Here is a 42,377-nt window from a genome sequence, read left to right on the forward strand (position 1 = left end):
TCCTTCGCCGAACCGTTGATCTGCACCGTGTCCTCGAAGGAGAACGTCAGCTCCTCCGCCGCGTGCGCCAGCTCCACGTTCGTCTTCAACGCCGCCAGCTCCGCACGCGAATTACGGTCGACGGCCTCCTCGATCCACTCCAGACTCGCCGGATCGTCATCGATCGCCCGGTAGTCGTGCAGCAGCCGCACCCGCGACCGCCCCTCCCCCAGCTCCTCGATGATCCACGCCCCGCCCATCGCGGCCACCGGCGGCGCCGCGATCTCCTGCCGGAACGTGATCCGCAAACCCTCCGGATCCAGCGTCCGACGCGAGGTCCAGTTCTTCGCCTGGCCGTTCGCGGTCGCCCAGATACGGATGCGCTCCTCGCCCTCACCCCGCGCGACCCGGTCCACATAAATGGTCGGCGGGAAGATCCGGGGCCAGTTCCCCACCTCGGCGATCAGACGGTACACAGCGGCGGCCGGAGCCGAGACCGTGATCTCGTGCTCCACCTCCCGCAGACCGGACTGCGACATGCTCATGACTCCTTCAGACTCGGGACGAACCGTTCGGCGACGAACGGAACCCCAGGACGAACCCTGTGTGCCGGCCGTGGGCACCGTGCCGACGGGGCGGCCGCCGTACCAGGGGGCGGCCGCCCGGCGCCGCGGAAGGCCTAGGCGTCGACGAGGGCCCGCAGGCTCAGGTTGATGGCCTCGACCAGGGACCGCGGCGTGGTGTTGTCGACGAACACGTCGTCGTCGAGGGTGATGCCGAACTCGCGCTCGATGCGGCCGCCGGTCTCGAGCAGCGCCAGCGACTCGTAGCCCAGCGTCTCGAACTCGATGTCGAGGATGTCGCCGTCGAGGTCGACCCCCTCGTCGGCGCCGGCACCCTCGAGGAGGATGCGCTTGAGGTCGTCAAAGGTGAATTCCTGCTTGGACACGATGGATCCCTTCATTGGTCTTCCGCAGCCGGGGGATTTCGGCTGCGGGGTACGAAGGACGCCGCCTCCGTCGGGGCGGGACGGTGGCGGACGCCGGTTGGGGGGCGCCGTCAGTCGACGGCGCGCACCACGGCCGCGGCGTTGAAGCCGCCGCGGCCGCGGGCGAGGACGAGGGCGGTACGGACCGAGGCCGTCCGGGGCCGCGCGGCCACCAGGTCGAGGTCGTACGCCGGGGACAGCTCTACGTTGACGGTCGGCGGGATCAGGCCCTCCCGCATGGAGAGGACCGCCGAGACCACGTCGATCGGTGCCGCGCCCGCGTTGATCCTTCCGGTCATGGTCTTGGGTGCGGTGACCGGTACCCCGCGGGGGCCGAAGACCGCGGAGATCGCCTCGGCCTCCTCACGGTCGAGCCTCGGGACGCCGGCGGCGTCGGCGAAGACCACGTCGACCTCGGCCGGGTGGCAGGACGCGTCGGTGAGCGCCGCGTCGATGGCCCGGCGCAGGCCGGGTGCCCGGTCGCTGCCCGGCCTGGGGTCGAGCGTGGCTCCGTATCCCGCGAACTCGGCGTAGACGTTGCGCGCGCCTCGGGCGCGGGCGCTGTCCTCGTCCTCCAGGAGGATCAGGGCGCCGCCCTCTCCCGGCACGTAGCCGGCCGCCGCCTCGTCGAAGGGCAGGTAGGCGCGTTCGGGTTCGTCGCTGGTGGACAGGTGGCCGCCCGCGAGGTGCGCCGCCCAGCCCAGGGAGCAGATCGAGGCGTCGAAACCGCCGGTGGCGATCAGCCTGCTGCTGCCCTTGCGGAGCTGGCGCCGGGCGTGGGCCAGCGCGTCGAGTCCGCCCGCCTGGTCGCCGACGAGGACGCCGGTGGGCCCGCGCAGATCGTTGCGGACCGAGATCTGCCCGCTGTTGACGGCGTAGAACCAGGCGAAGGACTGGTACGCGCTGACGTGCCTGGGGCCCTGGTTCCACAGGTTCCGCAGCTCGTTCTCGCCGAACTCGAGCCCCCCGGAGCCGGCCGCGGTGACCACGCCCATGTCGCACGGGTGGATGTCGCCCGGCGCGAGACCGGCATCGGCGAAGGCGCAGTCGGCGGCGACGAGGGCGAGCTGGGTCACCCGGTCGGTCTGCGGTACGAGCCTGCCGGGCAGGTGGTCCTTGGCATCGAAGCCGTGGATCTCCCCGGCCAGGCGCGCGGGGTAGGAAGAGGTGTCGAACCGGGTCACGGGCCCGATGGCGCTCTTGCCGATACGGGTCGCCGCCCAGAAGTCCTCCACCCCGAGCCCGCTGGGGGCGGCCACACCGATGCCGGTGACCAGGGTCCTGGCGCTCATGCGGTCCTCCTGTCGGGACGGGCCAGCACCATCGCGCTCTGGAAGCCGCCGAATCCGCTGCCGACGGTCAGGACGGCATCGGTGCGGTGGTCCCGCGCCACGAGCGGAACGTAGTCGAGGTCGCATTCCGGATCCCGGGTCCGCAGGTTGGCGGTGGGCGGCACCACGTGGTGCTCCATCGCCAGGAGGGACGCGGCGATCTCCATGGAGCCGACGGAGCCCAGCGAGTGCCCGATCATCGACTTGATCGAGCTCACCGGCGTGCCGTAGGCGTGCGGGCCGAGGGCCAGCTTGTACGCGGCCGTTTCGTGGCGGTCGTTCTGTTTGGTGCCGGAGCCGTGCGCGTTGACGTAGTCGATGTCGCCCGGGTTCATCCGTGCCTCGTCCAGTGCCACGGTGATGGCCTCGGCCATCTCCCGGCCGTCGGGGCGCAGTCCCGTCATGTGGAAGGCGCTGGAGCGGGAGGCGTAGCCGGCGACCTCCGCGTAGACGTGCGCGCCGCGGTTGCGGGCGCTCTCCAGCTCCTCCAGGACGAAGACCGCGGCGCCCTCGCCGAGGACGAAACCCTTGCGGGAGGCGTCGAAGGGCCTCGAGGCCTTCTCGGGCTCGTCGTTGAGGGTGGTCGTCGCCTTGATCGCGTCGAAGGACGCCAGGATGAAGGGCGTGATCGGGGCGTCGGCGGCGCCGGTGACCATGATGTCGGCGCTGCCCTCGCGGATCAGGTCGACGGCGTGCGCGACCGAGTCGATCCCGGAGGTGCAGCCGGTGGAGACCACCGTGGACGGTCCCTCCGCGCCGACGGCCCAGGCCACCTCGGCGGCGAAGGAACTGGGCACGAGGTGGTCGTACAGATGAGGGGGCGCGTCCTTGTGGTCGACCGCGTCCAGCCGGCCGCGGTCGCTGGCCGCGCGGTACGCGCTGTCGAGGCTGCCGACGGCTCCCATGCCGGTGCCGAGGCTGACACCGATGCGGTACGGGTCCAGCCCCGCGAAGTCGAGGCCGCTGTCGGTCACCGCCTCCCGGGCCGCCACCACGGCGAACTGGGCGGCGCGGTCCATGCGCTGGACCTCCTGCGCGGTCAGCCCGTGCAGTCCGGGGTCGAAGTCGGCCTCGGCCGCCACCTTGGACCGGAAGGGGGACGGATCGAAGAGGGTGATCCCCCGTGTCGCCGTACGCCCCGAACTCAGCAGGTTCCAGAAGTCCCGGGTGCCGATGCCTCCCGGCGACAGCACTCCGAGTCCTGTGATCACTACCCGGCGAACCACCGGTGCGGCCCTCCTCTCGTATCGGCCCGGACGGATGTCACTCGGACGCCGTCCAGTCGTAGAAGCGGGTGGCCATGGCGTCGGCCGGGCTGCGCCAGGTGGCGGGGTCGTACGGCTGGATGAAGGGCAGCAGGTCGTGGCTGATCTTCATGAAGCGCGGGTCGGTACGGGATTCCTGGATGCGCTCGCCGCCGTCGTCCTCGGCGAAGTCCTGGAGGTGGAAGTAGAGCCCCTTGTACATGAACAGGCGGCGGCGGAGGGTGCCCATCCGCGCAGGCATGTCGGTCTTGTCGAACTCGGAGAACAGCTTCGCGACTTGGTCGCTCGACATGCTGTCCATCCGGGCCACGATGAGGTTGCTGTGCTGCATTCGGTGTCTCTCTTCCGTGAGCCGGGGGCTGGGTCTGGGGGGCTGGTTCAGGGGTGGTAGAGGCGGATGAAGTCCGCCACTCCGTCGGCGATGAGGGCGTCCGCCTCGTCCTCGGGCACGGGCAGCGCCCCGAGGAAGGAGCGCTGGACGACGCCGGAGGGGACCAGCAGGATGAAACGTTCCGCCGCCTGGTCGGCGTCGGAGATGTCGAGGAGGCCCCGGTCGGCGAGGTGCCGGAGCCGGCGGGCCAGTGCGCCGCGGGCCCGCCGGGGTCCGGTGGCCTGCCACTTCTGGACGGCCTCGGCCGGGAGACGGGTGACCTCGGCGCTGATGTGACGGACGATCGCGAAGTGCTCGCGGAAGGCCTCCAGCGGCGCCAGCCAGGCCCGGCCGAGCGCGATGAGGTCCTGTTCCAGGTCGGTGATCTGCGCGAGGTGGCTCTCGGCGACGGCCTCGAGGGTCGCGGCGACGGAGGCGGAGCTGTCCAGCAGCACGCTCAGCAGCAGCTTCTTCTGGTCCGGGAAGTGCCGCTCCACGGACTCCAGCGGCACGCCGGCCTCCTGCGCCGTCGCTTCGGAGGTGCAGCGCGTCCAGCCCTCGCGGGCCAGCACCGTACGGGCGGCGCGGACGATGCCGCGGCGCTCCTCGGAAGCTCCGGGCGCGCGTTCGATCGCCGCGGTGGGCGTTGCCATGGGGGTGGTTCCTCCTCGTGACGTACTCGTCCGGCCGCCGGGTGCGGCGGCCGCCCGGGAATGCCGGTCGTCGGGGCGCGCCGGTGGTCAGGGCGTGCCGAACCAGCGCTCCAGCGCCATCGGCAGGTCGTGGTGGCTGCCGGGCGCGGCCCAGGCCACGTACCCGTCGGGCCGGATCAGCAGGGCGGTGGTGCCGTACGGGCCGTCGCCGCCGGCCGGTGTCTCGCGCGGCCGGGCGGTGACCGTGTCGACCCGCTCCGCCCAGGCGGCGGCGCGCTGGCGCAGCCGGGGGTTGTCCGCCAGATCGAGGAGCACCCCGCGGGCGGGGCGCAGCAGTTCGGTGCTGGAGGTCGGGCGGCCGTCGGCACCGGTGAGCTCCAGGCGGGGCATGCGGCGGCCGAGCAGCGGGTGGCTGCCCCTGCCGACGTCGTAGGTGATCTCCAGTCCGGTGACCATGGCGGCGAGGTGGCGGGCCACGTCCTCGTACGCCATGAGTTCTCGGAGGGAGTCGCGCAGCGGCTGTACCTCCGCGCCGCTCAGGAACAGCAGTCCCTGGGCCCGGGTGTTCATCAGCAGGCGCCGCCCGACGGGGTGGCGTTCGGCGTGGTAGGTGTCGAGCAGGCTGAGCGGGGCCCGGCCGAGCACGACCGAGGCGAGCTTCCAGCCGAGGTTGACGGCGTCCTGGATGCCGGTGTTCATGCCCTGGCCGCCGGCGGGCAGGTGGATGTGCGCGGCGTCGCCGGCGAGCAGCACCCGGCCGCGCCGGTACTCGGTGACCTGGCGTGCCGCGTCGCCGAAGGCGCTCACCCACACCGGTTCGGCGGCCGAGATGTCCTCGCCGGTCAGCCGCTGCCAGGCGGCCGCGACCTCCTCGAAGGACGGCGGGCTCTCGCGCCGGCGCGGCGGGGTGCCGCGTTCGCAGACGACGATGCGGGTGGTTCCGCCGGGCAGGGGGCCCACCATCACCATGCCGCCGGGCAGGGTCTCGCCGATCATGCGGGGCTTGAGCTCGATGCCCTTGATGTCGGCGAGGAACATCTCCATGGTGGCCGCGGTGCCGGGGAAGTCGAAGCCGACCGCCTTGCGCACGGTGCTGCGGCCGCCGTCACAGCCCACGAGCCAGCCGGCGCGCAGGGTGTCCGTGCCGTCCGGACCGCGGACCTCGACGTCGACGCCCTCGCCGTCGTCGCGTACGGAGAGCACCTCGTGGCCGCGCCGGATGTCGGCGCCCAGCGAGGTGGCCCATTCCTCCAGGTGCGTCTCGGTGACGGACTGCGGCACGGTCTTGGCGGCCTGGCAGGCGTCGTCGAGCACGCCGAAGTCCAGCGGGATCCCGCCGAAGTGGCCCTGCGTGCTCCGTTCGATCTCGCCGAAGCGGGCGAGCAGGCCGCGCTGGTCGAAGGTCTCCAGCGTGCGGGTGGTGAAGCCGAGGCCGCGGGATTCGCCTGTACGCCGTTCAAGGCGTTCCAGGACGACGACGGCGACTCCCGCCAGCCGCAGCTCGCCGGCGAGCATCATGCCCGCGGGGCCCGCGCCGACGACGATCACTGGGGCGTCCATCACGTCTCCTTGAATTCAACCTCCGGAGACAGTGCACCGGATCTTGACTACAAGGTTCTTCGGACGCGAGCGGCCGTTCAATGGTGCTGGATTCAGGAGTAGGTCAGGTTCCACAAGGGCCGGTCCACTGTGTCGCAGGGCGGCCAAGGGAACGTCAAGCAGCGGTCAGACGGCTGGATCCGGGTCCTACCGGATGCCGTGCTGACCGCTGCGGAGGATCAGGCGGGGCGGGTGGCTCAGGTGCGCGCCGCCCGCCGCGTGAAGCAGGCGCGGACGTCGCCCTCGTTGTAGTACGTACGGCCGGCGCGGTTGCGCCTGCGCCAGCGCTCCTCGCTCGCCAGCCGGTAGACGGTGCCCGTCGGGGTGTGCCACAGCCGCGCGATGTCGGCGGCGGTCAGCCAGCGTTCGGTGGCCGCCGCCGGGGCTGCGCCGGGCTCACGGGCGGAGTCCATGGAGCGGCTGAGCTCGCTCCACTGGTCGCTGGTCCAACGGTGGGCAGGGTCGGCGTCGCACACGATCGCCTCTCCGGGCGCGGGCGCACCGGCGCGCACGGCCAGCGCCAGGGCGCCGGAGCAGCCGGACTCGGGGCAGTCCCCGAGGCGGATGCTGCGGGCGGGGTCCGGGAAGGCCGCGCGGCGTCCGGCCCGGACCAGCCGGGCGATCTCCTTCGTGACCTCGGCGGCCGCGGAATGGGCGGCGAGCCAGTCGGCGTTGCGCAGCAGGAAGGCGGTGAGCGCGGCGACGGTCCGGGGCGGTGCGGTGAACCCGCGCTGCTGCGCGACCAGCCCGCTCCACGAGCCCAGGACGGAGACCATGCTGGCCCGCACGTCGGCCGCGGCACCGTTGAAGGGCAGCCCGGGCAGGTATCCGCCGGTGGTCCGCTCGCGCAGGCTGCCGGGGGCCGCGCCGCCGAGCATCCGCCCGCACTCCTCGTAGAGGTGGGTCAGTTCGGCGAGGCCGGCGGTGAGGTGCTCGCGGCACGAACGGCACAGCAGGCTGCCGTCGGCCGTCCTCCTGCGGGGCCGTCCGCCGGCGTGCCCGCTGCGGCAGCCCTCCCCCTGGCACAGCGACGTCGCGGTCATGGTCGTCCCCCTCAGCTGGTATCGGTGGTCGGCGGTCCTCCCGCGGGATCCCGCGGGGCCGGCTCAGGCTGCCTGGCCGAACCGGAAACCGACGCCCCGGATCGTGATGATCCAGCCGGCGCCGATCTTGTTCCGGAGCGTGCTCACGTGCGTGTCCACGGTCCGGCGGGACCAGGAGTCGCCCCAGACCTGCTGCATCAGCATCTTGCGCGGGATGACGGTGTCGGGATGGGACGCGAGGAGGTAGAGCATGTCGAACTCCTTGCGCGTGGTCTCGACGGGCTCCCCGTGCAGCGTCACCTCGCGCGTTCCCGCGTCGATCCGCAGCGGGCCGCAGGTGATGGTCGCCGCGACGGGCCGGCTCGGGCGCGCCCGTCGCATCACCGCCTCCATGCGCGCCATCAGCTCGCGGAAGCCGTACGGCTTGACCAGGTAGTCGTCCGAGCCCGCCTGGAGGCCCAGGACCCGGTCCAGTTCGCTGCCCCGGGCGGTGACCGCGATCACCGGGATCTCGTGGGCCGCGCGGATGCTCCGGCAGACCTCCAGGCCGTCGAGGTCGGGGAGTTCGAGGTCGAGGAGGACCAGGTCGGCGTCGGCGTAGCCGCGCAGTCCCTCGCTTCCGGTGCCGACGATGTCGACTTCGTGCCCGTGGCGGCGCAGGCCGCGTGCGAGCGTCTCCGCCTCGGCCGTGTTGCTGTCCACGATGAGGATCCGCCACAGGGCCGACTGGGTCGGCGCGTGCTGTGGTGTCCTGAGTCCCTCGGCCGGAAGGAACCCCCCGTTCACTCCGGCGGCGGCTGCATGAGGTTCCAGTACAGCGATGGTCCGCTGGTTCATCTGCCCCCCTCCCCTCAAGCTCGGTTGAGCCAACGTCAGCGAAGATACAAACCGCGTCGCCGGTTTGTCAAAGGCTTCACACGCCTATGAGATACGGGGATGAATAGCCTGAAACCGGCCACCACGGGGGAAGAATCACCATCAAACCAGCCACCCGCGACCCTCGGCCTCCTTCTTTTATACCAACGGCGCGGTTTAATAATGGAAGGAAACTGATACAGGAGCTATGCGTGATGAAACAAGAACGCGCCGTCCGGACCCGTCAAGCACTGATTGAGTCAGCCGCGACCGTGTTCGGACGACGCGGCTACGCCGAGGCGACGCTGAGCATGATCAGCGTCGGGGCGGGCGTGAGCCCGGGCGCGCTGCACTTCCACTTCGAGAACAAGGCGGCGGTCGCCGAGGCGGTCGAGGCCGCCGGGGCACGGGCCCTGCGCGCGGTCGCCTGCGAGGTCTACGCGCAGCGGACGTCGGCCCTCCAGGCTCTGGCCGACAGCTCGCAGGCCCTCGCCCGGCTGCTCTTGTCCGACGTCGTGGCTCGGGCAGGATTCCGGCTCAACCGGGAGCCGGCGTACTCCCCCGCCTACGCCCTGCCCCGGGAGTGGCACGAGTACGTGCACCGGCTGCTCACGGAGGCCGCGCAGGAGGGCACCCTGCTGCCCGGCCTCAACCTCCGCAACGTGGCGGCGACGGTGGTGGCCGCCACCCTCGGCTTCGAGGCCCTGGCACGTGACGACCCGCAGTGGCTCGCCCCCCGCACGCTGGCCGGCTTCTGGCGGGTGGTCATGCCCTGCCTGGCCCTCCCCGCCACACTGCGCCGGCTCGACACCGCGGGTCGCCGAACCTGAGAAGCCCGTCACCCACCGCCTCGGCGAAGACGGTGGTGGGTGACGGGCGGGCGCGACGGGTCCCCCGTGGCGCGCTCGGGCCGCGAAGGCCCCTCACACGGACCGCAGGGCCCTGACGGTGTCCCCGGCGGACTGCGGCACCGGACCCAGCGTGGCCCTGGCCTCGCGGCCGAGCACCTCGCGCACGGAGCGCCGCGCCCGCGCGAGGTCCGCGCCGGGGCCCAGGACCCGCTCCACGGCCCGCTCGTCCAGCAGCACGTCGTGCCGGCACACCACGGTCACCCCCGCCGCGTCCGGTTCCAGCGACCACTCTCCGGCGTGCGCGGCGAGGAGGGGGTGCGGCCGGGTCCGCTTGAAGACGATGCGCCCGGCCGCCGGGAAGCACACCCGTACCCCCTCCGTGGTGTAGGAGGAGCCGTCCTCGGCCAGGTTCACCAGCCGGGTGCGCTGCACGCCGGGCCGGTCCTCGGTGACCTCGGCCTCGACGACGTGCGCGACGCGGCCCGGCCAGGAGTCCACGCCGTACAGGAACTCGTACACCGGCTCGACCGGGCCCTCGATCCGTACGGAGTCCTCGAAGGACAGCAGCAGTTCGTCGAGCCGCCGCCAGCTTTCCGCGGCGGTCCGCAGACCGTGCAGCACCGCCCGGCCCCGCTCCTCGGCGGAGGCCAGGACCCGTTCGGCCTCCGCGCCGCGGCCCCCGGAGACGGTGAGGTCCTGCTCAAGGGTCAGCCGCGACCAGCCCGGGGCCAGTTCCGTCACGCTCCAGCTGCCGCCCGCCGCGGCGACGGGGTCATCGGGGCGCTCCTCGCGGAAGCCGATGCGCCGCTGGTCGGGGTCCAGGGTCCGCCGCCAGAGCGAACGCCGCAGCTCCCCGTCCACGATGGCCCACTGCATGTACCGGTCGGTGGTGCCGTCGAAGTCCAGCCGCTCGACGTGGACGGCGTCCCGCAGGAACAACGGCCAGGGGGCGGTGTCGGCCACCAGGGTGTACAGGGCTCCGGCGGGCGCGGCCGCGTCAACCGCGCATGACAACCGGTGCACTCGCTCGACAGACATCAGACACCTCTCTCAACGCTTGACACAGAGCCTGTCTGAGTCGGCCGGAGCCCGCATGGACTGCCGCTCGAGTCTCAGGCGGCGGCCCGGCTGCCCAGCACTCCGTTGACCAGTTCGAGGAAGAGCCTCGGGGTGTCGGCCATTTCGAGGAGGTCCCCGTCGATGAGGATGTCGAACTTCCGCTCGATCGAGCCGGTGGTCTGCAGGACGGAGAGGAAGTCGTAGCCGAGCTCCATCCAGTACAGGTCCTGGACGTCCTCGCTCAGCTCGACACAGTCCTCCTCGCCGCCCCAGACCCGCAGGATGCGGGCCAGGTCGACGAGTTCCAGCTGATCCGTGGCTTGCATGGTCGCCTCTCTCCTCGTCCGCCGGCGCACCGACGCACACCGGGTCGCCAGGAGCCTGACCGCCCGCGCTGGAGAGCCGCTCACGCCACGGCCGAGCACCGCTCGAAGAACCAGGTCGCGGCCCTGCCACGAACCCCCCGGTGCACCAGGATCGCCCGGGGCGGCCGGTCGCGAAGCGGGCGGCACGGTCCCCCGGCGCACCGGCGCCGCGCGGGGGCGGCAGGCGGTCGCCCGCCCCGCGCCGCCCCTACGCCGCGTACAGGTCGAAGGTGGAGCTGCGGCGCGGTCCCGCGACCACGTCGAGCGCCGGGTCCACCCGCAGCATCGCCTGGTGCAGGCGCTGGAGCTGCTGCGAGGGCTCGACGCCGAGCTCACCGATCAGGCGGGCCCGGAGCCTGCGGTAGACGTCGAGGGCGGTGGCCTGCCGGCCCGAGCGGTAGAGGGCGACCATGGCCTGCGAGTGCAGACCCTCGTGCTGCGGGTTGCGGGCCATCAGCTCGGTGAGTTCGGCGAGCAGTTCGGTGTGGCGCCCCAGGCGCAGGTCGACGTCGATGCGCCGCTCGGTGGTCACCAGCCGGCTCTCCGCCAGGCGCAGCACCTCGATCTCCAGGATCGGCCCGACGCGTACGTCGACCAGCGCGGGTCCCTGCCACAGGTCGAGGGCCTTGCGCAGCAGGTCCGCGGCGCGCTCGTCGTCACCGTCGTCGAAGGCGGTCTGGCCGGCGGCCACGAGGGCCTCGTACTCGTGGACGTCCACCGACTCCTGCGGGATCTGGAGCAGGTAGCCGCCGTGCCGGGTGGCGAGCACGTCCTTGGCGGTGCCGGGGGCTCCGGGGCCCATGGCCGTGCCGAGTCTGCGGCGCAGCTGGAGGATGTACGTCTGCAGGGTGGTGAGCGCGCTTTCGGGCAGCTTCGTCCCCCAGATCTCCTCCATGAGGGTCGGTACGGGCATCACCCGGCCCGGGTAGAGCGCGAGAAGCGCCAGGATCTGACGCGGCTTGCCCGCCGTAGGAACGATCGATGCCCCGTTGACCTCGGCACTCAACGGACCCAGAACCTGAATCTTCACGGTCTCCCGTCTCCCCTCCATATTTCGTCGAGATACTCTCGGTTTTCAGTATTCGACCCGATGACGGTAAGGCAGCCCAGGGCAACATCACCGGGCGCTCGAGCCGACGTCGAGCGGACCTCCGAAACAGGCGAACAGACGGCGGATTCGAAAGACAGGATTCCGATTGGAGACGGAACCCCATGCTCAGCCCAGCGATTGAGCCGCTCATCTTTGTTCCGATTCCCGTTAACGCAAATTAACTCTCAGGTTCTCCCGCACTCTTTCTTAAATCCCGGTACACGATTTCACAGGTCGATCATCCCGATACCGGGTTCACCCCACCCGGGCGAGACGCTTGCGGGCGGTCTCCGGGGATTCGGCGGGGGTCTCGGGGCCGCTCATGAGGATCGACCGCTGGAGACTGCGCAGGGCGGCGGAGGGCTCGATGCCGAGCTCGCGCACCAGCGTGGAGCGCAGCCGCTGGTAGACGCTGAGCGCCTCGCCGCGCCGCCCGGAGCGGTGCAGGGCGAGCATGAACTGGCCGTGCAGGTTCTCGTGGATGCGGTAGCGGCTGGCCAGTACGGTCAGTTCCGCGAGCAGCTCCCGGTGCCGGCCGAGCCGCAGGTCGGCCTCTATGCGCTGGTCGAGCGCGCACAGCCGGGTCTCCTCCAGGCGCCGCGTCTCCATGTCCAGCTGCACGCCGCCGTCGACGTCCGCGAAGGCCGGGCCGGACCAGAGCGCGAGCGCCTCGCGCAACAGCCGTGCGGCGTTGGGGAAGTCCCCGGCGTCCATGGCCCGGTAGCCCATCCCGGCCAGCCGGTCGAACTCGCGGACGTCGCTGGTCCCGCCGGCGCTGTTGAGCATGTACCCGCCGGGCAGCGTGACGAGCACGTCCTTGGGGGTCCGCGTCCCGTCCGTCCCCTCCAGCGCGGTGGCGATGAGCCCGCGCAGCTGGAGCACGTACGTCTGGAGCGTCGTACGGGCGCTGCGCGGCGGCTCGGCGCCCCACAGCTCCTCGATCAGCGCGGCCACGGGCACCACCTGGTCGGCGTGGAGCGCGAGCAGCGCCAGCACCTGCCGGGGCTTGGCCGCGGTCGGCGTGATGGAGACCCCGTTCTCCCGCACGGTCAGTGCGCCCAGTACATCGATGTCCACGCCGTACTCCCCTGCTTCGTCCATGGATGAGCCCTCGACTTTCGCTGGAATGAGCAAAAAACAGACGAGCCGGTTTGTCAATACCAAACCGGCTGTACCGTTTTCTGACCCTCCAGCTCCCTCCGGAACGCTCAAGAGCCGCTATGAGCTGCATCTTTACCGCCAAGAGGAACGAGAGAGACCGCCTGCAGAGGCCTCACGAGAGGGCCAGAGAGAGCCGCCGGTGGCTGTCTATGAGACAACGAACGGCCGAAAATCAACCAGTCGACTGCTTCAACGGCGTCCTCGGGGACTCTCCGACGAGCGAGTCAGACCGCCGGGAACGTCCGCAAGAGGTGCTCTGGTCGGTGTTACAAACCGCTTTAGCGGTTTGCGCAACTGTATTTACACTGGTCGGCCGCCGGAGTCCTGCCGGAGCTGGGCTCAAACGCCGCTCAAGACGAAGGGGAATGACTTCCGCCGCCCCCGGCCGCCCGGCGCCGCTGGAGGCCGGAACCCAGCAGTGGGCAGGCCTGTCCGCCCTCCCGCCCACCCCACTGAAGCCTGTCCGCCAGGCACCGGACCACTCACCCGTCCGTGCGGGGACTCGGGCCTCGAAGGCCCGGAGGAGAGCATCGGAATCGCTCGAGACGTTTCGCCACGGCAAACCGCGAACGTGCAAAGGGACGGCTGGAGCCCCATGGGCACCCAGCGGGAGCGGCGTCCCGCCGACCGCCCGGTCCGAGGCGGAACCCGTCGCCCACAGGAACCGGGCGAGGCCGCGGCGAACGGTCCGCCCGTCCGCAGACTGCAAAGCGCTCTTCCGATGCGAATCGGCCGGCCTCCCGAGCCGGACACGGCCCTCCTGCCGGCCACCGGCTCAAGAACCACTCTCGGCCCGGTTGAGCTGGTTCCAGCCGGATGGCGGAGATTCAACGTCGGCCCACCGGCAGGGAACTGGGAAAACAGCCGGACAGCGGTTTGGCCGGAATGGATACCTCCGCATATTTCCCGGGCAAGGCCGACTCTCCCTCTGGATAAAAAACCGGTTGGTATATATTTTTCTCGCGGGTCACACCTGTAACTCGCCAGCGCTGTCTAGGGGGAACAATGAGCGCGAGCACGTTTCATATCGAGCGCACTCCGACCTACGACCCGACGTTGCGGGCCGCGTTCTCGCCACACGAGCAGAGCGGATACGACTACCCGTCGTTCACGGCCACCGTCCCGAAGGAACTGGTGCACCGGACGTCCGCCGCCGAAGTCTTCCTGACCGACTGGCAGCGCCTCGACGACACCCGCTTCTCCGTCACCGCGCAGTGGCCCCGCAGCCACAGCTTCTACGCCCACGTCGCGGGAGATCACCACGATCCGCTCATATGCGTCGAGACGATCCGCCAGGTCGGCATCCTGCTGGGCCACGCCGAGTTCGGACTGCCTCTCGGCCACCAGTACCTGCTGTGGGACCTCGGCATCACCGTCCACCAGCCGGAGCACCTCAAGGTCCAGCAGGCACCGACGTCCCTCGACATCGACGTCACCTTCACCGAGATCAAGCGCCGGGCCGGGAAGCTGAGCAAGATCACCTACGAGGCCGTGGTCCGCCGCGACGGACACGTCGTCGCCACGGGGCGCGTCTCCTCCACCTGCACCAGCCCGGCGGTCTACGAGCGCCTGCGCCCCCCGCACACCCGGCAGGCCGACCACCGTCCGCTGCCCCTGACGGCTCCCGTCGCGCCGCAGAGCGTGGGGCGGCTGTCCCCGACCGACGTGGTCCTGTCCCCGTCGGCCGAGCCGAACCGCTGGCAGCTGAGGGTGGACACCCTCCACCCGATCCTGTTCGACCACCCCCTCGACCACGTACCGGGCATGCTCCTCGTGGAAGCCGCACGACAGGCCGCGGCGGCCACCCTCGGACGTTCGTCCTTCCTGCCACTCGGCATCCACAGCGACTTCAAGCGGTACGTCGAGTTCGACATGCCCTGCATGATCGAAGCCCACCGCGTGTACGACGACGCCACCGGAGCCAAGGACGCCGTCCTGGTGACGGGTCACCAGGACGGGGAGCTGGTCTTCAGCTCCATCGTGACCGCGGACTCGTACAGCGGCTGACCGCAGAGATCGCCTCAGGCCGGCACGAAGGCCGTGAGATGGTCCCGGGCCCACTCCCAGTATGAACGCGCCGGCCTGCCACAGACCTCCTGAACCGTTTTCTCCACCCGGGTCTTGGCGCCCTCGCGCTGCCGCTCGGCGCTCCGCATCAGCGCCTCGACCAGAGGCTCCGGATGGCGCGCGCCCAGCAAGGTACGCGCCTGGGCCGGCTCCAGATCTTCGAAGTACAGCGGACGGCCCAGGAGATCCGACAAATGGGCCGTCTGCTCGGCGGCACTGAGCGCTTCAGGACCGGTCAGCGGGTACACGCGGCCGGTGTGCCCCTGTTCGGTCAGCGCACGCACGCCCACTTCTGCGATGTCCCGCGGATCGATGCAGGAATTCGCCGACCCTCCGTACAGGGCCCGTACGACGCCGTCCGCACGGATGGAGGCTGCCCAGGAGAGGGTGTTGGACATGAAGGAGCGCGGCCGCAGCAGCGTCCACTCCATTCCGGACGCACGCAGAAGGTCCTCGTTCACCCGCTGCCAGCGGGTGATCAGGTCGTCGGCCCGGCTGTCCGCGACCGCTGCGGCCGAGACCTTCACCACATGCCGGACCCCGGCCGCCCGCGCCGCCCGGAGGAACCGGCCGTCATCGTCCCGCCCCACCCGGCTGGTCACGAGGAAGACGCTCTCCACCCCGGTCAGCGCCTTGGCCACTGACCGCGGATCGTCGTAATCCCCCCGCACGGCCTCGGCCGTCCCAAGCACGGCTGCCAGACGGTCCGGTTCCCTCGACATGGCCCGGACCCGCACGTCGGAGGGAATCTGACGGAGCACCTCCCGACCGACCGTGCCGGTGGCGCCAGTCACGAGAATCATCGTCCCTCCCACTGGTCGTCGTCCGCCGCTCAGGGGCGTAAGGGTTGGAGTATCAGTTACCCGCTGTAAGATACGTACGGGACGGACGGTTTGCACAAGCCTTCCGAAGGAATCGGGAAACCGTGGAGGAAGGGGGCATCATGGCTGAGCAGGTGCGAGCCATTCGGACGCGCCGGGCGATCCTGTCAGCAGCGGCCAAGATCTTTGAGGAGCGGGGCTACCAGGCAGCCACCATCTCCGAGATCCTCACTGCGGCAGGTGTGACCAAGGGCGCGCTCTACTTCCACTTCCAGTCGAAGGAAGACCTCGCCCAGGGGGTGCTTGCCGAACAGGATCATCAGCAGATCTTCGTTCCCGATCGCCCCAGCAAGGTCCAGGAACTCGTCGACGTGGCGGTGCTGCACTCCTACCGCCTGCAGACGGATCCCATGGTCCGCGCCGGCGTGCGGCTGACCATGGACCAGCTGGCCCATGACCTGGACCGCAGCGGCCCCTTCGTGCGCTGGGCGGAGGTCCTCACAGGGCTTCTGCAGACCGCCAAGGCGCAGGGCGAACTGCTGCCCCATGTCGAACCGGCCGAAACGGCCGACGTCATCGTGGGCTCGTTCGCCGGTATCCAGTCCATGTCCCAAGCCATGTGCGACTACCGCGACCTTCCGGCCAGAGTGGCCGCTCTGATGCGCCACCTGCTGCCCAGCGTCGTCCTCCCCTCGGTCCTCACCTCCCTCCACCTCGGTGAAAGCCGGGGGTCCGAGGTCTACGCCGAGGCCACGAAGACGGCCCGGCTGAGGCAGGCCGCGGAAGCCGCCGGCTGAGCCGGATCGCTCCTGCCGGAGGAGTCCGCCCCGCGCGCCCCTTCACCGAAGTACTGAGACAAGGCGTCTGCCAGCACACCTCTGCCCGACGACCAGGCGACGTATCCGTCGGGCCGTACCAGCAGCGCCTCGTCCGGCAGGCCGGGCACCTCCCGGGCGCGCACCACCCGCAGGACCTCCGCCCAGGGCCGCGCCCCCTCCACGTGGCGACCCGCCCGCTCACCGGAGAGCAGCAGCAGCGGACGGCCCTCCCGCAGCAGCGTGATCACATCGGTCTCGCCTGCCTGCGCCGTCAGCCGTACGTTCGGCAGGAAGCGGCCCTCCCAGGGCGACGGATCGTCCGTGTAGGCGGGGAGCACCGTCCCCTGCGCGCTGATCATGTCGCTCAGCCGGCCGGTCTCCCGGTCCGCCGCCAGCAGTCCCGTGAACACCTCGCGCAGCGCGTCGACGTCCTCGCCTGGCCGCATCAGCGCCAGCTGCGCCCGGGTGTTGTCGATGACCTCCCGGGCCGCGTGGCGCCGCTCCAGGCCGTAGCTGTCGAGCAGCCGCTCCCCGGCCGCGCCGCGTACGGCGAGCGCCAGTTTCCAGCCCAGGTTCAGGGCGTCGAGCACCCCGGTGCTCAGGCCCTGGCCGCCGATGGGGAAGTGCAGGTGCGCCGCGTCCCCCACGAGGAAGGCCCGCCCCGAGCGGTAGGTCCGGGCCAGGCGCGTGAAGTCGCTGAACCTGCTGATCCAGCGCGCCCCCGCCATCGGGATGTCCCGTCCGGCTATCCGGGAGACCTCGTCGCACAGCTCCTGCGGCGTCGGCTGCCGTTCCCGGCCCTCGTGCTCGCGCGTGCAGTCGAGGGTACGGATGTGGGTCTCGCCGCCGGGCGTCCGCTTAGAGACGATCCACCCGCGCGGAGTGCGCAGCCAGCCGGGCTCGAGGGCTCCGGGGTCCTCCAGCGTGGCCAGCCCCACCAGGGCGGACACCGAGGCCGGAGTCGTGTCGGAGCCGATGCCCAGCTGCTCGCGCACGGTGCTGCGCGCGCCGTCCGCGCCCACGAGGTACTCCACCCGGCAGGCCGCCGGGCCCTGCGGCCCCTCGATGTCGAGCCGCACTCCGTCGGGTTCCTGGACGATCCCCGTCACGCGGTGCTCACGCAGCACCCGCGCGCCCGCCGCCCGTGCCCGTGCCTCGAAGAGCCGCTCGAGCTCCGCCTGCGGACACTTCAGGATCGCTTCCGGTTCTCCTTCGGGCACGGTGATGACCAGCCCGTGGATGCCGGCGAAGTGGAAGGCGCCGGAGGCGCCGCCGGAGCTGCCCGCGGGCAGGTGCCCGCGCCGGACCAGGCTCTGCACCGCCCGCGCGTGCAGCGTGGTCGCCTTGGGCCGCTCGGAGATCGCCGCACGCTCCTCGAGGACCAGCGTGTCGATCCCGTACGCGGCCAGTTCGGCCGCGACCAGCATGCCGACCGGCCCCCCGCCGACAACGGCCACTTGTGCGAGCAAGGCCTTCCCCTCCCCCGTGGACTACAGAAAATATACCGCACGTCCCGTTCTTTTCAATGGGCATGTGCGGCGGAACTAAGCTGCGCAAATGATCAGCTCATCACTCCGCCTGGTGCCGGTGACCCCGGACAACTTCGAAGCCGTCACCGCCGTCCGCGTCCGCCCCGACCAGGAGCACCTCGTCGAGTCCGTCGCCACGTCCCTCGCCGAGGCCTACGTCCACGGCGAGACCGCCTGGCCCCGCGCCATCGTCGACGGTGACGAGGTCGTCGGCTTCGTCATGGCCTTCCTGGACATCGTCTGGAACCCGGCCGAGGACCCCGAGCACCGCCGCTCCGGCATCTGGCGCCTGAACATCGCCGCCGGCCACCAGGGCAAGGGCTACGGCCGCTTCGCCGTGGAGGCCGTCACCGAGGAGATCCGCCGTCGCGGCGGGACGCGGGCGTACGTCACCTGGCACGACGGCGACGACAGCCCGGCGCCCTTCTACCTGGGCCTCGGCTTCCGGCCCACCGGCGAGCTCAGCGGCCCCCAGCCCGTCGGGGTCCTGGAGCTCTCCTGAGCCGGGGCCGGGCGGGCACCGCGCTGCCCGCCCGGCCTGCCCCCGTGCCCGCGGCCGTCGCCGTCCGGAACCCCCGCGGGCCCGCTCCCCGCACCGGCTCGCGGACCGCCGCCGGCCGGGCTCACCCCCGGACGTCCCAGACCCCGCTCGCCGCCGCTTGGCGCGCATAGTCGGCGAAGTCCCTGGCGGGGCGCCCCAGTACCTCCTCCACCCCGTGGTCCAGGTGCGCGTTGCGCCCGTCCGAGATCAGGGCGAACAGCTCCGCGAACTCCTCCGGCAGGCCGCGTTCCCGCAGCACCGCCAGGTACGCCGCCTCCGTGACGGGGACGTACGCGATCTCGCGCCCGGTCGCCCTCGAGAGCTCGGCGGCCACCTCCGCGAAGCCGAGCAGCCTCGGCCCGGTCAGCTCGTACGTCCTGCCGATGTGGCGGTCGTCGGTGAGCGCGGCCACCGCCACGTCGGCGATGTCACCGGCGTCCACGAAGGGTTCCACCGCGTCCCCCACGGGCAGCGCGATCTCCCCAACCCGTACGGAGTCCAGGAAGAAGTCCTCGTCGAAGTTCTGGTGGAACCAGCTGGCGCGTACGACGGTCCAGTCGGCCCCCGAGTCCCGCAGCCTGTCCTCGGCCCGCCGCGCCGCCTCCTCCCCGCGCCCGGACAGCAGCACCAGTCGCCGCGCCCCGGCGGCCACGGCGGCTTCCGCGAAGGCACCGACGCGGTCGGCGGCCCCCGGGAAGGCCAGGTCCGGGTGGTAGGTCACGTACGCCCGGTCCACGCCTTCCAGCGCGGGTCCCCAGGTCTCGGGCCGGTCCCAGTCGAAGGCCGGCTCACCGGTGCGGGAGCCGACGCGCACCGCGCGCCCCTGGGCCAGGAGCCGTTCGGCGACCCGTCGTCCCGTCTTGCCGTTGCCCCCGACGACGAGGGTGGTGCCGCCCCGCGTGCCGTCGTCCATGCCGTTGTCCGTGCTGTTCGTCATGACACCCAGTCAAGCGGCGTCCGGCGGGACAGCACATGGCCCGGACGCTCTGCCGCATGCGTGAGCGTCTACTTCTCCGCGAGGGTGTGCGCGACCAGCGCGTTGGCGTGGCCGTGGCCGATGCCGTACTCGGTCTTCAGCCAGGAGACGAGCTCCATGTGCTTCGTCAGCGGCGAGGCCCGGACGAGGGCCTGCCATTCGGCCACCGGGCGGCCGTACTTCTTCTCGATCGAGGGGAAGTAGCTCGCGGGGCCCTTCACCGGCTGCTCGGTCATGACGTGGTGCTCCTTCTGCTCAGTGTGCGACATCGTTGGGGACACTCGGAAACGGGGACGGATCGGGCGTCCCGCCGCTCACCCGGCGGCGGGCGCCGGCGCGTACGCGTGCACCTGCGCCCCGCTGCCGCCGAGCGCGGTGGTCCCCACCGGCCGCAGGGTCTTCACCGGCGAGTCCTCGCCGAACAGCTTGCGCCCCGCGCCCCGCACCACCGGCAGGGTCCACAGCCGCAGTTCGTCGAGCAGGTCGTGCGCGAGCAGGGCGTTGACGAGCTGCCCGCTGCCATAGACGAGCAGGTCGCCGCCGTCCTGCTGCTTGAGCGCGGCGACCTCGGCGGCGAGGTCACCCGTCAGGAAGGTGGCGTTCCACTCCGGGGCGGCGCTGGTGGAGGTCGCGACGTACTTCGGCATCGCGTTCATCCGCAGGGTCCCGGCGTCGGCGCCCTCGGCCCGCGCCATCCAGGCCGGCGCCATCGCCTCGTACGTCACCCGGCCCAGCAGCAGCGCGTCGGCGGCGGCGAGCTGCTCACCGGCGAACTTCTCCGCCTCGGCGTTCCAGAACGGCATGGACCAGCTCGGGTCCTCGAAGACGCCGTCGACCGAGATGAAGACGGACGCGATGACCTTGCGCATGAGGGTTCCCCTTAGAGATGTATACGGCGTCCACATCCAGACGCTCCGCAGCCTATCCAGAAAAGTGGACGGTGTCCACATCCTGTTTCGCGACCCAACTTCCGCTGCTCACAGGGGTAGACCGGCCCCCTCCCCCCGACTCATCGGCGCACCGGCCACCGATTGCGGAAAATCCGCCGCCCCCAGCCCCCCAGCCACCCCCACCCCGCCCTCCACCTGCGTAAATGACGTGCGGACCGCCCCACGCGCCCCGTAGGGTCGACTCCCGTGGAACCGCTCACCGAAAAACAAATCCGCTCATCCTTCGTGAACTGCACCAAGGGTGAGGCGGCGCGCCTGCGTCTGCCCCTGGACTTCGCCCAACTGCCCTGGCAGGACCTGGACTTCCTGGGCTGGGTGGACCCGGGCGCCCCGCTGCGGGCCCATCTCGTCGTCCCCCGCCCCGAGGGTCCGGTCGGCATCACCCTGCGCGTGCCCGCCGCGACGCGGACGAGCGCGGTGAAGTCGAGCCTGTGCCAGATCTGCCTGACGGGACACGCCTCGTCCGGGGTCACCCTGCTCGCCGCCCCGCTGGCGGGCGCCCGCGGCCGTGAGGGGAACACGGTCGGCACGTACATCTGCGCCGACCTCGCCTGCCCCCTCTACGTACGCGGCAAGCGGCAGCCGAAGCTGCGCGCCGGGCGCCAGGAGGAGTCGCTGACCGTGGAGGACCGCCTCGCGCGGATGTGGGCCAACCTGGACGCCTTCACCGCCAGGATCGCCACCGGGGCGGCCGTCTGAACCGGGCCGGGATCCCCTCCCGGCCCGCGTCCACCGCCACCGCGATGTCAGCGGCCCGGCCCTCGAGGAGAGTTGAGGGCCAGGAATGTGATCACATAACCGCATGACGAGGACTCTCTACCTGTTCTGTTCCGCCGCCCCGCCCGTCTTCGACGTGGCCCATGTGATCGAGGACGCCCAGTCGCGCGGCTGGGACGTGTGCCTGGGCCTGACCCCGGCGGCGGCGCAGTGGGTGGCGGAGAGCCTCGACGGTCTCGCCGCCCTGACCGGCAACCCGGTGCGCTGGCAGTACAAGCTCCCCGGGGAGCCCGACGTGTGGCCGGCCGCCGACGCCGTCCTCTTCGCCCCCGCCACCTTCAATTCGGTCAACGCCTGGGCCCTCGGCCTCACCGACCGCTTCACCGTCGGCGTCGCCGCCGAGGCCCTCGGCAAGGGCACCCCGGTGGTCGCCATGCCGTGTACGAACGCCGCCCTCGCCGCGCACCCCCAGTTCGAGCAGTCGCTGGCCGTCCTGCGCGGCGCCGGCGCCGAACTGCTCTTCGGGGAGGGCGGCTTCCTGCCCGGTCCGGCCGGGGCCGACGTCCCGCCGCACTTCCCCTGGCAGGCCGCCCTCGACGCCGTGGACCGGGCCGGAGCGGTCTCCGCGTAACGCCGGCGGCCAAGGCCCGCCCCGTGACCCCGCCGGGCGCGCCTACTCCCCGGTGACCCCGTCAATCGCCTCGCGCAGCAGGTCGGCGTGCCCGTTGTGCCGGGCGTACTCCTCGATCATGTGCGCGAGGATGTAGTGCAGCGAGTACGCCCGGCCGCCGGAGTGCCCTCGTACGTCGAGGGACTCGGCGGCCGCCACGACGGCCCGCGACCGCTCGCAGGCCTCCTCCCAGATCCGGAAGGACTCGGCGGGGTCCGCGTCCTCGACGTGGAACTCCGTCCGCTCCCCGGCGGCGTTCTCCGGGAAGTGGCCCGGTGCGTCCTCCCCGTTCAGCACGTTGCGGAACCAGCCCCGCTCCACCTCGGCCAGGTGCCGGACCAGCCCCAGCAGGCTCAGCCCGGACGGCGGTACGGCCCGGCGCCGCAGCTGCTCGTCCGTGAGGCCGGCGCACTTCATCCGCAGGGTGTCCCGCTGCCACTGCAGGACGCTGGTCAGGGTGGAGCGTCCGTCACCTGTCAGTACGGGCGGGGTCCGCTGTTCGAGGTCCATCGGACGATGATCACAGCGTCACGCGGTCCCCGCCGCCGGATTCCACATGCCGGACGGCCTCGTCCCGGAAGAACGCCCGTACGTCCTCCACCAGCAGCTCCGGCACCTCCATCGCGGGGAAGTGCCCGCCCCTGTCGTACGAGGTCCAGCGCACGATCCGGTCGGTGCGCGCGGCGACGTGGCGCAGCGGGACGAAGTTGTCGCGGGGGAAGTCGGCGAGCGCGGTCGGGGTGTCCGACACCTCCGGCGGCCGCCCGTGGTAGTCCGCGTGGGCCCGCTCGTAGTAGATGCGGGCGGCCGACCCGGCCGTCCCGGTCAGCCAGTACAGCATCACGTTGGTCAGCATCTGGTCCCGGTCGACGGGGGTGCGGGGGTCGCTCCACTCGGCGAACTTCTCCCCGATCCAGGCGAGCAGCCCGACCGGCGAGTCGTTCAGCCCGTACGCGAGGGTCTGCGGCCGGGTCGCCTGGATGTCGGCGTACCCCTGCCGTTCCCGCGCCCACACCCGGTAGCGCTCCCAGGAGGCCAGCGTCCGCTCCCGCTCGCCGGGGTCCAGCGCCGCGAGCTCGGCCGGCGCGGGTTCGGCGGTGGCTCCCGCCCCGGGCAGCAGGTTCAGGTGCACTCCGACGACGTCGCCGGGGCGGATCCTGCCGAGTTCCCGCGAGACCGCGGCGCCCCAGTCACCGCCCTGGACCCCGTACGCGTCGTACCCGAGCCGCTCCATCAGCACCCCGAAGGCCCGCGCGACCCGCTTGAACTCCCAGCCGGTGCCGGTGGTCGGCCCGGAGGGCCCGAAGCCGGGAATGCTCGGCAGCACCAGGTGGAAGGCGTCGGCGGGGTCCCCTCCGTACGCGCGCGGGTCGGTCAGCGGCCCGGCCACCTTCTGGAACTCCACGAAGGACCCCGGCCAGCCGTGCGTCATCAGCAGCGGCAGGGCGTCCGGCTCCGGCGAGCGGACGTGCGCGAAGTGCACACGGGCCCCGTCGATGACGGTGGTGTACTGCGGCCACTCGTTCAGCCGCGCCTCGGCGGCCCGCCAGTCGTACTCCTCGCGCCAGTACCGCACGAGCTCCCGCATCTCCCCGAGCGGCATCCCGTACGCCCGCCCGACCCCGTCGAGCTCGTCGGGCCACCGGGCCCGCCTCAGCCGCCCGTCGAGGTCGTCCAGCTCCTCCTGCGGCACGTCGAACCGGAACGGCCTGAAACCCATGTCTTCCATGCGCCCACGATGTCACTCCTGCCCGGGGCGGTGGACCTGGGTGTTCTGGCCGGCCGACGGATCCGGTCCGCCCGCACCCGCCCCGGCGCCGGTCGCGGTCAAGCCGCATAGAGGTCGAAGGTCGATCCCCGCTTGGGGCCGGCCGCGACGTCCAGAGCCGGATCCACCGTCAGCATCGCCTGGTGCAGCCGCTGGAGCTGCGGCGCCGGCTCGACGCCCAGCTCCCCGATCAGCCTGCCGCGCAGCCGCCGGTACACGTCCAGGGCCGCACCCTGCCTCCCCGACCGGTACAGCGCGACCATCAGCTGGGAGTGCAGGCCCTCGTGCTGCGCGTGCCGTGCCGTCAGCTCGGTGAGCTCGGCGAGGAGTTCGGTGTGCCGCCCCAGCCGGAGGTCGACGTCGATCCGCCGCTCCAGCGTGACCAGCCGGCTCTCCTCCAGCCGCATGACCTCGATCGCGAGGACCGGGCCCACCCGTACGTCGACCAGCGCCGGCCCCTCCCACTGCGCGAGCCCCGCCCGCAGCAGGGTGGCCGCGCCCTCGTCATCGCCGCCCTCGAAGGCGGCGAGGCCGCGCGCGACGAGGTCCTCGTACGCGTGGACGTCGACGGACTCCGGCGGCACCTGCAACAGGTACCCGCCGTGCCGCGTCGTGAGGACCTCCTTCGCGGCCCCCGGCCGGCCCGGCCCCATGGCCGTGCCCAGCCTGCGGCGGAGCTGGAGGATGTACGTCTGCAGGGTGGTCAGCGCGCTGTTGGGCAGGTCCTGGCCCCAGATCTCCTCCATGAGCGTGTGCACCGGGACCACCCGGCCGGGATGCAGGGCGAGCAGGGCCAGGATCTGCCGCGGCTTGGCCGCGGTCGGCACGATGGACTCCCCGTCGACCTCGGCCCTCAGCGGTCCCAGAATCTGAATCCTCACGGTTCCCCCTCCGCAGTTCGTCGATTCACCTCGATGACGCGGGTCGCTGTGGCCCTCGTCCCGTACGCCCGGACCGGCCGGGTCCGTACCTCTCCGCGTGCGTCGCGCCGCCCGGTCGGCGGCAGGTGCCCGAGCGTGCCGCGACCCGCGGGGCCGCGTCCGGGCAGGACCCGTGCCGTGCGTCGAGCCGACCCGCCGGACGTGATCCACCGGAAGCGGTCCTAGACCCCGCTCCCGAGGAACTCGTACCGCCGCTCCTCGCCGGCACCGGAGCCGGCCGCGGCTCCGCCGGAAGGGGCCTGCGTCCGGTACTCCCGCACCCGCGCCGCACCCACCAGGCTCGGCAGCAACAGCCCCCACAGGGCGGCCACCTTCCGCTGGAGCTCCGCGTACGACAGCCCCGTGCCGGCCAGTACCTCGATACCGCAGACCGCCGCTGCCACCAGCGCCTCGGCGCTCTCCCACCGGTCGGCGGCCGAACCGGCGTCGCCCCTCGCCTCATCGCGGTCGCCGGCACCGGCGTCACCGTCGCCGGGAACGCTCCCGACCGGCCGGTCCAGCGGCAGCTCGCCCACGTCCCGCGCCGTCCGCAGCAGTTCGCACACCGCCGACAGCCACGCCCCGTGGAAGTCGACCGCGGCCGGCTGCTGCCCGGCGCACTCCTTGGTGATCCGGAAGCTCGCCGGGATCGCCGGATCCTCGTGCAGCGTCCGCGCCAGCCAGTGTGTCGTGTCGATCAGCGCCTGCAGGGGCGAGGCCCCGCCCTCCCGCAGCACCCGGACCGCGTCGTGCAACAGGCCGCATCCGCGCCGCTGGACCGCGTCGGCGAGCTCGTCCTTCGAGGCGAAGTGGAAGTACAACGCCCCCTTCGTCACCCCGGCCGCACCCGCGATCTCCCCGAGCGTCGCGTTGGCGTAGCCGCTGCGGTGGAACAACTCCGCCCCGGCGAAGACCAACCGCCTGCGGGTCCGCTCCGACCTCTCCTGCACCGCTCCGTCTCCCTTCGCCCCCGCTCCGTCCTTGCACCTGCCGTCGGCCGCGCGCACCGGCGCCGGCCGTCCGCGGGTCAGGCCCGTACGAGCCGCTCGGCCCGCGGGCCCGTACCAGCGACCGCCCCGGCCACCGCCGGCGCCTTGACCGCACCCTCCGGTCCGGCCATCAGGATCGAGCGCTGGAGCCGCCGCAGCGCGGTGGACGGCTCCAGGCCCAGGTCTCGTACGAGCGTGGTGCGCAGCCGCTGGTACACGTCCAGTGCCTCGCCGCGCCGGCCCGAGCGGTGCAGGGCGAGCATGAACTGCCCGTGCAGGTTCTCGTGGGTGCGGTACCGGCTCACCAGCACGGTCAGCTCCGCCAGCAGCTCGCGGTGGCGGCCCAGCTTGAGATCGGCCTCGATGCGCTGGTCGAGGGCGCACAGCCGGGTCTCCTCCAGGCGGCGCGTCTCCATGTCCAGCTGGACGCCGCCCTGTACGTCGGCGAAGGCGGGGCCCGACCAGAGGGCGAGGGCCTCGCGCAGCCGCTGCGCGGCGACCGGGTAGTCACCCGCGTCGATCGCCCGGTAGCCCATGCCGGCGAGCCGGTCGAACTCGCGGACGTCGCTGGTACCGCCGTCGCTGTTCAGCAGGTAGCCGCCGGGCAGCGTCACGAGCACGTCCTTCGCGGTCCGCTCCTCGTCCTCGCTGCCCTCCAGGGCGGTCGCGATGAGCGCGCGCAGCTGGAGGACGTACGTCTGGAGGGTGGTGCGAGCGCTGCGCGGGGGCATCGACCCCCACAGCTCCTCGATCAGCGCCGACACCGGTACGACCTGGTCGGCGTGGAGGGCCAGGAGCGCCAGGACCTGGCGGGGCTTGGGGGCGGTGGGCGTGATGGAGATCCCGTTCTCCCGCACGGCGAGTGCGCCCAGTACATCGATGTCCACGTCGTACTCCCCTGTCCTTTGGATGAGTCGCAAGAGTCAGTAGAAAACAGGCCGGACGGTTTGTCAATGCGTAACCGGTCGACCGGCTTTCGGCCGGGCGAATCTCGCCGCTCCTCGGAAATATCCATCTGACCTGGGCTTTTGCGTGAACAGCACAGACCCACGACAGCTTGGAGCCGTTCAGCCACCTCGCTACGCAGGTCATATAACACCCATCAGGGCCCAACAATCAAACCATTCAGTCTGTTTTTTGATAGGCGACGGCCTTCCCGTCCGGAGCGATCCCCGGCAGCACCACCGTCCAGATCCGGGCCAGCGCCTGCCGCGAGGTCCACTCCGGTTCCACGGACAGCAACTCCCTCAACCCGGAGGTGATGGCCACGACCACCCGCGTCGCGTCCTGCGGGGAGACCCCCTCGGCCAGAAGCCCGGCCCGTTCCGCGGTGTCCATCAGCTCCTGTGTCCACAGACGGCACTGCCCCCGCAGATCCACCCTGCTGCGGTGGGCGGCGTCGGCGCCCAGGGCGAAGCCGGCCCGTACGACCACGTCCGCGGCCAGCAGTTTCAGCAGCGCGTACGTCGCGTCGACGAGCACCAGCAGGGGATCGCCGTCCCGGTCGCCCGCGCCTTCCGCTTCGGCGATCCGCCGCAGCCTGCGCGCCGCCCGGGCCTCCACGGCCCGCGCCAGGGCGGGCTTTCCGTCGAAGTGGAACTGGACGGCGCCGGAGGTCACTCCGGCCCGCTCGCTGATCGCGGCGATCGACGCCGCGGCGAAGCCCTCCTCGGCGAACACCTCCGCCGCGGCCAGCACGAGAGCTTCCCGCGTGCGTGCCGCACGCTCCTGCTTGACCATGAGGGGCTCCACACCGCAATCGCCGCATCCGCGGGCCGCCCCACACCGAGGGGGTACGAGATCCTGGGCCACAGTCGACGCCCTCACCGGAGCCGGACCGGACTCCCGCCAGAGCCGCCGTCCACCGCCGACCGCGTCAACGCCCGTCGCCCGTCCCGGCGCTCGCGGCCGGGGGCACCCCCAGCACCCTTACCACCGGCCCCGTCGCGGCCGTCGTCACCAGGGCCATCAGCACCAGGACGGTGAACAGCTCCACCGCGATCACCCCCAGCCCGAGCCCCACGTTCAGCACCACCAGCTCCGTCACCCCGCGGCAGGTCATCAGCGCCCCCAGCAGCACGGCGTCCCGCCCCCGGCGCCGCCGCCACCCGCGCCGCCGCCGTCGCCGCGCCCCACTTCGCCGCGACGGCCACCCCCAGCACCGCCGCCGTCCACCACCAGGCCCGGCCCCCGTGCAGCGCCCCGATGTCGGTCCGCAGCCCGGTCCCCACGAAGAACAGCGGCAGCAGCACCGGCACCGCGAACTCCCGCGTCCGCCGCGCCGCCAACTCCACCGCCTCCACCCCGCGGCACCACCGCCCCGAGGACGAACGCCCCGAACAACGCGTGCGCCCCCAGCGCCTCCGTCGCCTACGCCGCCAGGCAGATCCCGCCGAACAGCACCACGACCCCGCCGCCCCGCCCGGCCTCCGGCGCTCCCCCTCCGGCCGCCGCACCCCCCACCGCCCGACCGCCCGGGCGAGCAGCGGCCGCACACCCCACCACATCCCCGCCTCGAAGCCCCCGGCCGGCGCCGCCCGCCCCAGCCCGGCCCCGGCACCACCGCCCCCGGCGACGGCCACGACCACGACCACGACCACGACCACCGCCAGCAGGCACCAGGCGACCACGTCCGCCACCGCCGCGCAGGCCATCGCCAGCACCCTCACGGGCGTCCCGTACAAACCCTGCTCGGTGAGGATCCGCGCCAGCACGGGAAGGCGGTGACGCTCAGCGCCACCGCCACGAACAGTACGAACTCCCCCCGCCCGACCCCCTCCGGCACGAAGGTCCCGTACAACCCAAGCGCCAGCGCCACCAGGAACGCGAAGACGACGAGCCCGAGGTTCCCCAACGCCCCCAGGGACGGCAGCACCTCATCCGGCAGCACCCACCGCTGCCCCTCCGGCCACACCCGCCCCAGGAAGGCGGGCCCGAGCGGGATCCCCACGGCGATCTCCCCGACCACCGCCGGCTGCCCGAGCCCGCGCGCCGACACCCCGCCCGCACCGCACGCGAGGACCACCACCGCCACGGCGACCAGCACTCCACCCGCCACGGCCCTGTCCTGCCCGGGGCCCCGCGCACCGGAACCAGAGGCAGCCCGACTTCAGGAGGTCGCCCGACTTCAGGAGGTCGCCCGCCGCTCCACCAACAGCCCCAGCCCGTCGAAGATCCGCTCCAGCCCGAACTCCAGGGCCTGGTCCTGCCCCCCGTGCTCGGCGACGGAGGCCAGCGCGCCCGCGAGCGCCGGATACTCCTCGCCCCTCATCCGCACGACCTCCCCGAACACCGCCCCGAGTTCCTCGTCCGGGCCGCCGGCGCCACCCGTCGCCCGCTCCTGCTCGGCGATCCCCCGTACGTGCCCGGCCACCAGCACCACCGCGTCCATCGCCTCGGCCCCGCTCAGCCCGCACCCCTCCAGCGCGGCCAGCGCCCGCTCCAGCCACCCGACCTCCCGCGGCCCCATCGCCCGCGCCCCCACCATCGCGTCCAGCAGCCACGGATGGGCCCGGAACCCGGCCAGCAGCTCCCGCGCCCACGCCCCGAGCCGCTCCCGCCACCCGTCCCCGGCGGCCGCCAGCGCGGCGTCCAATCCCCGTGCCGGGTCGGGCAGCGCGGCCTCCACCATCAGTGCGACGGCCTCCGCCTTCCCCGGTACGTACCGGTAGAGGGCCATCTTCGTGACCCCCAGTTCCCCGGCCACCCGCTGCATCGACACACCGCCGAGCCCCTCGCCGTCGGCGATCTGGACCCCGGCCCCCGCGATCTGTTCCAGGGTCAGCCCCCGCCTCGGCCCCCGCGCCGGCGTCACCGGCGGCCCCCACAACAACCGCACCGCCGCCGCCCACTGCCCGTCCGCCACCGGATCCCCTTGCCTTCGCACCAAAACCGCGTCTACCGTACACACCGAAACAGTATCCATCGGACACAGTTATTTGGGGACACGTATGCCCACCACCAGAACCGTGCTCATCTCCGGCGCGAGCGTCGCGGGCCCCGCCGTCGCCCACTGGCTCGCACGCCACGGCTTCCGCCCCACCGTCGTCGAGGTGGCCCCGGCCCTGCGGGACGGCGGCCACGCCGTGGACTTCCGCGGGGAGACCCACCTCCGCGTCCTCCACCGCATGGGCATCCTCGACGCACTCCGCCGCGTCCAGACCGGCGGCACCCCGATGACCTTCGTGGACGCCGACGACAGGGAACTCCTCCACCTCCCCGCCGCCTTCGCGGGCGGCGACGTGGAAGTGCTGCGCGGCGACCTCTCCCGCATCCTCTACGAGGCCTCCCGCCCTTCCACCGAGTACCTCTTCGGCGATTCGATCACCTCCCTCACCGAGACCGCCGCCGGTGTGGACGTCACCTTCCGGCACGCCCCGCCCCGCAGCTTCGACATCGTCATCGGCGCCGACGGCCTGCATTCCACCGTCCGCCGGCTGGCCTTCGGCCCCGAGGAGCGGTACGTCTCCCACCTCGGCCACTACGCCGCCACCTGGAGCCTGCCGGGCGACCCCCACCCCGTCCGCCGCGGCTCCGTCGGCTTCAACGCCCCCGGCCGCCTCGCCTCCGTCGGTTCCTCCCCAGCCACCCCCGGCCGCGCGGGCGCCTTCTTCCTCTTCGCCTCGCCCGAGCTGTCGTACGACCGCCACGACCCGGCCGCCCACAAGGCGCTCATCAACCGTGCCTTCGCCGGCTTGCCCTGGCGCGTGGGCCCGCTCCTCGAGTCCCTCGCCGGCGCCGAGGACCTCTACTTCGACTCGATCAGCCGCGCCGACGTCGACGCCTGGTCCACCGGCCGGACCGCCCTCCTCGGGGACGCCGCCTGCGGCGCGACGATCGGCGGCATGGGCACCGGCACCGCGGTCGTGGCCGCGTACGTCCTGGCGGGCGAACTGGCCCGCTCCCCCGAGGATCCCCGGGCCGCCTTCCGCCGCTACGAGTCCCTCGTCCGCCCCTACGCCCGGGCCTGCCAACGCGGCGGCAACCGCACCGGCCCCTTCCTGGCCCCCGCCACCCCCCTCGGCCTGCGCCTGCGCAACACCCTCCTGAGCCGCCCCGGCTGCCTGGCCCTGATGCTGAAGGCGGGCCGCACGACCGCCACCCTCCCCCTCCCCCTCCCCCATTAACGGCGTTAACACCCCACCCCGGCCCGGCCCTTCGGGGCGTTAACGCCGTTAACGCCCCCACCCCCATCTCCACGAAGAATGACCGGCAAAACACCCCAAACCATCCCAGAACACAACTCCCAAGCGCCTTAAAAGTACTGGTCGACTGGTTTCTTTTCGATCGCTCCGACTAGATTGACCTTGCCCACAGCGGACGTAACCGACAATCAGGAGACACACACGTGGCGAGGGTCAGGCAGGAACGGGCCGAGATCACCCGGCAGGCGATCCTCGACGGCGCGGCCGTCGCCTTCGACCGCGCCGGATTCGGCGGCACCAGCCTCAGCGACGTGGTCAGGCACGCCGGAGTCACCAAGGGAGCCCTCTACTTCCACTTCCCGTCCAAGGAAGCCCTCGCCCGCACCCTGGTGGACGAGCAGTTCCAGGTGTCCAAGGACGTCCCCGCCCTGGAGGACCCGGGCCTCCAGACGGTCATCGACCTCACCCACCAGATGGCGGCCGGGCTGCGCACCAACGCCCGCATCCGCGCCGGCATCCGCCTGGTCATCGAGTTCGGCTCGTTCACCAGCCCGGACCCGTCCCCGTACAACGCCTGGATCGAGACCTGCCGCAGCTGTCTGACGCCGGCCCAGGAACGCGGCGACATCATGCCCTCGCTCGACGTGGACGACCTCTCGACGTTCCTCGTCGGCTCGTTCACCGGTGTCCAGGTGACCTCGCACGTCCGCGCCGACCGCGAGGACCTGCACGCCCGGGTCGTCGACCTGTGGAACTACCTCCTCCCGGGCATCGTGCCCGCCTCCCGCATCCCCCTTTTCGACCCGGCGGGCTCTCCCTCCTGCCGCGCCGCGCTGGGCCAGACCGGCCCGCAGGCGCCCGTTCCGGTCGGCTGACGACGCCTCCAGGGCGGCCTCGCGCACACCGTGGTGAACCACGGGGGTGCTCGCTACGGCGTGTGCGAGGCCGCCCTGTCGCGTACCCGGAACCCTTCTCCACCCATTTCGTTAGCAAAACCCAAGCGTGGCACCCACGCACACCCCAGAACGTTAGTAAAGTCCCTCTCATGACTTCGCCCTCGTCCCAGAACGACCGAGAGAAGGTCGTCTCCAAGCTCCCCCCGTGGCTCCGCCAGGAGTTGAAGATCCGCACCGCCCAACTGCGGGTCGACATCCAGGACGCCGTCCACCAGGGCATCGCCCACTGGAGCGCCCTCGCCTCCGCCCCCTCCCCCGTCGACACCTCCGGCGCCGAGTCGTTCTCGACCTGGCTGCCCGCCGGACAGTGGGAGTCCTTCCGCACCGACTGCAAGGACCGCGGCGTCTCCCTCATCCAGGGTCTCGCCCAAGCGGTGCGCCTCTGGCTGGAGCTGAACCCGGCCCCCACCGTCAAGCGTCCCTCCGTCGTGCGCCGCATCGTCGTGTGCAACCAGAAGGGCGGGGTCGGCAAGACCGCCGTCACCGCCGGCACCGCCGAAGCCCTCGCCGAAGACCCCGCGAGCCTGCACCCGGTCCGCGTCGCCCGCCAACTGGCCCGCCTCGCCACCCCCGAGGACACGGACGCCGGCCACTCCGGCTCCTCCCTCGACCTCGAAGACCTCCCGGGCCTGGGCATGCGCGTCCTGCTCGTGGACTTCGACCCCCAGGGCCACCTCACCAAGCAGCTCGGCCAGCAGCCGCTGCCCATCGGCGGCGACAGCCTCACCTGCCACATGGCCGGCGAGGCCAAGGGCCCCCTCCAGGACCTCATCGCCCCCATCACGCACGACCGGTTCGGCGACCGCCTCCACCTCCTGCCCGCCTGCACGGACGCCTTCCTCCTCGACGTCCGCCTCTCCACCGTCCGCGCCCGCGAGGCCGCCCTCGAACGCGCCCTGGCCCCCGTCGAGTCCGACTACGACGTCATCCTCATCGACTGCCCGCCCAGCCTCGGCCTGAGCATGGACGCGGCGATCTACTACGGCCGGCGCCGCGACGCCGAACAGCCGGGCGCCTCCGGCGCGCTGATCGTCGTACAGGCGGAGGACTCCTCCGCCGACGCGTACGACCTCCTCACCTCCCAGATCAACGATCTGCGCGACGACCTCAGCCTCGACATCGACTACCTCGGCCTCGTCGTGAACCTCTACGACGGCCGCCGCGGCTACATCGCGACGAGCTCGCTCCAGGCGTGGATGGACATAAAGGATCCGCGGGTCGTGGCGATCGTCCCCGACCTCAAGGAACAGCGCGAGTCCGTCCGTCTCAAGCAGCCCCTCTTCGTCTACGCCCCCAACGGCGACCAGGCCGTCGCCCTACGCGCCCTCGCCCGGGAGATCTCATGAGCAGCAAGGCCGACAAGCTCGGCGTCTCGGCGTCCTTCGCACGGGCCCAGCCCGTCGGGGTCAGCCCCCGCCGCGCCGCCATCGCCGAGGCCACCGGCGCCCCCACCTCCGGGGTGGTCCCGCCGTCCGAGGTCCCCATCGACGCCCTCGCGCACAACCCGTTCAACCTCCGCGAGGACCTCACCGACCTCGACGAGCTGGCCCAGTCCCTCGCCGTACGGGGCCAGCTGCAGCCCCTCGCGGTCGCGACCCGGCTGGCCTTCATGGAAGCCCACCCCGGCCAGACCGACGGCCTGGGCCGCGCCCCGTACGTGGTCATCGACGGCAACCGCCGCCTCGCGGCCGCCCAGCTGGCCGGCCTCAAGACGATGCACATCCACGTCAACGACGCCCTGTCCGCTTCGGCGGCGGACATCCTCGAATCGGCGCTCATCGCCAACGTCCACCGGGTCGACGTGGCCCCCATGGACCAGGCCCGCGCCCTCCAGGAACTGGTCGAGGTGCACGGCTCCCAGGCCCAGGTGGCCAAGCGGATCGGCAAGACGGCGGCCTGGGTCTCCCAGCGCCTGACCCTGCTGAACCTGACGCCCGAGCTCCAGGGGAAGGTGGAGACGGGCGAGCTGAAGGTCGAGCCGGCCCGCCGCATCGGCCGCCTCCCCCAGGAGGAACAGGCGGCGGCCGCCACCGAGAACATCCAGGCCGTCAACCCCCCGCGCCAGCGCACCCGCCCGGCACCCCGGACCGTTAACGGCGTTAACGCCGCCGACGCCGCCGGCACCCCGGCGCCGGGCACCCCTCCTACACCAGCGCCCCGCCTCACGATCTCCACCCACTCCCCGGAGAGCATCGCGGACGCCCTCACCGCGCACCTCACCCCGGACGACCTGAAGGCCGTCACGGAGCTGCTGATGCAGCGCATCTGATCCGACGGCCCGCACGCACGGCCGGGCACACGCCGGGGCGCTGGCGGCAGCCACACCGCCAACGCCCCCGCGTGCGGGCAAGGGAGATTTCAGCGGGCCCGGCCGTCCGCCTCCAGGCTGCGCCGCCGCACGAGCAGACGGCCGTCGTCCGCGCGGACCAGCTCGTCGTGGCAGAGCAGTGAGCCGCGGATCGCCAGCGGGCCACCCGGCGCGGTGGCCATCGCCAGCGCGTAGTAGCGGGTGCGCAGCGTGTGGTCGGGCCGCTGCTCGACACCCACCATCCCGAACCAGTGCCGGAAGTCGAGGCCCTGCGCGGCGATGTGTTCGACCCCCGCGCGCACGGTGGCGCGCAGGGCGTCCCTGCCCCGCTGCGGCTCCGGCTCGCCCGCCGACTCGAAGACGGCGTCCTCGGTGAAGGTCTGCGCCCAGGCGTCCGCGTCCGCGCCGGGGCCCTCCACCAGATTCATCTGCCACGCGTAGAACTGCTGCACCTCGGCGTACAGCTCCGCCGACACGTAGGGCTCCGTGCCGTTCGTGGTCCCGCTCATCCGCACTCCCCGTCTCTCGCACACGCGCTCATCGCGCCGAGGCTCCAACGCGCCTCTCGAGTCCGAGTTGAGCCGGGCCCGCCATCGTGACCGCGCAGCATCTTCCAGCCGAATCGAGGTGGCACTCGTGCGTGTCCTGTTCAACGTCTCTCCCGGACTCGACCACATCTATCCCGCCCTTGGCCTCGCGTGGGCCCTCCGTACCGCCGGTCACGAGGTGGCCGTGGCGACCTCCGGAGTCTCCGTCCAGGCGGCGGTGGGCGCCGGCCTCATGGCCTACGACGTGGCTCCCGAGGCCGACTTCTCCATGGTCTTCCCCAAGAAGGGAACCCCGCAGGAGCGCATGACCGCGATGCGCGCCCGGGGCGAGGAGGTCACCCGGTCCGAGGAGACGCCGGACTTCATCCTGGAGAAGTTCAGCCAGATCAACGACCTGATGGCGGACCGGACCCTGCAGTTCGCGCGCGACTGGCGGCCCGACCTGATCGTCTACTCCCGCCTGCAGGGCACCGCGCTGCTCACCGCCCGCGCCCTCGGCATCCCGGCGGTGGAGAACGGCTACAGCTTCCTTCGTGAGGGGAACCTCCCGGAGCGCCTGCTGCCGCACCTCGCGCCCACCTTCGAGCGCCTCGGCGTCCCGGTGGAGCTGCCCACGGTGCAGCCGATCTACTTCGCCCCGCAGGAGTTCATGCGCGGCCAGGGCGAGGGCTGGAGCATGCGCTTCGTCCCGCACCACGGCGGCGGTGTGCTGCCGGAGTGGCTGGCCGCCCCCAAGGAGCGTCCGCGCATCGTCGTGACCCTGGGCACCATCGTGCCCGGCGTGGCGGGCGTGGGCAGCCTGCGCAGCGTCCTGGACGCCGCGGAGGGCCTGGACGCCGAACTGGTACTGGCGCTCGGCGACCAGGTGGACCTGGAGCCGCTCGGCCCGCTCCCCGGCAACGTCCGGCCGGTCGGCTGGACCCCGCTCAGCGCGCTCCTGCCCACCCTCGACGGCATCGTCCACCACGGCGGCGCGGGCACCACCCTGGCCTCCGCGCACGCCGGCGTGCCGCAGCTCGCGATGCCGTACGGGTCCGACAACTGGATCAACGCCGGCATCGTCGAGACGGCGGGGATCGGCTTCAACCTCCAGCCGGACGAGATCGACGTCGAGGTGCTGCGGAGCCTCGTAAGCGACGCCCAGCTGCGCAAGACCGCGGCCGCCGTCGCCGAGCACCTGACCTCCCAGCCCGGCCCGGACTCGATGGTCCCGCGCCTCGTCAAGCTGGCCGGCGGGCGCTGACGGAGGCGAAGCCGCGCCATCCACGCGCCACGACATCCCGCACGACGAAAGGAATCACGGAACATGAGACTCACCCTGCTGTCCCGCGCTTCGCGAGGGACCGTCCTCGCGCTCGGCACAGCGGCCCTGGTGGCGGCCGCCGCGCTCCCGGCGCACTCGGCGGTGAACGTCACAGATCTCGGCACACTGCCCGGGCACACCTCCAGCCTGGCGTACGGGATCAACCCCTGGGGCGTCACGGTCGGCTACTCCGCCAACGCCCAGGGCGTCAGCCGCCCGGTCCGCTGGGCGGCGAACGGCAACATAACCGACCTGGGCACGCTGCCCGGTGACGTCAGCGGCACGGCGTTCGTGGTCAACGCCTCCGGTACGATCGCGGGCCGCTCGGTCGCGGCCGACAAGTCCGAGCGCGCCGTCGTGTGGCGCCCCAACAGCGCGCCCGTCCAGCTGCAGGGGCTGCCCGGCTCGGTCAAGAGCCGCGCCTACTCGATCAACACCTTCGGGACGGTGGCCGGCTTCTCGGCCACTCCGGACAACGTCTACAAGGCGATGCGCTGGGACTCGGACGGCAAGGCCGTCCACCTGCCCCCGCTGCCCGGCGGCACCGCCAGCTCCGCGGGTTCCATCAACAACTCCGGTGTCACGGTCGGCTACTCCCTCCAGAACGGTTTCCAGAACGCGGTCCGCTGGAACGCCGACGGCACCCCCGTCCCGCTCGGCGGCATCCTGCCCGGCGACGACTCGAGCCAGGCCAGCTGGGTCAACGACCTCGGCGTCACGGTCGGCAATTCGTTCAAGGCCGGCAAGTTCTACGACGGCCCGTACCACGCCGTGCGCTGGAACCAGCAGGGGCAGGTCGTACCGCTGGCGCCGCTGCCCGGCCACACCGGGTCCGCCGCCTACGGCATCAACAACCTCGGGGTCGCGGCCGGGTTCTCGTACTCGCCCGGCGGCGTCTACCACGCCGTGACCTGGAGCCCGGACGGCACGGTCACCGACCTCGGCGTCGCCTGGCCGTCCGGCGCGACCGAGGCCTACGCCGTCAACGACTCCGGGACGGCGGTCGGTTCGCTGACCACCGGCGCGGGCGTGCTGCGCGCGGCGCGCTGGCGCAGCTGACCGGTCACCACGGAAGAGGAGCCCATGGGAGAGACACACACGCACCGCTCCGCGCACGAGCTGCCGGTGCGCGCCTCCGCTCAGGACGTGCACCGGCTGCTCGCGGACGAGGGGAACTGGCCGCGCGTCTTCGCCCCCTTCGTCCACCTGGAGAACCTCGGCCGGGACGGCGAGTTCGACCGGATCGGCATGTGGGGGCACTACGACGGCACCGTCGAGCACTGGGTGGCGCTGCGCCGCGTCGACCAGGACGCCCTGCGCGTCGAATTCCGGCCGGAATCCCTTCCGCCGCAGGTGGAGTCGATGCTCCGCTCCTGGGTGGTCGAACCCGCCCCGGACGGCGGCTCCGTGGTGCGCCTGGAACACGAGTACCGTCTCAAGGACCCGGCGGCGGCCGAGACGGTCCGCAGCACCGTCGAGACGATCGCCCGCACCGAGGTCGCGGCGGTGCGCGACGCCGCGGAGCTGGCCGCGCTGCGGCCCGAGGCCCTGGTCACCGTGGAGGACGGCGTCACCGTCGCGGCGCCCGTCGAGGCGGTGTTCTCCGCCCTCTACGAGGCCGGCGAGTGGCCCTCCTACATGGCGCACGTGGCACGGGCCGACGTCCGGGAGGGCAGCGAGGGGCACACCCAGGTCCTGGAGCTGGACACCGTCGAGCGTCACGGCGGGATCTTCACCACCCGGGCGGCCCGGGTCGGGCTGCCCGGCTCGAAGATCGCCTACAAGCAGCTGCTGCTGCCGCCGCTGGGCGCCTCGCACCACGTCCAGTGGCTCCTCACGGAGCAGGACGGCAGCACCGTCGTCCGCTCCCTGCAGACGGTCGTCATCAAGGAGTCCGGCGTCGCGGCCGTGCTCGGTGAGGGCACCGGGCTGGAGGCCGCCAGGGGGTTCGTACAGAACGAACTGAGCTCGAAGGTCCGGCTGGTTCTCGATGCGGTCAAGAACCGTCTCGAGCAGGATGCGAACTGATCCACATGACGAACTACTGAAAGGACCCCCGTAATGCGAGCAGCCGCTCTGTCCGAGTTCGGCGCCCCCGAGGTGCTGCGGGAGACCACCGTCAAGGACGTGCAGGCCGGTCCCGGCGAAGTGCGCGTACGCGTCAGGGCCGCCGGAGTGCTGCCCTTCGACGTGCGGGTGCGCGGCGGCTGGACCCCGCCGTTCATCAAGCGGGAGTTCCCGATGGTCCTCGGCAACGAGTTCGCCGGCACGGTCGACCAGACCGGCGAGGGGGTGACGGCCTTCGCGGAGGGTGACGAGGTGCTCGGCTACAGCGTCCTGGGCGCCTACGCCGAGTACATCACCGTGGCGGCGGACCAGATCGTCCGCAAGCCCCCGGCCATGCCCTGGGAGGTCGCGGCCGGCTTCTCCGGCAACGGCCAGGGGGCGCACATGGCCCTGTCCACGGTGGGCGTCAACGCGGGCGACACCGTACTCGTCAACGCGGCCGCGGGCGGGTTCGGCACCTTCGCCGTGCAGCTCGCCCTCGCCTGGGGTGCGGGCCGGGTCATCGGCACGGCCAGCGAGCGCAACCACGACCATCTGCGCGCACTGGGTGCCATCCCCGTGACGTACGGCGAGGGTCTCGCCGAGCGGGTGAGGGCGATCGCGCCCGACGGCGTGGACGCGGCCCTGGACGCGGCGGGCCCCGACGCCCTGCGGGCCTCCGTCGAGGTGGCCAAGGACCGGAACCGAGTCGTCACGATGATCGCCGACGAGGCGGCGCAGGAACTGGGGCTGCCGTCGGTGGCGGGCGCGCGCTCGGCCGAGCGGCTCGCCGAACTCGTCGGCCTGTACGTCCAGGGCAAGGTCAACATCCACATCCGTGAGGCGTATCCGCTCGCCAGGGCCGACGAGGCCCATCGGGACGTGGAGAGCGGCCACGGCCGCGGCAAGGTCGTCCTGACCATCGGCTGACCTGCTCGCGATGCCCCACCGCGAAGGGGGCGGCCACCACGGCCGCCCCCTCTCGCTTGCGTGCTTCGAGGCTTCCTCGACCGGCCTGCCACAGTCTCGGAGCAACCCTCCGGGCCCCTGCGAACGAGCCGACGACAACACGAGGTGAGACTTTCCGTGAAGGGAATCATCCTGGCCGGCGGGAACGGCACCCGGCTGCATCCGCTCACCCTGGGAATCTCGAAACAGCTGCTCCCGGTCTACGACAAGCCGATGATCTACTACCCGCTGTCCGTGCTGATGCTCGCCGGAGTCCGGGACATCCTCATCATCAGCTCACCGGTGGACCTGCCGCAGTTCCGCCGCGTCCTCGGTGACGGCAGCGCGCTCGGTCTGAACCTGTCGTACGCCGAACAGCCGGAGCCGCGCGGCCTCGCGGAGGCGTTCGTCATCGGGGCCGAGCACATCGGCGGTGACTCCGTCGCCCTCGTCCTCGGTGACAACGTCTTCCACGGACCCGGATTCGCCCAGCTGCTGCACCGCCACGTCCCGCACAAGGAGGGGGCGCTGCTGTTCGGCTACCCCGTGCGCGACCCGGAGCGGTACGGGGTGGGCGAGACGGACACCCTGGGCAGGCTCGTCTCCATCGAAGAGAAGCCGGCGCGGCCGAAGTCGAACCGGGCCATCACCGGCCTGTACTTCTACGACAGCGATGTGGTGGACATCGCCCGTGGGCTGCGCCCCTCCGCACGAGGCGAGCTCGAGATCACGGATGTCAACCTCGAGTACCTCGCCCGCGGCAAGGCCTCGCTCATCGACCTCGGCCGGGGTTTCGCCTGGCTGGACACCGGCACCCACGACTCGTTGCTGGAAGCGTCCCAGTACATCCAGACCCTCGAGCGGCGCCAGGGGCTGCGCGTCGCCTGCGTCGAGGAGATCGCCCTCCAGATGGGGTTCATCGACGCCGACCAGTGCCACCGGCTCGGCTGGCTCCTGCGCAAGTCCGGCTACGGCGAGTACGTCATGTCCGTGGCGGAGTCCGCCCGGGCCGGCCGGCTCGCCACGACGGTTCCGGCCGCGACGGCGGAAACCGTCGCGGCCCTGTTCTAGGGGGTGCCCGGCGGATCAGGGACGGGCACCCCTGGTCAGCTGCGGCTGGACTCCGGTGCCGCCTTCGCCGTCTCGTCGGCGGCCTCCCCGTCGGGCCGCCTCGGCATGAAGAGCGCGGGTACGACCATCGCCGCCGCCATCCCCAGCACCCACCAGAAGGTGTTCGCGTAGGCGGACGGGTCCGCCTGCGGGCCGCCGGCATCCGAGGCGCCGAGGTTCACGGACAGCAGCAGGGCGACCATCGCGGTCCCGAACGACGCCCCGACGCGCTGCACCACCGCGATCATGACGGTGCCGCGGGGAATCCGGTCGCTAGGGATGTCGAGGTAGGCGGTGATGAGGATGGCCACGCCGACCACTCCGAGCCCCAGGCCCCGTACGCCCAGGGAGACGCCGAGGAGCAGGTCGTCCGGGTCTGAGGCGAGCTGGGTGAAGCCGACGGTGCCCGCCACGGACAGGGCGGTGGCGAACAGGATCAGCACCCGGGGCTGGTAGCGGTCCGTGAGCCACCCGGCGACCGACAGGCCGACCAGCATGCCGAGGCCCTGGGGGGCGAGCAGCCAGCCGATGGTGGAGCTGTCGTGGCCCAGGGAGCGGGCGTAGAAGAGCGGCAGGACGAAGAGCGGGCCGTAGACGGCCACACCGCTGAGGAACACCAGCAGTGAGGACGAGGAGAAGGCCCGGGAGCGGAAGAGCCCCACGTCGACGAGCGGGGACCGCGAACGCACGGAGTGCACGCAGAACGCGGCGATCAGCGCCGCGCCGGCGAGGAGGACTCCGACCGTCAGCGGGTCGGTCAGCTGCGCCACGTCACGTACCCGCGAGAACCCGTACACCAGCGCGACCATGCCCGGGGGCAGCAGCATGACACCGACGCGGTCGACCTTGGCGTCCCCTCCGCCGGTGGAAGGCGGCAGCACCCTGTGCGCGAGGACGAGCGCCACGAGGATCAGCGGTACGTTCACGAAGAAGATCCAGCGCCAGCTGGCGACGTCGATGATGAGGCCGCCGGCCACCGGCCCCAGGATCGGGGCGAGTTGTCCGGGGATGCCCACCAGGCTCATCACCTTGCCGAAGCGCTTGGGTCCCGCCGCCTGGGCGAGGATCGTCTGCACCATCGGGAGCACCATGCCACCGCCGACGCCCTTGACGACACGGAAGGCGATCAGGCTCTCGACCGACCAGGCCACCCCGCACAGCACCGATCCGCCGAGGAACACGACCAGGGCGAACATCCACATCCGTCTGCTGCCGAACCGGTCGACGGCCCATCCCACCAGGGGCGTCACCAGGGCCAGGGTGAGGAGGTACGAGGTACTGACCCAGGACAGCGCCGTCTCGGACGCTTCCAGATCGGCCGAGATCTCGTTCAGCGCGACGCTGACGATGGTGGAGTCCAGCAGTGAGGCGATGGCGCCTATGAGCAGGGTGCCCGCGAGGATGAGCAGTCTGCGGTCCAGGCGTTCCGGGGGTGGAGTCTGCATACGAGGACCGTACGAAGCCGCGCTCTGCTCCGCCTCGAATCCGGTTCGAGCGATCCTGTTCCCGCGGACGCGTGCCGCGGCCGCCCCGGACGGGCGTCGGCGGCACGCCCGGAGGGCGCCGACCGCCGTGGGGCCCGGGCTACTTGCGGGTGCCGAGGAAGAATCCGGGACGGCCGCCGCCCGTCTCGACGTACTCCACGTCGAGACCGCTCTTGCGGAAGGCGTTCGTGTACTCCTCGCGGGAGAACAGCGTCAGGTAGTCGACCTCGCTGCGGTGCTGGATTCCCGTCCCGGCGTCGGCGACCACGTAGTGGATCTCCATCCGGGTGACGTTGCCCTCCCGCGTGGAGTGGGAGACGCGGGAGATGCCCTGGTCGCCGTCCTTGAACGCGTGGGTGGAGACGTAGCCGGGGAGGAAGTTGTCCGGGAAGTACCACGGTTCGATGGCCAGGACGCCGTCCTCGACGAGGTGCCGGGTCATGGCCCGGACGGCGGAGTCCAGGTCCTCGACGGTGCGCAGGTAGCCGATCGAGCTGAACATGCACACCACGGCGTCGAAGGTCTCACCGAGGTCGAAGGAGCGCATGTCGCCCTGGTGGACGGGAACGCCCGCGAGCCGCTCGAAGGCGAGGTCCGCCATCCACTGGGACAGGTCGATCCCGGCCGCGCGGTCGAAGATCTTGGCGAAGGCGGCCAGGTGGATGCCCGTGCCGCAGGCCACGTCCAGCAGGCTCGCCGCGTCCGGCTTGCGCCCGCGGATGAACCCGGCCACCTGGGCGGCCTCCGCTTCGTAGTCCTTGCGGTCCTGGTAGAGCCGGTCGTAGAGCTCCGCCTGGCTCTTGTTCTCGTACATGGATCCCCTCCCGTTGAACACGTCCCGGCGCGGTCCTGGGACCGGGACGAGGCTGACCCGGCCGGCTCGTGTCCACCTCGACCCCCACTGGACGTCCGGAGCCGGCCCACTGCCGTCGTCAGGGCCCGCCCGATCCTCCGTCAGGCAGTTCCAGGTTGAGCGAGCCTCCAGAGGTCTTGGCGAGCCTGGGGTGTTCCCCCTTCGCGGCACCGACCCGCTGCCCCTCGAGCCACCCCCGGAGAGCAATGTCCCGTCGCCTGTTCACCTCCGAGTCCGTGACCGAGGGTCACCCCGACAAGATCGCTGACCAGATCAGCGACACGATCCTCGACGCGCTCCTC

At 71.9% G+C, this 42,377-nt stretch carries 47 protein-coding genes; 17 read left to right on the top strand and 30 right to left on the bottom strand.

The window, feature by feature from the left end; genetic code table 11:
• The 9 genes from ACFY7H_RS32090 to ACFY7H_RS32130 all read right to left on the bottom strand — a co-directional run.
• Positions 1–518, bottom strand: a 518-nt coding sequence (locus ACFY7H_RS32090; protein WP_388945708.1) for an aromatase/cyclase, incomplete at its 3' end; no start/stop codon positions are given.
• A 140-nt stretch (positions 519–658) separates the two neighbouring features.
• On the bottom strand, positions 659–928 hold the full coding sequence (locus ACFY7H_RS32095; protein ID WP_388945583.1) for an acyl carrier protein: 270 nt from the start codon (positions 926–928) through the stop codon (positions 659–661).
• Positions 929–1,038: 110 nt separating this feature from the next.
• Positions 1,039–2,259: a ketosynthase chain-length factor gene (locus ACFY7H_RS32100; protein ID WP_388945586.1), complete on the bottom strand. Its 1,221-nt coding sequence runs from the start codon at positions 2,257–2,259 to the stop codon at positions 1,039–1,041.
• Entirely contained in the window at positions 2,256–3,524 is a 1,269-nt protein-coding gene (locus tag ACFY7H_RS32105) for a beta-ketoacyl-[acyl-carrier-protein] synthase family protein (protein WP_388945589.1), read from the bottom strand. The genes ACFY7H_RS32100 and ACFY7H_RS32105 overlap by 4 nt, the downstream gene beginning before the upstream one ends.
• 37 nt (positions 3,525–3,561) lie before the next feature.
• The gene (locus tag ACFY7H_RS32110; RefSeq protein ID WP_388945592.1) at positions 3,562–3,894 is read right to left on the bottom strand and encodes a TcmI family type II polyketide cyclase; all 333 of its coding nucleotides are present in this window, start codon (positions 3,892–3,894) and stop codon (positions 3,562–3,564) included.
• A 47-nt stretch (positions 3,895–3,941) separates the two neighbouring features.
• Positions 3,942–4,586: a TetR/AcrR family transcriptional regulator C-terminal domain-containing protein gene (locus ACFY7H_RS32115; RefSeq protein WP_388945595.1), complete on the bottom strand. Its 645-nt coding sequence runs from the start codon at positions 4,584–4,586 to the stop codon at positions 3,942–3,944.
• An 87-nt stretch (positions 4,587–4,673) separates the two neighbouring features.
• Positions 4,674–6,146, bottom strand: coding sequence for an FAD-dependent monooxygenase (locus ACFY7H_RS32120; RefSeq protein WP_388945598.1), 1,473 nt, complete (start codon positions 6,144–6,146; stop codon positions 4,674–4,676).
• A 236-nt stretch (positions 6,147–6,382) separates the two neighbouring features.
• Complete coding sequence (locus ACFY7H_RS32125) at positions 6,383–7,228, bottom strand: hypothetical protein (RefSeq protein ID WP_388945600.1); 846 nt, start codon at positions 7,226–7,228, stop codon at positions 6,383–6,385.
• A 63-nt stretch (positions 7,229–7,291) separates the two neighbouring features.
• A complete protein-coding gene (locus ACFY7H_RS32130; protein WP_388945603.1) occupies positions 7,292–8,065 on the bottom strand; it encodes a response regulator transcription factor in 774 nt (257 codons plus the stop codon).
• Positions 8,066–8,298: 233 nt separating this feature from the next.
• Between ACFY7H_RS32130 and ACFY7H_RS32135 the strand changes: the two genes are divergently transcribed.
• Positions 8,299–8,913 carry a ScbR family autoregulator-binding transcription factor gene (locus ACFY7H_RS32135; RefSeq protein ID WP_388945607.1) on the top strand — a complete coding sequence of 205 codons (615 nt, stop codon included), beginning with the start codon at positions 8,299–8,301 and terminating at the stop codon, positions 8,911–8,913.
• A gap of 93 nt (positions 8,914–9,006) precedes the next feature.
• Here the strand turns inward: ACFY7H_RS32135 and ACFY7H_RS32140 are convergent, their stop codons facing one another.
• From ACFY7H_RS32140 to ACFY7H_RS32155, 4 genes are all read right to left on the bottom strand, one after another.
• On the bottom strand, positions 9,007–9,972 hold the full coding sequence (locus ACFY7H_RS32140; RefSeq protein WP_388945610.1) for an SRPBCC family protein: 966 nt from the start codon (positions 9,970–9,972) through the stop codon (positions 9,007–9,009).
• A 74-nt stretch (positions 9,973–10,046) separates the two neighbouring features.
• Positions 10,047–10,319 carry an actinorhodin polyketide synthase gene (locus ACFY7H_RS32145; RefSeq protein WP_388945614.1) on the bottom strand — a complete coding sequence of 91 codons (273 nt, stop codon included), beginning with the start codon at positions 10,317–10,319 and terminating at the stop codon, positions 10,047–10,049.
• A gap of 247 nt (positions 10,320–10,566) precedes the next feature.
• Positions 10,567–11,388, bottom strand: a complete 822-nt coding sequence (locus tag ACFY7H_RS32150; protein WP_362457485.1) for an AfsR/SARP family transcriptional regulator — start codon at positions 11,386–11,388, stop codon at positions 10,567–10,569.
• A 315-nt stretch (positions 11,389–11,703) separates the two neighbouring features.
• Positions 11,704–12,525: a BTAD domain-containing putative transcriptional regulator gene (locus ACFY7H_RS32155; protein ID WP_388945711.1), complete on the bottom strand. Its 822-nt coding sequence runs from the start codon at positions 12,523–12,525 to the stop codon at positions 11,704–11,706.
• Positions 12,526–13,614: 1,089 nt separating this feature from the next.
• Between ACFY7H_RS32155 and ACFY7H_RS32160 the strand changes: the two genes are divergently transcribed.
• Positions 13,615–14,616, top strand: coding sequence for a ScbA/BarX family gamma-butyrolactone biosynthesis protein (locus ACFY7H_RS32160; RefSeq protein WP_388945617.1), 1,002 nt, complete (start codon positions 13,615–13,617; stop codon positions 14,614–14,616).
• A gap of 14 nt (positions 14,617–14,630) precedes the next feature.
• On the opposite strand, the gene ACFY7H_RS32165 is transcribed toward ACFY7H_RS32160, so the two are convergent.
• Positions 14,631–15,479 carry an NAD(P)H-binding protein gene (locus ACFY7H_RS32165; RefSeq protein WP_388945620.1) on the bottom strand — a complete coding sequence of 283 codons (849 nt, stop codon included), beginning with the start codon at positions 15,477–15,479 and terminating at the stop codon, positions 14,631–14,633.
• 140 nt (positions 15,480–15,619) lie between these two features.
• On the opposite strand from ACFY7H_RS32165, the gene ACFY7H_RS32170 reads away from it, so the two are divergent.
• Positions 15,620–16,294 carry a ScbR family autoregulator-binding transcription factor gene (locus ACFY7H_RS32170; protein WP_388945623.1) on the top strand — a complete coding sequence of 225 codons (675 nt, stop codon included), beginning with the start codon at positions 15,620–15,622 and terminating at the stop codon, positions 16,292–16,294.
• On the opposite strand, the gene ACFY7H_RS32175 is transcribed toward ACFY7H_RS32170, so the two are convergent.
• Positions 16,237–17,784 (bottom strand): FAD-dependent monooxygenase, encoded by a 1,548-nt coding sequence (locus ACFY7H_RS32175; protein WP_388945627.1) that lies wholly within the window; start codon positions 17,782–17,784, stop codon positions 16,237–16,239. The two genes, ACFY7H_RS32170 and ACFY7H_RS32175, sit on opposite strands and share 58 nt — an antisense overlap.
• 88 nt (positions 17,785–17,872) lie before the next feature.
• Between ACFY7H_RS32175 and ACFY7H_RS32180 the strand changes: the two genes are divergently transcribed.
• A complete protein-coding gene (locus tag ACFY7H_RS32180; RefSeq protein ID WP_388945629.1) occupies positions 17,873–18,346 on the top strand; it encodes a GNAT family N-acetyltransferase in 474 nt (157 codons plus the stop codon).
• Positions 18,347–18,467: 121 nt separating this feature from the next.
• On the opposite strand, the gene ACFY7H_RS32185 is transcribed toward ACFY7H_RS32180, so the two are convergent.
• The 3 genes from ACFY7H_RS32185 to ACFY7H_RS32195 form a co-directional block, all read right to left on the bottom strand.
• A complete protein-coding gene (locus ACFY7H_RS32185) occupies positions 18,468–19,322 on the bottom strand; it encodes an NAD(P)H-binding protein (RefSeq protein ID WP_388945632.1) in 855 nt (284 codons plus the stop codon).
• Between the two features lie 68 nt (positions 19,323–19,390).
• On the bottom strand, positions 19,391–19,597 hold the full coding sequence (locus ACFY7H_RS32190) for a DUF4287 domain-containing protein (protein ID WP_388945635.1): 207 nt from the start codon (positions 19,595–19,597) through the stop codon (positions 19,391–19,393).
• Between the two features lie 78 nt (positions 19,598–19,675).
• Positions 19,676–20,230, bottom strand: a complete 555-nt coding sequence (locus tag ACFY7H_RS32195) for a dihydrofolate reductase family protein (protein ID WP_388945638.1) — start codon at positions 20,228–20,230, stop codon at positions 19,676–19,678.
• A gap of 267 nt (positions 20,231–20,497) precedes the next feature.
• On the opposite strand from ACFY7H_RS32195, the gene ACFY7H_RS32200 reads away from it, so the two are divergent.
• Together ACFY7H_RS32200 and ACFY7H_RS32205 are read left to right on the top strand one after the other, a co-directional pair.
• Positions 20,498–21,010 carry an FBP domain-containing protein gene (locus ACFY7H_RS32200; protein ID WP_388945639.1) on the top strand — a complete coding sequence of 171 codons (513 nt, stop codon included), beginning with the start codon at positions 20,498–20,500 and terminating at the stop codon, positions 21,008–21,010.
• 103 nt (positions 21,011–21,113) lie between these two features.
• Entirely contained in the window at positions 21,114–21,659 is a 546-nt protein-coding gene (locus ACFY7H_RS32205) for a flavoprotein (protein WP_388945641.1), read from the top strand.
• Positions 21,660–21,701: 42 nt separating this feature from the next.
• Here ACFY7H_RS32205 and ACFY7H_RS32210 read toward each other — a convergent pair whose 3' ends face one another.
• The 7 genes from ACFY7H_RS32210 to ACFY7H_RS32240 form a co-directional block, all read right to left on the bottom strand.
• Positions 21,702–22,208, bottom strand: a complete 507-nt coding sequence (locus ACFY7H_RS32210) for a DinB family protein (RefSeq protein WP_388945642.1) — start codon at positions 22,206–22,208, stop codon at positions 21,702–21,704.
• A gap of 10 nt (positions 22,209–22,218) precedes the next feature.
• Positions 22,219–23,427 carry an epoxide hydrolase family protein gene (locus ACFY7H_RS32215; RefSeq protein WP_388945643.1) on the bottom strand — a complete coding sequence of 403 codons (1,209 nt, stop codon included), beginning with the start codon at positions 23,425–23,427 and terminating at the stop codon, positions 22,219–22,221.
• A 98-nt stretch (positions 23,428–23,525) separates the two neighbouring features.
• Positions 23,526–24,347, bottom strand: a complete 822-nt coding sequence (locus ACFY7H_RS32220) for a BTAD domain-containing putative transcriptional regulator (RefSeq protein WP_388945646.1) — start codon at positions 24,345–24,347, stop codon at positions 23,526–23,528.
• Between the two features lie 221 nt (positions 24,348–24,568).
• Positions 24,569–25,336, bottom strand: a complete 768-nt coding sequence (locus tag ACFY7H_RS32225) for a ScbR family autoregulator-binding transcription factor (protein ID WP_388945648.1) — start codon at positions 25,334–25,336, stop codon at positions 24,569–24,571.
• Between the two features lie 77 nt (positions 25,337–25,413).
• A complete protein-coding gene (locus tag ACFY7H_RS32230) occupies positions 25,414–26,262 on the bottom strand; it encodes a BTAD domain-containing putative transcriptional regulator (protein WP_388945651.1) in 849 nt (282 codons plus the stop codon).
• A gap of 238 nt (positions 26,263–26,500) precedes the next feature.
• Complete coding sequence (locus tag ACFY7H_RS32235) at positions 26,501–27,115, bottom strand: ScbR family autoregulator-binding transcription factor (RefSeq protein WP_388945654.1); 615 nt, start codon at positions 27,113–27,115, stop codon at positions 26,501–26,503.
• Between the two features lie 136 nt (positions 27,116–27,251).
• A complete protein-coding gene (locus ACFY7H_RS32240) occupies positions 27,252–27,455 on the bottom strand; it encodes a hypothetical protein (RefSeq protein WP_388945657.1) in 204 nt (67 codons plus the stop codon).
• 125 nt (positions 27,456–27,580) lie between these two features.
• Here ACFY7H_RS32240 and ACFY7H_RS32245 point away from each other — a divergent pair, with 125 nt between their 5' ends.
• Positions 27,581–28,102 carry a hypothetical protein gene (locus tag ACFY7H_RS32245; RefSeq protein ID WP_388945660.1) on the top strand — a complete coding sequence of 174 codons (522 nt, stop codon included), beginning with the start codon at positions 27,581–27,583 and terminating at the stop codon, positions 28,100–28,102.
• Here ACFY7H_RS32245 and ACFY7H_RS32250 read toward each other — a convergent pair.
• Positions 28,041–28,433 (bottom strand): hypothetical protein, encoded by a 393-nt coding sequence (locus ACFY7H_RS32250; protein ID WP_388945663.1) that lies wholly within the window; start codon positions 28,431–28,433, stop codon positions 28,041–28,043. The genes ACFY7H_RS32245 and ACFY7H_RS32250 overlap by 62 nt on opposite strands.
• Positions 28,434–28,502: 69 nt before the next feature.
• Positions 28,503–29,240: a TetR/AcrR family transcriptional regulator gene (locus ACFY7H_RS32255; protein WP_388945666.1), complete on the bottom strand. Its 738-nt coding sequence runs from the start codon at positions 29,238–29,240 to the stop codon at positions 28,503–28,505.
• A gap of 85 nt (positions 29,241–29,325) precedes the next feature.
• On the opposite strand from ACFY7H_RS32255, the gene ACFY7H_RS32260 reads away from it, so the two are divergent.
• From ACFY7H_RS32260 to ACFY7H_RS32275, 4 genes are all read left to right on the top strand, one after another.
• Positions 29,326–30,501 (top strand): FAD-dependent monooxygenase, encoded by a 1,176-nt coding sequence (locus tag ACFY7H_RS32260; protein ID WP_388945669.1) that lies wholly within the window; start codon positions 29,326–29,328, stop codon positions 30,499–30,501.
• Positions 30,502–30,722: 221 nt separating this feature from the next.
• Entirely contained in the window at positions 30,723–31,394 is a 672-nt protein-coding gene (locus ACFY7H_RS32265) for a ScbR family autoregulator-binding transcription factor (protein ID WP_388945672.1), read from the top strand.
• A gap of 170 nt (positions 31,395–31,564) precedes the next feature.
• Complete coding sequence (locus ACFY7H_RS32270) at positions 31,565–32,821, top strand: ParA family protein (protein WP_388945675.1); 1,257 nt, start codon at positions 31,565–31,567, stop codon at positions 32,819–32,821.
• Positions 32,818–33,744, top strand: coding sequence for a ParB/RepB/Spo0J family partition protein (locus tag ACFY7H_RS32275; RefSeq protein ID WP_388945680.1), 927 nt, complete (start codon positions 32,818–32,820; stop codon positions 33,742–33,744). Before ACFY7H_RS32270 ends, ACFY7H_RS32275 begins: the two co-directional genes overlap by 4 nt.
• Positions 33,745–33,833: 89 nt before the next feature.
• Here ACFY7H_RS32275 and ACFY7H_RS32280 read toward each other — a convergent pair whose 3' ends face one another.
• A complete protein-coding gene (locus ACFY7H_RS32280) occupies positions 33,834–34,292 on the bottom strand; it encodes a nuclear transport factor 2 family protein (RefSeq protein WP_388945683.1) in 459 nt (152 codons plus the stop codon).
• A 127-nt stretch (positions 34,293–34,419) separates the two neighbouring features.
• Between ACFY7H_RS32280 and ACFY7H_RS32285 the strand changes: the two genes are divergently transcribed.
• The 5 genes from ACFY7H_RS32285 to rfbA all read left to right on the top strand — a co-directional run bounded on the left by ACFY7H_RS32285 (position 34,420) and on the right by rfbA (position 39,699).
• Entirely contained in the window at positions 34,420–35,574 is a 1,155-nt protein-coding gene (locus tag ACFY7H_RS32285; RefSeq protein ID WP_388945686.1) for a nucleotide disphospho-sugar-binding domain-containing protein, read from the top strand.
• A 63-nt stretch (positions 35,575–35,637) separates the two neighbouring features.
• Entirely contained in the window at positions 35,638–36,693 is a 1,056-nt protein-coding gene (locus ACFY7H_RS32290; RefSeq protein ID WP_388945690.1) for a hypothetical protein, read from the top strand.
• Between the two features lie 24 nt (positions 36,694–36,717).
• Complete coding sequence (locus ACFY7H_RS32295; protein ID WP_388945693.1) at positions 36,718–37,662, top strand: SRPBCC family protein; 945 nt, start codon at positions 36,718–36,720, stop codon at positions 37,660–37,662.
• A 33-nt stretch (positions 37,663–37,695) separates the two neighbouring features.
• Positions 37,696–38,610: an NADP-dependent oxidoreductase gene (locus tag ACFY7H_RS32300; protein WP_388945696.1), complete on the top strand. Its 915-nt coding sequence runs from the start codon at positions 37,696–37,698 to the stop codon at positions 38,608–38,610.
• Positions 38,611–38,766: 156 nt separating this feature from the next.
• Positions 38,767–39,699, top strand: a complete 933-nt coding sequence (rfbA, locus tag ACFY7H_RS32305) for a glucose-1-phosphate thymidylyltransferase RfbA (RefSeq protein WP_388945699.1) — start codon at positions 38,767–38,769, stop codon at positions 39,697–39,699.
• A gap of 35 nt (positions 39,700–39,734) precedes the next feature.
• On the opposite strand, the gene ACFY7H_RS32310 is transcribed toward rfbA, so the two are convergent.
• Both ACFY7H_RS32310 and ACFY7H_RS32315 read right to left on the bottom strand, forming a co-directional pair.
• Positions 39,735–41,183: a DHA2 family efflux MFS transporter permease subunit gene (locus ACFY7H_RS32310; RefSeq protein WP_388945702.1), complete on the bottom strand. Its 1,449-nt coding sequence runs from the start codon at positions 41,181–41,183 to the stop codon at positions 39,735–39,737.
• 139 nt (positions 41,184–41,322) lie between these two features.
• Positions 41,323–42,036: a class I SAM-dependent DNA methyltransferase gene (locus ACFY7H_RS32315; RefSeq protein WP_388945705.1), complete on the bottom strand. Its 714-nt coding sequence runs from the start codon at positions 42,034–42,036 to the stop codon at positions 41,323–41,325.
• Positions 42,037–42,281: 245 nt separating this feature from the next.
• On the opposite strand from ACFY7H_RS32315, the gene ACFY7H_RS32320 reads away from it, so the two are divergent.
• Positions 42,282–42,377 (top strand): S-adenosylmethionine synthetase N-terminal domain-containing protein (locus ACFY7H_RS32320; protein WP_352332740.1); only part of this gene is annotated, 96 nt, incomplete at its 3' end.

Source organism: Streptomyces sp. NPDC012794 (assembly GCF_042901085.1).
In the GTDB taxonomy this organism is placed as follows: Bacteria; Actinomycetota; Actinomycetes; order Streptomycetales; family Streptomycetaceae; genus Streptomyces.

Bases quoted from the DNA above. Each gene is read 5' to 3' on its own strand.
- ACFY7H_RS32270 (WP_388945675.1), top strand. From the start codon at position 31,565: ATGACTTCGCCCTCGTCCCAGAACGACCGAGAGAAGGTCGTCTCCAAG.
- ACFY7H_RS32160 (WP_388945617.1), top strand. From the start codon at position 13,615: ATGAGCGCGAGCACGTTTCATATCGAGCGCACTCCGACCTACGACCCG.
- ACFY7H_RS32275 (WP_388945680.1), top strand. From the start codon at position 32,818: ATGAGCAGCAAGGCCGACAAGCTCGGCGTCTCGGCGTCCTTCGCACGG.
- ACFY7H_RS32170 (WP_388945623.1), top strand. From the start codon at position 15,620: ATGGCTGAGCAGGTGCGAGCCATTCGGACGCGCCGGGCGATCCTGTCA.
- ACFY7H_RS32165 (WP_388945620.1), bottom strand. From the start codon at position 15,479: ATGATTCTCGTGACTGGCGCCACCGGCACGGTCGGTCGGGAGGTGCTC.
- ACFY7H_RS32205 (WP_388945641.1), top strand. From the start codon at position 21,114: ATGACGAGGACTCTCTACCTGTTCTGTTCCGCCGCCCCGCCCGTCTTC.
- ACFY7H_RS32110 (WP_388945592.1), bottom strand. From the start codon at position 3,894: ATGCAGCACAGCAACCTCATCGTGGCCCGGATGGACAGCATGTCGAGC.
- ACFY7H_RS32115 (WP_388945595.1), bottom strand. From the start codon at position 4,586: ATGGCAACGCCCACCGCGGCGATCGAACGCGCGCCCGGAGCTTCCGAG.
- ACFY7H_RS32145 (WP_388945614.1), bottom strand. From the start codon at position 10,319: ATGCAAGCCACGGATCAGCTGGAACTCGTCGACCTGGCCCGCATCCTG.
- ACFY7H_RS32190 (WP_388945635.1), bottom strand. From the start codon at position 19,597: ATGACCGAGCAGCCGGTGAAGGGCCCCGCGAGCTACTTCCCCTCGATC.
- ACFY7H_RS32135 (WP_388945607.1), top strand. From the start codon at position 8,299: ATGAAACAAGAACGCGCCGTCCGGACCCGTCAAGCACTGATTGAGTCA.
- ACFY7H_RS32100 (WP_388945586.1), bottom strand. From the start codon at position 2,259: ATGAGCGCCAGGACCCTGGTCACCGGCATCGGTGTGGCCGCCCCCAGC.
- ACFY7H_RS32280 (WP_388945683.1), bottom strand. From the start codon at position 34,292: ATGAGCGGGACCACGAACGGCACGGAGCCCTACGTGTCGGCGGAGCTG.
- ACFY7H_RS32120 (WP_388945598.1), bottom strand. From the start codon at position 6,146: ATGGACGCCCCAGTGATCGTCGTCGGCGCGGGCCCCGCGGGCATGATG.
- ACFY7H_RS32310 (WP_388945702.1), bottom strand. From the start codon at position 41,183: ATGCAGACTCCACCCCCGGAACGCCTGGACCGCAGACTGCTCATCCTC.
- ACFY7H_RS32125 (WP_388945600.1), bottom strand. From the start codon at position 7,228: ATGACCGCGACGTCGCTGTGCCAGGGGGAGGGCTGCCGCAGCGGGCAC.
- ACFY7H_RS32235 (WP_388945654.1), bottom strand. From the start codon at position 27,115: ATGGTCAAGCAGGAGCGTGCGGCACGCACGCGGGAAGCTCTCGTGCTG.
- ACFY7H_RS32215 (WP_388945643.1), bottom strand. From the start codon at position 23,427: ATGGAAGACATGGGTTTCAGGCCGTTCCGGTTCGACGTGCCGCAGGAG.
- ACFY7H_RS32245 (WP_388945660.1), top strand. From the start codon at position 27,581: ATGTCGGTCCGCAGCCCGGTCCCCACGAAGAACAGCGGCAGCAGCACC.
- ACFY7H_RS32195 (WP_388945638.1), bottom strand. From the start codon at position 20,230: ATGCGCAAGGTCATCGCGTCCGTCTTCATCTCGGTCGACGGCGTCTTC.
- ACFY7H_RS32290 (WP_388945690.1), top strand. From the start codon at position 35,638: ATGAGACTCACCCTGCTGTCCCGCGCTTCGCGAGGGACCGTCCTCGCG.
- ACFY7H_RS32295 (WP_388945693.1), top strand. From the start codon at position 36,718: ATGGGAGAGACACACACGCACCGCTCCGCGCACGAGCTGCCGGTGCGC.
- ACFY7H_RS32260 (WP_388945669.1), top strand. From the start codon at position 29,326: ATGCCCACCACCAGAACCGTGCTCATCTCCGGCGCGAGCGTCGCGGGC.
- ACFY7H_RS32130 (WP_388945603.1), bottom strand. From the start codon at position 8,065: ATGAACCAGCGGACCATCGCTGTACTGGAACCTCATGCAGCCGCCGCC.
- ACFY7H_RS32210 (WP_388945642.1), bottom strand. From the start codon at position 22,208: ATGGACCTCGAACAGCGGACCCCGCCCGTACTGACAGGTGACGGACGC.
- ACFY7H_RS32180 (WP_388945629.1), top strand. From the start codon at position 17,873: ATGATCAGCTCATCACTCCGCCTGGTGCCGGTGACCCCGGACAACTTC.
- ACFY7H_RS32300 (WP_388945696.1), top strand. From the start codon at position 37,696: ATGCGAGCAGCCGCTCTGTCCGAGTTCGGCGCCCCCGAGGTGCTGCGG.
- ACFY7H_RS32140 (WP_388945610.1), bottom strand. From the start codon at position 9,972: ATGTCTGTCGAGCGAGTGCACCGGTTGTCATGCGCGGTTGACGCGGCC.
- ACFY7H_RS32315 (WP_388945705.1), bottom strand. From the start codon at position 42,036: ATGTACGAGAACAAGAGCCAGGCGGAGCTCTACGACCGGCTCTACCAG.
- ACFY7H_RS32185 (WP_388945632.1), bottom strand. From the start codon at position 19,322: ATGACGAACAGCACGGACAACGGCATGGACGACGGCACGCGGGGCGGC.